Annotated in this window: 52 protein-coding genes and 1 pseudogene (2 of these 53 only partly in view); 25 read left to right on the top strand and 28 right to left on the bottom strand. The window is 62.0% G+C overall.

The features are described 5' to 3' along the window. From recG to exbB, 5 genes are all read right to left on the bottom strand, one after another. On the bottom strand, positions 1-2,072 hold the 5' portion of the coding sequence (recG, locus tag PQT43_RS18870) for an ATP-dependent DNA helicase RecG (RefSeq protein ID WP_102862275.1). Its footprint begins 4 nt before the window's first position; 2,072 of the gene's 2,076 nt are visible here — the first part of the coding sequence; its start codon is at positions 2,070-2,072; the stop codon falls past the left edge of the window. Between the two features lie 9 nt (positions 2,073-2,081). Continuing rightward, positions 2,082-3,002, bottom strand: coding sequence for a hydrogen peroxide-inducible genes activator (locus PQT43_RS18865; RefSeq protein ID WP_102881293.1), 921 nt, complete (start codon positions 3,000-3,002; stop codon positions 2,082-2,084). Between the two features lie 147 nt (positions 3,003-3,149). Then, positions 3,150-3,902 (bottom strand): energy transducer TonB family protein, encoded by a 753-nt coding sequence (locus PQT43_RS18860; RefSeq protein ID WP_102862273.1) that lies wholly within the window; start codon positions 3,900-3,902, stop codon positions 3,150-3,152. Then, the gene (gene exbD / locus PQT43_RS18855; RefSeq protein WP_102862272.1) at positions 3,899-4,327 is read right to left on the bottom strand and encodes a TonB system transport protein ExbD; all 429 of its coding nucleotides are present in this window, start codon (positions 4,325-4,327) and stop codon (positions 3,899-3,901) included. The genes PQT43_RS18860 and exbD overlap by 4 nt, the downstream gene beginning before the upstream one ends. 6 nt (positions 4,328-4,333) lie before the next feature. Further along, positions 4,334-5,338 (bottom strand): tonB-system energizer ExbB, encoded by a 1,005-nt coding sequence (gene exbB, locus PQT43_RS18850; protein ID WP_110594224.1) that lies wholly within the window; start codon positions 5,336-5,338, stop codon positions 4,334-4,336. A gap of 188 nt (positions 5,339-5,526) precedes the next feature. On the opposite strand from exbB, the gene PQT43_RS18845 reads away from it, so the two are divergent. Then, a complete protein-coding gene (locus PQT43_RS18845; protein ID WP_110594225.1) occupies positions 5,527-6,384 on the top strand; it encodes an SDR family oxidoreductase in 858 nt (285 codons plus the stop codon). Between the two features lie 42 nt (positions 6,385-6,426). On the opposite strand, the gene PQT43_RS18840 is transcribed toward PQT43_RS18845, so the two are convergent. From PQT43_RS18840 to PQT43_RS18815, 6 genes are all read right to left on the bottom strand, one after another. Beyond that, positions 6,427-7,167 carry a hypothetical protein gene (locus tag PQT43_RS18840; protein WP_102862269.1) on the bottom strand — a complete coding sequence of 247 codons (741 nt, stop codon included), beginning with the start codon at positions 7,165-7,167 and terminating at the stop codon, positions 6,427-6,429. A 55-nt stretch (positions 7,168-7,222) separates the two neighbouring features. Beyond that, complete coding sequence (locus tag PQT43_RS18835; protein ID WP_007921133.1) at positions 7,223-7,603, bottom strand: RidA family protein; 381 nt, start codon at positions 7,601-7,603, stop codon at positions 7,223-7,225. 24 nt (positions 7,604-7,627) lie between these two features. Next, the gene (spoT, locus tag PQT43_RS18830) at positions 7,628-9,733 is read right to left on the bottom strand and encodes a bifunctional GTP diphosphokinase/guanosine-3',5'-bis pyrophosphate 3'-pyrophosphohydrolase (protein ID WP_110594226.1); all 2,106 of its coding nucleotides are present in this window, start codon (positions 9,731-9,733) and stop codon (positions 7,628-7,630) included. Positions 9,734-9,790: 57 nt separating this feature from the next. Then, positions 9,791-10,054, bottom strand: a complete 264-nt coding sequence (gene rpoZ / locus PQT43_RS18825; RefSeq protein WP_007921129.1) for a DNA-directed RNA polymerase subunit omega — start codon at positions 10,052-10,054, stop codon at positions 9,791-9,793. A 167-nt stretch (positions 10,055-10,221) separates the two neighbouring features. Beyond that, complete coding sequence (gene gmk, locus PQT43_RS18820; RefSeq protein WP_102881289.1) at positions 10,222-10,842, bottom strand: guanylate kinase; 621 nt, start codon at positions 10,840-10,842, stop codon at positions 10,222-10,224. A 10-nt stretch (positions 10,843-10,852) separates the two neighbouring features. Beyond that, positions 10,853-11,716, bottom strand: coding sequence for a YicC/YloC family endoribonuclease (locus tag PQT43_RS18815; protein WP_102862266.1), 864 nt, complete (start codon positions 11,714-11,716; stop codon positions 10,853-10,855). Between the two features lie 272 nt (positions 11,717-11,988). On the opposite strand from PQT43_RS18815, the gene rph reads away from it, so the two are divergent. Both rph and PQT43_RS18805 read left to right on the top strand, forming a co-directional pair. Continuing rightward, positions 11,989-12,711 carry a ribonuclease PH gene (gene rph / locus PQT43_RS18810; protein WP_016964145.1) on the top strand — a complete coding sequence of 241 codons (723 nt, stop codon included), beginning with the start codon at positions 11,989-11,991 and terminating at the stop codon, positions 12,709-12,711. Positions 12,712-12,741: 30 nt separating this feature from the next. Further along, complete coding sequence (locus PQT43_RS18805) at positions 12,742-13,110, top strand: DUF4870 domain-containing protein (RefSeq protein WP_102862265.1); 369 nt, start codon at positions 12,742-12,744, stop codon at positions 13,108-13,110. A 57-nt stretch (positions 13,111-13,167) separates the two neighbouring features. Here PQT43_RS18805 and PQT43_RS18800 read toward each other — a convergent pair whose 3' ends face one another. Next, positions 13,168-13,947: an exodeoxyribonuclease III gene (locus PQT43_RS18800; protein ID WP_102862264.1), complete on the bottom strand. Its 780-nt coding sequence runs from the start codon at positions 13,945-13,947 to the stop codon at positions 13,168-13,170. 81 nt (positions 13,948-14,028) lie between these two features. Between PQT43_RS18800 and pyrE the strand changes: the two genes are divergently transcribed. Next, complete coding sequence (pyrE, locus tag PQT43_RS18795; protein ID WP_102862263.1) at positions 14,029-14,673, top strand: orotate phosphoribosyltransferase; 645 nt, start codon at positions 14,029-14,031, stop codon at positions 14,671-14,673. A gap of 168 nt (positions 14,674-14,841) precedes the next feature. Here the strand turns inward: pyrE and argB are convergent, their stop codons facing one another. The 4 genes and pseudogenes from argB to coaBC form a co-directional block, all read right to left on the bottom strand. Then, positions 14,842-15,747, bottom strand: a complete 906-nt coding sequence (gene argB / locus PQT43_RS18790; RefSeq protein WP_011064225.1) for an acetylglutamate kinase — start codon at positions 15,745-15,747, stop codon at positions 14,842-14,844. A 24-nt stretch (positions 15,748-15,771) separates the two neighbouring features. Beyond that, positions 15,772-17,172 (bottom strand): annotated as a pseudogene (locus PQT43_RS18785) (phosphomannomutase/phosphoglucomutase); the annotation flags it as partial. 262 nt (positions 17,173-17,434) lie between these two features. Further along, on the bottom strand, positions 17,435-17,890 hold the full coding sequence (gene dut, locus PQT43_RS18780) for a dUTP diphosphatase (RefSeq protein WP_102862261.1): 456 nt from the start codon (positions 17,888-17,890) through the stop codon (positions 17,435-17,437). Between the two features lie 5 nt (positions 17,891-17,895). Continuing rightward, positions 17,896-19,104 (bottom strand): bifunctional phosphopantothenoylcysteine decarboxylase/phosphopantothenate--cysteine ligase CoaBC, encoded by a 1,209-nt coding sequence (coaBC, locus tag PQT43_RS18775; RefSeq protein WP_102862260.1) that lies wholly within the window; start codon positions 19,102-19,104, stop codon positions 17,896-17,898. Positions 19,105-19,236: 132 nt separating this feature from the next. On the opposite strand from coaBC, the gene radC reads away from it, so the two are divergent. After that, entirely contained in the window at positions 19,237-19,911 is a 675-nt protein-coding gene (radC, locus tag PQT43_RS18770) for a RadC family protein (protein ID WP_102881287.1), read from the top strand. 48 nt (positions 19,912-19,959) lie between these two features. On the opposite strand, the gene PQT43_RS18765 is transcribed toward radC, so the two are convergent. Then, positions 19,960-21,543 (bottom strand): ABC transporter substrate-binding protein, encoded by a 1,584-nt coding sequence (locus PQT43_RS18765; protein WP_267269108.1) that lies wholly within the window; start codon positions 21,541-21,543, stop codon positions 19,960-19,962. Between the two features lie 475 nt (positions 21,544-22,018). Between PQT43_RS18765 and rpmB the strand changes: the two genes are divergently transcribed. Then, on the top strand, positions 22,019-22,255 hold the full coding sequence (gene rpmB / locus PQT43_RS18760; RefSeq protein WP_011064219.1) for a 50S ribosomal protein L28: 237 nt from the start codon (positions 22,019-22,021) through the stop codon (positions 22,253-22,255). A gap of 11 nt (positions 22,256-22,266) precedes the next feature. After that, positions 22,267-22,422, top strand: a complete 156-nt coding sequence (gene rpmG / locus PQT43_RS18755) for a 50S ribosomal protein L33 (protein WP_003177274.1) — start codon at positions 22,267-22,269, stop codon at positions 22,420-22,422. A gap of 58 nt (positions 22,423-22,480) precedes the next feature. Here the strand turns inward: rpmG and PQT43_RS18750 are convergent, their stop codons facing one another. Then, the gene (locus PQT43_RS18750) at positions 22,481-22,843 is read right to left on the bottom strand and encodes a cupin domain-containing protein (RefSeq protein WP_102881285.1); all 363 of its coding nucleotides are present in this window, start codon (positions 22,841-22,843) and stop codon (positions 22,481-22,483) included. Positions 22,844-23,081: 238 nt separating this feature from the next. Here PQT43_RS18750 and PQT43_RS18745 point away from each other — a divergent pair, with 238 nt between their 5' ends. Continuing rightward, on the top strand, positions 23,082-24,575 hold the full coding sequence (locus PQT43_RS18745) for an aldehyde dehydrogenase (protein ID WP_272754423.1): 1,494 nt from the start codon (positions 23,082-23,084) through the stop codon (positions 24,573-24,575). 173 nt (positions 24,576-24,748) lie between these two features. Next, complete coding sequence (locus PQT43_RS18740) at positions 24,749-25,897, top strand: MFS transporter (RefSeq protein ID WP_102881283.1); 1,149 nt, start codon at positions 24,749-24,751, stop codon at positions 25,895-25,897. Between the two features lie 4 nt (positions 25,898-25,901). Here PQT43_RS18740 and PQT43_RS18735 read toward each other — a convergent pair whose 3' ends face one another. Beyond that, on the bottom strand, positions 25,902-27,473 hold the full coding sequence (locus tag PQT43_RS18735) for a phospholipase D family protein (RefSeq protein ID WP_272754422.1): 1,572 nt from the start codon (positions 27,471-27,473) through the stop codon (positions 25,902-25,904). A 69-nt stretch (positions 27,474-27,542) separates the two neighbouring features. Next, positions 27,543-28,967: an aminotransferase-like domain-containing protein gene (locus PQT43_RS18730; RefSeq protein ID WP_272754421.1), complete on the bottom strand. Its 1,425-nt coding sequence runs from the start codon at positions 28,965-28,967 to the stop codon at positions 27,543-27,545. A gap of 180 nt (positions 28,968-29,147) precedes the next feature. On the opposite strand from PQT43_RS18730, the gene PQT43_RS18725 reads away from it, so the two are divergent. After that, positions 29,148-29,390, top strand: a complete 243-nt coding sequence (locus tag PQT43_RS18725) for a DUF1127 domain-containing protein (protein WP_272754420.1) — start codon at positions 29,148-29,150, stop codon at positions 29,388-29,390. A gap of 27 nt (positions 29,391-29,417) precedes the next feature. Here the strand turns inward: PQT43_RS18725 and PQT43_RS18720 are convergent, their stop codons facing one another. Next, complete coding sequence (locus PQT43_RS18720) at positions 29,418-30,731, bottom strand: NAD(P)/FAD-dependent oxidoreductase (RefSeq protein ID WP_272754419.1); 1,314 nt, start codon at positions 30,729-30,731, stop codon at positions 29,418-29,420. Positions 30,732-30,879: 148 nt separating this feature from the next. Between PQT43_RS18720 and PQT43_RS18715 the strand changes: the two genes are divergently transcribed. Then, complete coding sequence (locus PQT43_RS18715) at positions 30,880-31,233, top strand: YkgJ family cysteine cluster protein (RefSeq protein ID WP_102862531.1); 354 nt, start codon at positions 30,880-30,882, stop codon at positions 31,231-31,233. A gap of 47 nt (positions 31,234-31,280) precedes the next feature. On the opposite strand, the gene PQT43_RS18710 is transcribed toward PQT43_RS18715, so the two are convergent. Beyond that, complete coding sequence (locus PQT43_RS18710; RefSeq protein WP_011064210.1) at positions 31,281-31,769, bottom strand: Lrp/AsnC ligand binding domain-containing protein; 489 nt, start codon at positions 31,767-31,769, stop codon at positions 31,281-31,283. Positions 31,770-31,926: 157 nt separating this feature from the next. Between PQT43_RS18710 and dadA the strand changes: the two genes are divergently transcribed. The 6 genes from dadA (at position 31,927) to PQT43_RS18680 (ending at position 38,062) form a co-directional block, all read left to right on the top strand. Next, entirely contained in the window at positions 31,927-33,228 is a 1,302-nt protein-coding gene (gene dadA, locus PQT43_RS18705; RefSeq protein WP_102862530.1) for a D-amino acid dehydrogenase, read from the top strand. Continuing rightward, a complete protein-coding gene (locus PQT43_RS18700) occupies positions 33,200-33,553 on the top strand; it encodes a RidA family protein (RefSeq protein WP_102862250.1) in 354 nt (117 codons plus the stop codon). Before dadA ends, PQT43_RS18700 begins: the two co-directional genes overlap by 29 nt. Positions 33,554-33,643: 90 nt before the next feature. Beyond that, a complete protein-coding gene (gene alr / locus PQT43_RS18695) occupies positions 33,644-34,717 on the top strand; it encodes an alanine racemase (RefSeq protein WP_267269105.1) in 1,074 nt (357 codons plus the stop codon). A gap of 132 nt (positions 34,718-34,849) precedes the next feature. Next, positions 34,850-35,398: a cupin domain-containing protein gene (locus PQT43_RS18690; protein WP_102862248.1), complete on the top strand. Its 549-nt coding sequence runs from the start codon at positions 34,850-34,852 to the stop codon at positions 35,396-35,398. Positions 35,399-35,580: 182 nt separating this feature from the next. After that, complete coding sequence (locus PQT43_RS18685) at positions 35,581-35,997, top strand: c-type cytochrome (RefSeq protein ID WP_102881278.1); 417 nt, start codon at positions 35,581-35,583, stop codon at positions 35,995-35,997. A gap of 136 nt (positions 35,998-36,133) precedes the next feature. Then, positions 36,134-38,062: an acetyl-CoA hydrolase/transferase C-terminal domain-containing protein gene (locus PQT43_RS18680; RefSeq protein WP_272754418.1), complete on the top strand. Its 1,929-nt coding sequence runs from the start codon at positions 36,134-36,136 to the stop codon at positions 38,060-38,062. Positions 38,063-38,175: 113 nt separating this feature from the next. Here PQT43_RS18680 and PQT43_RS18675 read toward each other — a convergent pair whose 3' ends face one another. Together PQT43_RS18675 and rep are read right to left on the bottom strand one after the other, a co-directional pair. Continuing rightward, entirely contained in the window at positions 38,176-38,748 is a 573-nt protein-coding gene (locus tag PQT43_RS18675) for a xanthine phosphoribosyltransferase (protein ID WP_011064203.1), read from the bottom strand. A 55-nt stretch (positions 38,749-38,803) separates the two neighbouring features. After that, entirely contained in the window at positions 38,804-40,813 is a 2,010-nt protein-coding gene (rep, locus tag PQT43_RS18670; protein ID WP_102862245.1) for a DNA helicase Rep, read from the bottom strand. 267 nt (positions 40,814-41,080) lie between these two features. Here rep and PQT43_RS18665 point away from each other — a divergent pair, with 267 nt between their 5' ends. After that, entirely contained in the window at positions 41,081-42,754 is a 1,674-nt protein-coding gene (locus tag PQT43_RS18665; RefSeq protein WP_102862244.1) for a putative bifunctional diguanylate cyclase/phosphodiesterase, read from the top strand. A gap of 54 nt (positions 42,755-42,808) precedes the next feature. Here PQT43_RS18665 and PQT43_RS18660 read toward each other — a convergent pair whose 3' ends face one another. Continuing rightward, positions 42,809-44,209, bottom strand: coding sequence for a NorM family multidrug efflux MATE transporter (locus tag PQT43_RS18660; protein ID WP_180988447.1), 1,401 nt, complete (start codon positions 44,207-44,209; stop codon positions 42,809-42,811). 157 nt (positions 44,210-44,366) lie between these two features. Between PQT43_RS18660 and PQT43_RS18655 the strand changes: the two genes are divergently transcribed. Continuing rightward, positions 44,367-45,287 carry a LysR substrate-binding domain-containing protein gene (locus tag PQT43_RS18655; protein ID WP_265073925.1) on the top strand — a complete coding sequence of 307 codons (921 nt, stop codon included), beginning with the start codon at positions 44,367-44,369 and terminating at the stop codon, positions 45,285-45,287. Positions 45,288-45,480: 193 nt separating this feature from the next. Continuing rightward, positions 45,481-47,457, top strand: a complete 1,977-nt coding sequence (locus PQT43_RS18650; protein WP_102881274.1) for a methyl-accepting chemotaxis protein — start codon at positions 45,481-45,483, stop codon at positions 47,455-47,457. An 86-nt stretch (positions 47,458-47,543) separates the two neighbouring features. Here the strand turns inward: PQT43_RS18650 and PQT43_RS18645 are convergent, their stop codons facing one another. Beyond that, the gene (locus PQT43_RS18645) at positions 47,544-48,470 is read right to left on the bottom strand and encodes an ABC transporter six-transmembrane domain-containing protein (RefSeq protein WP_170002931.1); all 927 of its coding nucleotides are present in this window, start codon (positions 48,468-48,470) and stop codon (positions 47,544-47,546) included. A gap of 113 nt (positions 48,471-48,583) precedes the next feature. Between PQT43_RS18645 and PQT43_RS18640 the strand changes: the two genes are divergently transcribed. Both PQT43_RS18640 and PQT43_RS18635 read left to right on the top strand, forming a co-directional pair. Continuing rightward, positions 48,584-49,162: a TetR/AcrR family transcriptional regulator gene (locus PQT43_RS18640; protein WP_102881272.1), complete on the top strand. Its 579-nt coding sequence runs from the start codon at positions 48,584-48,586 to the stop codon at positions 49,160-49,162. A gap of 113 nt (positions 49,163-49,275) precedes the next feature. Beyond that, positions 49,276-50,490 (top strand): aldose 1-epimerase family protein, encoded by a 1,215-nt coding sequence (locus PQT43_RS18635; RefSeq protein WP_272754417.1) that lies wholly within the window; start codon positions 49,276-49,278, stop codon positions 50,488-50,490. A gap of 4 nt (positions 50,491-50,494) precedes the next feature. On the opposite strand, the gene PQT43_RS18630 is transcribed toward PQT43_RS18635, so the two are convergent. Both PQT43_RS18630 and PQT43_RS18625 read right to left on the bottom strand, forming a co-directional pair. Continuing rightward, positions 50,495-51,988 carry a YifB family Mg chelatase-like AAA ATPase gene (locus tag PQT43_RS18630; protein WP_272754416.1) on the bottom strand — a complete coding sequence of 498 codons (1,494 nt, stop codon included), beginning with the start codon at positions 51,986-51,988 and terminating at the stop codon, positions 50,495-50,497. Between the two features lie 178 nt (positions 51,989-52,166). Next, positions 52,167-52,427, bottom strand: a complete 261-nt coding sequence (locus PQT43_RS18625; RefSeq protein ID WP_072451854.1) for an accessory factor UbiK family protein — start codon at positions 52,425-52,427, stop codon at positions 52,167-52,169. Positions 52,428-52,843: 416 nt separating this feature from the next. Here PQT43_RS18625 and glnK point away from each other — a divergent pair, with 416 nt between their 5' ends. The 3 genes from glnK to PQT43_RS18610 form a co-directional block, all read left to right on the top strand. Next, on the top strand, positions 52,844-53,182 hold the full coding sequence (gene glnK / locus PQT43_RS18620; protein ID WP_002555808.1) for a P-II family nitrogen regulator: 339 nt from the start codon (positions 52,844-52,846) through the stop codon (positions 53,180-53,182). 33 nt (positions 53,183-53,215) lie between these two features. After that, positions 53,216-54,553 (top strand): ammonium transporter, encoded by a 1,338-nt coding sequence (locus tag PQT43_RS18615; RefSeq protein WP_102881269.1) that lies wholly within the window; start codon positions 53,216-53,218, stop codon positions 54,551-54,553. 209 nt (positions 54,554-54,762) lie between these two features. Next, a protein-coding gene (locus tag PQT43_RS18610; protein ID WP_102862235.1) for a secondary thiamine-phosphate synthase enzyme YjbQ crosses the window boundary here: on the top strand, positions 54,763-55,155 show its 5' portion. It continues 33 nt past the right edge of the window; 393 of the gene's 426 nt are visible here — the first part of the coding sequence; the start codon lies at positions 54,763-54,765; the stop codon falls past the right edge of the window.

Genomic DNA, 55,155 nt, shown 5'->3' with positions numbered 1-55,155 from the left:
ACTTGGCCGTATTGCTGGCCGTGGCGCAGCCAGCGTTCCAGCAGCGGGCTCACATGGTCCGGCCAACGCTCCAGCAAGGCCTGCGCGGCGTCGCGTACGGCCGGTAGCAGGTCAGCGTCACGCATCAGGTCGGCGACCTTGAATTGCAGCAGGCCGGTCTGGCGGGTGCCGAGCATTTCCCCGGGGCCGCGCAGTTCCAGATCCTTTTCGGCGATGACGAAACCGTCGTTGGTCTCGCGCATGATGCCCAGGCGCTGTCGTCCGATTTGTGAAAGCGGCGGATGGTAGAGCAGCACGCAGTGGCTGGCGGCGCTGCCGCGCCCGACCCGGCCGCGCAGCTGGTGCAACTGAGCCAGGCCCAGGCGTTCCGGGTTCTCGATGATCATCAGGCTGGCATTGGGCACATCGACCCCGACCTCGATCACGGTGGTGGCCACCAGCAGTTGCAGGTTGCCGGCCTTGAACTCGGCCATCACCGCGGCTTTCTCCGCCGGTTTCATGCGGCCGTGAATCAGCCCCACGCGCAGTTCGCCCAGAGCGCTGGAGAGGTCTTCGAAGGTGGTTTCGGCCGCCTGGCAGGTGAGTTCTTCGGACTCTTCGATCAGGGTGCAGACCCAATAGGCCTGGCGCCCTTCGGCGCAGGCCGCGCGCACCCGCTCGATCACTTCGACGCGGCGGCTGTCGGTCACCAGCACGGTGTTGACCGGGGTCCGGCCGGGCGGCAGTTCGTCGAGGATCGAGGTATCCAGGTCGGCGTAGGCGCTCATCGCCAGGGTTCGCGGAATCGGTGTGGCGGTCATGATCAGCTGGTGCGGACAGAGGCGGCCACCCACGCCTTTCTGGCGCAGGGCCAGGCGCTGCTGGACACCGAAGCGGTGCTGTTCGTCGATGATCACCAGGGCCAGGTTCTTGAACTGCACTTCATCCTGGAACAGGGCATGGGTGCCCACCACCATCGGCGCGCCGCCGGCAATCTGTTCCAGAGCCGCCGCGCGGTTCTTGCCCTTGAGCTTGCCCGCCAGCCAGGCGACTTCCAGGCCCAGGGGCTCGAGCCAGCGCTTGAAGGTAATGAAGTGCTGCTCGGCGAGGATTTCCGTCGGCGCCATCAGCGCCACCTGGTAACCGGCTTCCAGCGCCTGCAGGGCGGCGAGGGCGGCGACCACGGTCTTGCCTGCCCCTACGTCGCCCTGGATCAGGCGCAGCATGGGCTCCGGCTGGCTCAGGTCGTAGGCGATTTCGTTGCCGACTCGCTGTTGCGCGCCGGTGGGGGCGAAGCCGAGGTTCTTCAGGTACTTGGCCGGCAGTTTCTTGGCCAAGGGCAGCACCGGGGCGCGTTGAGAGCGTAGGCTGTCGCGCAGGCGCTGTTGGGACAGCTGGTGGGTCAGCAGCTCTTCGAACGCCAGGCGGTGCTGGGCCCAGTGGTGACCCAGGGCCAGTTCGTCGACATCGGCGTCCGCCGGTGGGTGATGCAGGTAGCGGATCGCATCGTCCAGGGGCGCCAGTTGATAGTCGCGGGCCAGTTCTTCGGGCAGCCAGTCGGGCAGGCTACGCGGGCCCAGCAGCGCCAGGCTCTGCTGGCAGAGCAGGCGCAGGCGCTGTTGGGTCAGGCCTTCGGTCAGGGGGTAGATCGGCGTCAGGGTCTGATCCACCGGCGGCGGCTCGTCACCACTGATGGCGCGGTATTCGGGGTGGTAGATCTCCAGTCCCGAGGCGCCGGGTCGGGCTTCGCCGTAGCAGCGCACGCGGGTGCCGCGTTTCAGGCCGTCTTTCTGGGCATTGCTGAAATGGTAGAAGCGCAGGCTCAGGCCGCCGGTGCCGTCTTGCAGGCGCACCAGCAGGCTGCGGCGCTTGCCCATGACCACATCGGCGCCGCTGACGGTACCTTCGATCACCGCATCCTGGCCGGGGCGCAGAGCGCCGATCGGCACCACTCGGGTACGGTCCTGATAGCGCAGGGGCAGGTGGAACAGCACGTCCTGAAGGTTCTCCAGGCCAACCTTGGCCAGCTTCTCGGCCATGGCTTCGCCGACGCCCTTGAGTGCCGTGACCGGCACTTTCGACAGCTCAGTCATTGCGCTTGCTTAGCTCGCGGCGGGCGGCTTGGCCACCGAGCACAGGCGGATCGAGTCGGCGAGGATCTCGATGGCCTTCGGCCGCGGGAAGCTGGCGCGCCAGGCGATGGCTACGGTGCGGAACGGCACCGGTGGAGTCAGGGGGCGAACTTCGATCACGCCGGGAGCGTAGTGATGGCTGTCCACCGCCGACAGCGGCAGGATCGAGATGCCCAGGCCGGAGGCGACCATGTGGCGGATGGTTTCCAGGGAGCTGGATTCCACGGTGGTGTGCTTGGCGCCGTCGTTGCCCTTGGTCAGGGTCGGGCAGGCTTCCAGTACCTGATCGCGGAAGCAGTGGCCTTCGCCCAGCAGCAACAGGCTCTTGTCGTTGAGCAGGCTGGCGTCGATGGTTTCCTTCTTGGTCCAGGAATGGCCGCTGGGCATCAGCACATAGAAGGGTTCGTCGTACAGCGGCAGGGTCAGGACATCGGCCTCGTTGAACGGCAGGGCGATGATGATGGCGTCCAGCTCGCCGTTGCGCAGTTTGTCGCGCAGGACGTGGGTGAAGTTCTCTTCGATATACAGCGGCATCTGCGGAGCGACCCGGTGCAGCTGGGGAATCAGGTGCGGGAACAGGTAAGGGCCGACGGTGTAGATGGCGCCCACCTTCAGCGGTGCGGTCAGCTGGTTCTTGCCGGCCTGGGCCAGTTCGCGGATGCCTTGGGCCTGTTCCAGGACCTTCTGCGCCTGGGCAACGATGGTTTCGCCTACCGGCGTCAGGCGCACCGCGCTCTTGCTGCGCTCGAAAATCAGCACACCGAGTTCGTCTTCAAGCTTCTTCACGCCTACCGAAAGGGTCGGCTGGCTGACATGGCAACGCTCGGCGGCGTGGCCGAAGTGCTGCTCTTGGGCGAGGGTAACGATGTAGCGCAATTCTGTGAGAGTCATAGCGGGCGTCCATGAGGTTGCGGCCAAGCATAACGGCTGCAATCGATAGACGCACGTTATCAGACAGAGGGTGGAGTGCGACACCCGCCAATGTCTGCTTCAGGCTGCACAAGCGACAAGGGCACCCTGAGGTGCCCTTGCGTTGTATCAGCGGCGGCCGCGGCTTCTGTCGATCTCGTAGTTGTACGAGGCGGTGATTTCCACGCTGCCGTTGGTGAGCATGTCGGCCGGTGGCTTGGGCAGTGGCTGGGCTCGTCGGATCATGTCCAGGGTGGCCCGGTCCAGATCAGCGTTGCCCGAGCGTCCCACCAGCTCGTAGGACAGCACCTTGCCTTCGGCATCCACCACGAAGCGCAAGGAGTTGGTGCCTTCCTTGCCGCGCCGCTGGGCTTCGCCCGGGTAGCGCTTGTACTTCGCCAGGTGGGCCTGCAACTCACCCTGCCAGTTGGCCTTGGCGGCGGCCTGGGCCGGTGATGGGCCAGGGGTCGCTGGAGCGGGCTGCTTGGACGGCGACGGGGTTACCGGGGCGTCGCTGGGCTTTTCCTCGGAAGGTTTCTCCTTGGGCGGCTCGGGCTTGACCACCGGTTTGGGCGGCTGCGGCTTGGGCTTCTGCTTGGCCGGCTTGGGCACCGAAATAGTCGGCTTCGGTGCTTCGGCGAGCTTGGGCAGCGGCAGTTCTTCCACGGGCGCCGGCGGTTGCGGCGGGGTCACCACTTTCGGTGGTGCCGGGGGAGGCGGCACAGGGGCAGGCGCCAGTTCGACCACCATGGCTTGTGGTGGAATAGGCATCGGCTGTGGCTTGGACCAGTTGAGGGCGAGCAGGATCGCCACCGCATGGACGCCCAGCACCACCGCCAGGCTACCGCTGTAACGCGTCAGTCTTTGGCGCGTCGTGATCATTTCTTGGCTGCCGTCTCAAGTCCGACCAGGCCGACTTTCAGGTAGCCGGCGGCCCGCAGGGTGTCCATCACGCTCATCAGGTCGCCGTAGTCCACGCCCTTGTCAGCCTGGAAGAAGATCGTGGTGTCCTTCTTGCCCTGGGTCCGGGCGTCGAGGATGGCCCCGAGGGTTTCGGCCTTGACCTCATCTTCACCCAGGAACAGACGCTGATCGGCCTTGACGCTGAGGAACACCGGTTTCTCTGGGCGCGGCGCCGGCTTGGCGCTGGAGGCAGGAAGATCGACCTTGATGTCCACGGTGGCCAGAGGGGCGGCCACCATGAAGATGATCAGCAGCACCAGCATCACGTCGATGAACGGCGTGACGTTGATTTCGTGGTTTTCGGCCAGGTCGTCGCCTGCGCCTTCTTTCAAATGCAAGCCCATGGCTGATTACCCCACTTTCACCATGTGCGGTTGTGCGGAGCGCTCGGTCGGCTGGTGATCCAGGTCACGGCTGACCAGCAGCAGGACTTCTGCCGAGGCGTCTGCCACCTGGGCCCGATAGCCGGTGATGGAGCGAGCGAAGACGTTGTAGATCACCACCGCGGGAATCGCGGCAACCAGGCCCAGGGCGGTGGCCAGCAGGGCTTCGGCGATACCCGGGGCGACCACAGCGAGGTTGGTGGTCTGGGTTTTGGCGATGCCGATGAAGCTGTTCATGATGCCCCAAACGGTGCCGAACAGACCGACGAACGGTGCGGTAGAACCGATGGTGGCCAGTACCCCGGTGCCGCTGCTCATGTTGCGGCCGCAGGCGGCTACCAGGCGTTCCAGGCGGAAGCTGACCCGTTCCTTGATGCCTTCTTTCTCACGGCTGTTGGTCGACAGGCGCATTTCTTCCAGGGCGTCGTGCACCAGCAGGTGGGCGAGGGTGCCCTCCTTGGCGGCCGTGGCGCTGGCTTCTTTGAGGGTGGTGGCTTTTTTCAGGGCGGCGATTTCGCTGCGCAGGCGGCGCTTGGCGCCCAGCAGTTCGAAGCCTTTGGCGATCCAGATGGTCCAGGTGATGATCGAGGCGATGGCCAGCCCGATCATTACCAGTTTCACGATGATGTCGGCGTTCTGGTACATGCCCCACGGCGACAGGTCGTGGGCCATGCCCAGGCTGTTGTCGGCTTCGAGGACTTCGGGAGCGTTTTCACCAAGCACTGGCTGGCCTTCGACCTGAGCCGGTTCGCCAGCTGCTGGGGCGGCGGCGGGAGTTGCCGGGTTGGCAGCCGGAAGCTCGGCGGCCGGGGCAGTCGCGGTCGGTGCGGCGGCGGTGGCCGGTGCGTGTTGGTCGGCGAAGGCTGCGGTCGGTGCCAGCAGCAGGCTGCACAGCAGCGCTGCAACCGCGCTCACGGCGCGCAGCGGGCTTGGGCGTTTGGTTGGCGAGGCGGAGAGTGGATTGCTTGTCATGCTGGCCGGACCTGAGAAGAGGAAAGGGTGAATGTCCTTCTAGGCCTCGCTGGGCCGAGAACAAATGGGCGGTTATTATTGCAATTAATTCTTGTTAACAAAAGTAATACAGTAACTATTTTTCCTCGATTTCTAGCCGTTCATCCAAAGTCGAGGCTAGTCTTGGCCTTTCTGAAAGGAGTTTTCTGATGTCCTCCCCCTCTGTTTTGATCGCCGGTTGCGGTGATGTCGGGAGTCGCCTGGCGACTCAATTGCTGGCTGAACAATGGCAGGTTTATGGCTTGCGCCGCACGGTGTCGCGCCTGCCTCAGGGGGTGATTGGCGTTGCCGGTGATCTGTTCAGCGAGCAATGTCCGGCCCACTGGCCGCAAGCGTCCGTGGATTATCTGGTGTACTGCGCGGCGGCCACGGAGCATGACGAGGCCGGGTATCGCGCGGCCTATGTTGAGGGCTTGCAGCATGTCCTGAGCTGGCTCCAGCAGCATGGTCAGCAGCCCAAGCGTTTGTTGTTCGTGTCCAGCAGCAGTGTTTACGAGCAAAAGGGTGGCGAGTGGGTCGACGAGAACTCTCCGACCCTGGCGACCGGCTACTCGGGCCGTTTGATGCTGGAGGCGGAGCAGGTGGCCTTGAACAGTGGGATTCCTGCCAGTCGGGTGCGTCTGACCGGTATCTATGGGCCGGGCCGTGAATGGTTGCTGACTCAGGTGCGTCGCGGCTATCGGGTGGCGATTGATCCGCCGTTGTATGGCAATCGCATTCATGCCGACGACGCGGCGGGGTTGCTGGCGTTTTTGCTCAAGGCTGACCAGGGTGGTGCTGTCCTGGACGACTGCTATATAGGCGTGGATGACGCGCCTGCGCCTCTGGCGGAAGTGGTTGGCTGGCTGCGTGAGCGCCTGGGCGTGACTGAGTGGTCCGATGATGCCAGCGTTCGGCGCACGGGCAGCAAGCGTTGCAGCAATGCCCGAGCCCGGGCCTTGGGCTGGGTGCCGCGTTACTCGAGTTATCGCGAGGGGTATGCGGAGATTCTTCAGGGCCAAGCTTGAACCGGGCTGTAGCCGCTACCGTTGGCAGCGGCTACAGGAGGGTCATTGTTTTTCCAGCAGCCATTGCTGACTGCCCGGTGTCAGCGAGGGCACTTCATCCGCCAGTGCGGTATTCACCGCCTGGAAAATTTCCAGCTGCTGATCCTTGCGGACGAAGATCCAGGAGTTGCCCTGGCCATTGAGCTGCAGCCAGATGCTGTCGTTGCCACCGCTCATGGAGGCGCAGTCACCGGCCAGGCACAGGGCATAGCGATCGGCGCCTGGCAGGCCTTGCACGGCGCCGTTGGCCTGGAACTGTACTTCGTTGCCCAGCCCCGGACCGCTGACGATTTTCCATTTGCCACCCAGATAGGCCGAGTACAAGGCACGCTCGAAGTTGGCGCCCAGTGGTGCGCCTTCAGGTGCCGGGTCTTTGGGCGTGGCAAACACTTGTTCGGGCTCGTTGTCGTTGGCCACTTGCAGCAATTGCTTGCCGTTGCGTTTGAGTTCGGTGGCGGCGCTGCCATAGAACTCGACCTTTGTGGTGTTTGAGCCGTCGCCGATGATCTTGCCTTCGATGGTCTCGAAGCCATTGGTGTAGCGGGCCTGGCCGGCTTTGGTGTTGAGCTCCCATTCCAGGTTCGGGCCGTAAGCCTGGAGGGCTTCACGCAAAGGGCCGCCCTTGGAGGCTGCGTCGATCGCTACCTGATTGATCCAGATGCCGCCCACATCGTTTTTGGCGGGGTCGCTGGCACAACCGCCGAGCAATAAGGCGAGCAGCGAAACAGCTAGCGCTTGGCGCATGACGAAATCCTTTCAGAACGAAAACGGCGCAGCCTGAACAGCTGCGCCGCGGGTGTTACTCGATGACCAGAATGGCATCCATTTCAACCTGTGCGCCCTTGGGCAGGGCGGCCACGCCGATGGCGGCGCGGGCTGGGTAAGGCTGTTGGAAGTACTTGCCCATGATCTCGTTGACCTTGGCGAAGTGGCTCAGGTCGGTGAGGAAGATGTTCAGTTTGACGATGTCCTTGAACGAACCGCCAGCGGCCTCGGCTACCGACTTGAGGTTCTCGAAGACCTGGACGGTCTGGGCTTCGAAGCCCTCCACCAGTTCCATGGTTTTTGGATCGAGGGGAATCTGGCCCGACATGTAGACAGTGTTGCCCGCCTTGATGGCCTGGGAGTAGGTACCGATGGCGGCCGGGGCCTTGTCGCTGGTGATAACGGTCTTGGTCATGAATGACTCCTTGTAATGGACGGGCTACGCGCGCATGCGGGTGATGCGGATGACCCCGGTCAGGGCGCGCAGTTTCTTGATCACGCGAGCCAGGTGCACGCGGTCGTGCACGCTGACCACCAGTTGGACCACGCTGATGCGACCATCGCGTTCGTCCATGCTGATTTTCTCGATGTTGCCGTCGGCGGCATTGACGCTGCTGGCCAGCAGCGCGATCAGGCCGCGCTGGTGTTCCAGCTCGACGCGCAGTTCGACGTTGAATTCGCCGGTGACATCCTTGGCCCAGGACAGCTGGATGCATTTTTCCGGGTTGTGACGGATTTCGCTGATATTGCGGCAGTTGTCCAGGTGCACCACCATCCCCTTGCCGGCGGACAGGTGGCCGACGATCGGGTCGCCAGGGATCGGCGTGCAGCATTTGGCGTAGCTCAGCACCAGGCCTTCGGTGCCGCGGATCGCCAGCGGGCCTTCCGGGCTCGGCAGTTGTTCGCCTTCGCCCAGCAGGCGGCGGGCGACCACATAGGCCATGCGATTGCCCAGGCCGATGTCTTCCAACAGGTCTTCGATCAGCTCCAGGCGGTATTCCTGAAGAATCGCCTGGATACGTTCCGCCGGGATTTTTTCCAGGGAGCTGTCGAAGCCGTTGAGCACCTTGTTCAGCAGGCGTTCGCCAAGGCTGATGGACTCGGAGCGACGTTGCAGCTTGAGGGCGTGACGAATGTGGGTGCGGGCCTTGCCGGTGACCACGAAGTTGAGCCAAGCCGGGTTCGGCCGTGCTCCCGGGGCGCTGACGATCTCCACGGTGGAACCGCTTTGCAGGGGTTCGGACAGCGGGGCCAGGCGACGGTTGATCCGGCAGGCGATGCAGCTGTTGCCCACGTCGGTGTGCACCGCATAGGCAAAGTCCACCGCGGTGGAGCCTTTGGGCAGCTCCATGATCCGGCCTTTGGGCGTGAACACGTAGACCTCGTCCGGGAACAGGTCGATCTTCACGCTTTCGATGAATTCCAGGGAGTTGCCAGCGCGCTGCTGCATCTCCAGGACGCCCTTGACCCATTGGCGGGCGCGGGCGTGGGTGCTTTTCGGCTGTTCGTCGCCACTGGATTTGTATAGCCAGTGGGCGGCGATGCCGTTATTGGCCATTTCTTCCATTTCCCGGGTACGAATCTGGATCTCGATTGGTACTCCGTGCATACCGAACAGCGTGGTATGCAGCGACTGATAGCCGTTGGCCTTGGGAATGGCGATGTAGTCCTTGAAGCGTCCCGGCAGTGGCTTGTACAAATTGTGTACAGCGCCGAGCACGCGGTAGCAGGTGTCTACTTTGTCGACGATGATGCGGAACGCATAGACGTCCATGATTTCGTTGAAGGCCCGGCGTTTGCCACGCATCTTCTTGTAGATGCCATACAGGTGCTTCTGGCGACCGCTGACCTCGCCCTGAATGCCATCGATGGCCAGGCAGTGGCTGAGGGACTCTTCGATCTTGTTGACGATTTCCTTGCGGTTGCCCCGGGCGCGCTTGACCGCCTGGTAGATCCGCGCGGAGCGCATCGGGTGCATCGCCTTGAAACCCAGGTCTTCGAATTCGATACGGATGCTGTGCATGCCCAAGCGGTTGGCTATGGGGGCGTAGATCTCCAGGGTTTCCTTGGCGATCCGCCGGCGTTTTTCGCCGGACAGCACTTCCAGGGTGCGCATGTTGTGCAGGCGGTCGGCCAACTTGACCAGGATCACGCGAATGTCGCGAGCCATGGCCATGGCCATCTTCTGGAAGTTTTCCGCCTGGGCTTCGGCCTTGGTCTCGAAGTTCATCTGGGTCAGTTTGCTGACCCCGTCCACGAGTTCGGCCACGGTTTCACCAAACTGCGCACTGAGCGCTTCCTTGGCAATTCCGGTGTCTTCGATCACGTCATGCAGCATCGCGGCCATCAGGCTTTGATGGTCCATGTGCATGTCGGCAAGGATGTTCGCTACCGCGAGTGGGTGCGTGACGTACGCCTCGCCGCTGCGACGGCGTTGACCGTCATGGGCTTGTTCGGCGTAGAAATACGCTCGGCGGACCAGATTGACCTGGTCCGTGCCGAGATAGGTCGATAAGCGATCGGCGAGGGCGTCTATGCTCGGCATGATATCTCCTGCCGTAAGCTGTGATCCCGCGCCGTGCTACGTCGACCAGGCATAGGCTCAGACGGCCTCGTTGGACTCGTCCTCGAAAGCAGCAAAAAGCGGTTCATCTTCAACGATTTCGGCTTCGGCGATAGCTGCGTAGTCGATCAGGCCTTCAGCGATTTCGCGCAGGGCGACAACGGTAGGCTTGTCGTTTTCCCATGCTACTTTCGGCTCTTTGCCGCCGGTTGCCAGTTGACGGGCACGCTTGGTAGAGAGCATGACCAGCTCAAAGCGGTTATCCACGTGTTCTAGACAGTCTTCAACGGTTACGCGGGCCATGGTCTTCCTCGTAGCAAATGCAATATGCGCGCTGCCCGGATGGGCGAGCGGACTCAACAGTTTAAAAAATCACCAGCGTTTAGGGAAGCGCTGATTTTTTGACCAAGCTCTTCAACGCGCTGCAAGTGCCAATGTAAAGCGCTTGCAGCGGTTTTGGGAAGTGCTGTTTAACCAAGCAATTCGGCGAGCAGTTTGCCAAAGCGCTGCTGCTGACGTTTCTGTTGCAGCTGATTGGAGCGGAAAATCGCTTTCAGATCTTCCAGCGCGTGGGCGAAGTCGTCGTTGATGATCAGGTAGTCATAGTCGACGTAGTGGCTCATTTCGCTGACGGCTTCACGCATCCGCCCTTCGATGATTTCGTCGCTGTCCTGTCCGCGGTTGGTCAGGCGCTGGTGCAGGGCCTGCAGTGACGGCGGAAGAATGAAGATCGAGCGTGCCTGAGGCATGAGCTTGCGCACCTGCTCGGCGCCCTGCCAGTCGATTTCCAGGATCAGGTCGTGGCCTTCGTCCAGGGTCTGCTGCAGGTGGCTTTGTGAGGTGCCATAAAGGTTGCCGAAGACTTCGGCGCGCTCGAGAAAGTCGCCGTGCTCGATCATCTTCACGAACTCGCTGCGTTCGACGAAGTGATAGTTCACGCCATTCACTTCACCTGGGCGCATGGCGCGAGTGGTGTGGGAGACGGAGACGCGGATCTCCTGGTTGGCGTCGGTCAGGGCCTTGACCAGGCTGCTTTTGCCCGCGCCCGACGGGGCGGAAATGATGTACAGGGTGCCGGTGCTGTGGGTCATGTCAGTTGCCTTACTCAATGTTCTGCACTTGTTCGCGCATCTGCTCGATCAACACCTTGAGGTTGACCGCAGCCTGGGTGCTGCGCGGGTCGAAGGCCTTGGAGCCCAGTGTGTTGGCTTCGCGATTGAGCTCCTGCATCAGGAAGTCCAGGCGCCGACCGGCAGCGCCGCCGGACTTGAGCACGCGGCGTACTTCGATGATGTGGGTGCTCAGGCGGTCCAGTTCTTCAGCGACATCGCTCTTCTGCGCCAACAGGACCATTTCCTGCTCGAGACGGGTGGGGTCCAGTTCGGCCTGCATGTCGGCGAAGCGGTCGAGGACTTTCTGGCGCTGGGTCGCGAGCATCTGCGGGACCAGCTCACGCAAGGTCGCCACGTCTTCTTCAATGGAGGACAGGCGTTCGTTGATCAGCCGAGCCAGTTCGGCGCCTTCGCGCTCGCGGCCATTCTTCAGGTCTTTCAGGCCCTGGTTGAACAGGGCCAGGGCATCGCTGTTCAAGGCTTGCGGGTCGGTGGCGTCGGCCACCAGCACGCCGGGCCAGGCCAGGACTTCCAGTGGATTCAGGGCTGCCGGCTGCTTGATCAGGCTGGCGACGGTTTCAGCGGCGGCCACCAGTTGTGCCGCACGTTCACGGTCGACTTGCAGCGGCTTGCCGGTGGTTTCTTCAGTGAAACGCAGGGTGCATTCGACCTTGCCCCGGGACAGGCCCTGGCGCAAGGCTTCGCGGACTGCGCTTTCGAGGTCGCGAAAGGCTTCCGGCAAACGCAGGTGCGGCTCCAGGTAGCGGCTGTTGACCGAGCGCAATTCCCAGCTCAGGGTGCCCTGAGTGCCGGCCCGTTCGACTCGGGCGAAGGCGGTCATGCTGTGCACCATGGAGGTACCTCCGATTCAGCGCCGGCACCAACCCCAGGAGGATTGAGCGGGCCTGATAGTGATGAATTGAAGCCGACAGGCTGCGAAGGCGCAGGATTGTAGCGCAGTGCGGCCGGAGGCCCCAATCCCTGGTGCTGACAATGGGCTGCAGGTCATCGCTACAGGACCGATCTGACGCGTAAATATGCCTTTGGCCGTTTTAGGCGTGCCCTGGCGCGATTGCGGGCTTTATAATGCTCGGCAGTTTTCCGTCCTCGTACAGGTGTTCCCCTATGAAACGTCCAAGTGGTCGCGCTGCCGATCAGCTCCGCTCGATCCGCATCACCCGCAACTACACCAAACACGCCGAGGGATCTGTACTGGTCGAGTTCGGTGATACCAAGGTGATTTGCACTGTTAGTGTCGAGAATGGCGTGCCGCGCTTCCTCAAGGGGCAGGGCCAAGGTTGGCTGACAGCCGAATACGGCATGTTGCCGCGGTCCACCGGCGAGCGTAACCAGCGTGAAGCCAGCCGTGGCAAGCAAGGCGGCCGCACCCTGGAGATCCAGCGCCTGATCGGTCGCTCCCTGCGCGCCGCCCTGGACATGTCCAAGCTGGGCGACATCACCCTGTATGTCGATTGCGATGTGATCCAGGCCGACGGCGGCACCCGTACCGCGTCGATCACGGGCGCCATGGTGGCCCTGGTAGATGCTTTGAAAGTGATCAAGAAGCGTGGCGGCCTCAAGGGTGGTGATCCACTCAAGCAGATGATTGCTGCTGTGTCTGTGGGCATGTATCAGGGCGAACCGGTCCTGGACCTGGACTATCTGGAAGATTCGGCTGCCGAGACCGACCTCAACGTAGTAATGACCAGCACCGGTGGCTTCATCGAGGTGCAGGGCACTGCTGAGGGCGCGCCATTCCAGCCTGCTGAACTGAATGCAATGCTGGCCCTGGCTCAGCAAGGCATGAATGAAATCTTCCAACTGCAGCAGGCGGCACTCGCCGATTGATGAGCGCCAGTCTTCAGCAAGGAGAGCATCATGAGTGATGAGCAGCTACCCCAGCCCACCCCGAGCCATGAAGTTCGGCAATGGGCAATGTTTTGTCACTTGTCCGCCTTGCTGGGGATCTGGGTTCCATTCGGCACATTGATCGGGCCGCTGATTCTTTGGCAGATGAAGCGCGAGACCGACCCCTTCATCGATGCACAGGGTAAGGAAGCGCTGAACTTTCAGCTGACTGTCGCTATCGCTTCGGCAGTCTGTTTCCTGCTGATGATCGTGATAATCGGGTTCTTTATGTTCGGCCTGCTGGCGATTGGTGCCCTGGTGTTGACCATCATCGGCGGAGTCAAGGCTGGAGAGGGAGTGCCATATCGGTACCCTTTCACCTGGCGCCTGATCAAATAGAGCGAGCACAAAAAAGCCGACTGTGATGTCGGCTTTTTTGTGGCTGTGAACGGACGCTTAGATGGTCAGTGTCCAGTCATAGTCCACGATCAGCGGCGCATGCTGCGAAAAACGCGGCTGACGCGGCAAGCGTGCGCTGCGGACAAAACGGCGCAGGCCGGGAGTCAGCAACTGATAGTCGAAGCGCGAGCCCAGGTTGAGCATCTCGGCCTGTTCGTTGTCCGGCCACCAGCTGTACTGGTCGCCTTCGCGACTGACTTCGCGCAGGGCATCGACGTAGCCCATGTTGCCTATAATCTCGTCCATCCAGGCGCGCTCAGGTGCCAGGAAGCCCGGAGATTGCTGGCCGTCACGCCAGTTCTTGATATCCAGCTTCTGTTGCGCCACGTACAGCGAGCCACAATAAATGTACTCGCGACGTTTGCGCCGCTGCTTATCCAGATAACGGGCGAAGTCGTCCATTAACTTGAACTTCTGGTTCAAGTCTTCATCGCCGTTCTGCCCTGATGGAAGCAGCAAGGTCGCGATGCTGACCTTGTCGAAATCGGCTTGCAGGTAGCGCCCGTAACGATCGGCTGTCTCGAAGCCGAGGCCGCTGATGACCGCCTTCGGCTGCAACCGCGAATACAAAGCCACACCGCCTTGGGCAGGGACTTCAGCATCGCAGGCATAAAGGAAGTAGCCATCCAGTTGGAAGGCTGGGTCGTCCAGTTCAAAGGCAGAGGCGCGGGTGTCCTGCAGGCAGATGACGTCGGCATTCTGTGCCTGCAGCCAACTGAGCAAACCACGCTCCACTGCAGCCTGAATACCATTGACGTTCACACTGATGATCCGCATAAATGGCCCCAAAAATCACGTGCGTGTATGATACCCGAGCTCTACCTAATTAGCTAAATCCGTGGTATCTGGGGTTTTTTCATGCAGGCGTATCAGCGCGATTTCATTCGTTTTGCCATCGATCGCGGGGTTTTGCGCTTCGGTGAGTTCACCCTGAAGTCCGGGCGCACCAGCCCTTACTTCTTCAATGCCGGCCTGTTCAACAGCGGTTCGGCCCTGGCCCAGCTGGGGCGTTTCTATGCGGCGGCGATTGTCGACAGCGGCATTCCCTTCGATGTGCTGTTTGGCCCGGCTTATAAAGGCATTCCCTTGGCAGCAGCCACTGCAGTGGCTCTGGCTGAACATCATCAGCGCGATCTGCCTTGGTGCTTCAACCGCAAGGAAGCCAAGGCGCACGGTGAAGGCGGTAGCCTGGTAGGCGCGCCATTGACCGGCGATGTGCTGATCATCGACGACGTGATCACTGCGGGCACGGCAATTCGCGAGGTGATGCAGATCATCGAGTCCCAGGAAGGCGCCAAGGCGGCAGGGGTATTGATCGCACTGAACCGCGAGGAGCGTGGCAACGGTGAGTTGTCGGCGATCCAGGAAGTCGAGCGTGACTTCGGCATTCCAGTGGTGAGCATCGTTTCCCTGACCCAGGTCCTGCAGTTCCTGGCGGACGATCCGGCGCTCAAGCAACATCTGCCGGCAGTGCAAGCCTATCGCGCGCAGTACGGAATCTGACACTGTAGGAGCCGGCTTACCGCTGAAGAGACCTTTGAGTCCTGAGTTGCGCGTGTGAGCGCCTTCGCTGGCAAGCCTGCTCCTACACAAGCCAGCTCCTACAAAGATTGCGTAGATAAAAAAGCCCCCGCCCGAGATACCGGACGGGGGCTTTTTTGTGGCTGTCGCTTAAGGGCGCTTGCGGTTGCTGATGAGGGTGCCGACACCGGTATCGGTGAAGATCTCCAGCAGAATCGCATTGGGTACGCGACCGTCGATGATCAGGGAGCTGCCGACGCCACCTTGTACCGCTTCCAGGGCGCAGCGGATTTTCGGCAGCATGCCGCCGTAGATAGTGCCATCGGCGATCAGCTCGTCCACCTGCTGGGTGCTCAGGCCGGTCAGGACCTTGCCGGACTTGTCCATCAGGCCAGCGATGTTGGTCAACAGCATAAGCTTTTCAGCCTTCAGTGCTTCAGCCACCTTCCCGGCGACCAGGTCGGCGTTGATGTTGTAGGACTCGCCGTTGGCGCCCACGCCAATCGGCGCGATCACCGGGATGAAATCGCCCTTGACCAGCAGGTTCAGCAGGTCGGTGTTGATCCCGACCACTTCGCCCACATGGCCGATATCGATGATTTCCGGCGTGGTCATTTCTGGTGTCTGGCGGGTCACTGTAAGTTTCTTCGCCCGGATCAGCTCCGCATCTTTACCGGTCAGGCCGATGGCGCTGCCGCCGTGACGGTTGATCAGGTTGACGATGTCCTTGTTGACTTGGCCGCCGAGGACCATCTCCACCACGTCCATGGTTTGCGCGTCGGTCACGCGCATGCCATCGACGAAGTGGCTTTCGATCGACAGGCGCTTGAGCAGGTCACCGATTTGCGGGCCACCGCCGTGCACCACCACCGGGTTGATCCCGACAGCCTTCATCAGCACGATGTCGCGGGCGAAGCCGGTTTTCAGCTCCTCGCTCTCCATAGCGTTGCCGCCGTACTTGATCACCAGGGTCTTGCCGACATAGCGGCGAATGTAAGGCAGCGCTTCGGATAGGACCTTGGCGGTATTGGCGGCGGCATCGCGTTCGATGGTCATTCAGGGCTCCGGTGCTTCAAACAGTCAAAACGGTAGTTGGAGGTCAGGTGCAACACGTTTCAGCTGGACGTGGAACACGTCCTTAATCCGCTGCAGCTCGGCTTCGTCATCAGCCTCGAAGCGCAGCACCAGCACAGGGGTGGTATTGGAGGCGCGAACCAGGCCCCAGCCCTTGGCATAGTCGACTCGCACCCCGTCAATGGTGGTCAGGTCGGCGCCTGCGCCCCATTGCGCGTCGTGCAAGGCATCAATGATGCTGAATTTGCTCTCTTCGGTCACATGGATATTGATTTCCGGCGTAGAAATATCGTTCGGGAAGGTGGCGAACAGCTCTTGCGCGGTAGATGTTTCCTTGCTGAGGATCTCCAGCAACCGCGCGGCGCTATAGATGCCGTCGTCGAAACCGAACCAGCGCTCCTTGAAGAACACATGGCCGCTCATCTCGCCGGCCAGCAGGGCGCCGGTCTGCTTCATTTTCTTTTTGATCAACGAGTGACCGGTCTTCCACATTAGCGGGCGACCGCCGTATTCCTTGATCAGCGGAATCAGGCGCCGGGTGCATTTGACGTCGAAGATGATCTGGGCGTCCGGGTTGCGCGCCACCACGTCCTTGGCGAACAGCATCAGCAGTCGATCGGGGAAAACGATGCTGCCGGTGTTAGTCACCACGCCGACGCGATCGCCGTCACCGTCGAAGGCCAGGCCCAGGTCGGCGCCGGTTTCCTTGACCTTGGCGATCAGGTCTTCAAGGTTCTCGGGTTTGCCCGGGTCCGGGTGATGATTGGGGAAGTTGCCGTCTACCTCGCAGAACAACGGAATGACTTCGCAGTTCAAGGCCTCGATCAGTTGCGGGGCAATGACCCCGGCGGCGCCGTTGCCGCAATCCACCACGACTTTCAGGCGGCGAGCCAGCTTCACGTCTCGGGCGATCTCTTCGGCGTAGCGCGGCAGGATATCGACCTTGGTGATGCTGCCCTGGGCACTGCTCAGGTTGTTGGTCTTGAGGCGCTGGTGCAGGGCTTGGATCTGTTCGTTGGCCAGGGTGTCGCCGGCAATGACGATCTTGAAACCGTTGTAGTCCGAAGGGTTGTGGCTGCCGGTGAGCATCACCCCGGACTTGCCGGCCAAGACATTGGCGGCGTAGTAAAGGGCTGGAGTCGGCACCAGGCCGACATCGCTGACGTGGCAGCCGCTGTCGTGCAGGCCCTGAATCAGTTGCGCTACCAGTTCTGGTCCGGACAGGCGGCCGTCGCGACCTACGGAAACATTGGGTTCGCCTTGTTCAAGGCTCTGGGAGCCAATGGCGCGGCCGATCCAGTAGGCGGTCTCTGCGGTCAGGGTTTGCGGTACAACACCGCGGATGTCATAGGCGCGGAAGATGCTCTCGGGAAATGTCGGGGCGACTTTGGCTGCGTTGCTCATCACTGAGGGTGCTCCATTTGAAGAGGGGGGCAGTACGGCCGGGGAAATGACGGGCCGGCGGGCTCAAACTGAAGGGTATGACGGCGTTTTCAGCATAGAGTTCGTACTGTGTAAGTGCCATCTGGAGGGCCCTTGCCGCTTCGTGGACGCTCAAGGGCCTGATTTGGCAGGCCCGAGGGGCATGCAGAAACTGGCGGTCATTTATCCTGAAGTGCCCTGCAGCCACCCTGGGGACGGATCATGTGTCCGGCCCCAGGACACGCAATCAGTGACTGCCGGAGTGGCCGAAACCGCCTGCGCCGCGCTGGCTTTCATCAAAAGCCTCAACCACTTCGAAGTGCGCCTGCACTACCGGCACCAGCACCAGTTGGGCGATACGCTCGCCGACGGCGATATTGAAGGCGGTCTGGCCGCGGTTCCAGCAGGAAACCATCAGTTCGCCCTGGTAGTCCGAGTCGATCAGGCCGACCAGATTGCCCAGCACGATGCCGTGTTTGTGGCCCAGGCCGGAGCGCGGCAGGATCAGCGCCGCCAGGCCCGGATCGCCAATGTAGACCGACAGCCCGGTCGGGATCAGCAGCGTCTGGCCTGGCTCCAGGATGGTGTCTTCCTTGAGCATGGCGCGCAGGTCGAGGCCGGCGGAGCCCGGCGTGGCGTACTGCGGCAGAGGGAATTCGTTGCCGATGCGTGGGTCGAGGATCTTGGCTTGTAGAGCGTGCATTGAAGTTAAACCTGGTTCAGCCGTTCGGCGATAAAAGAGATCAGTTGGCGGGCAATCTTGCCCTTGCTGGTCTGGGCGAAGAGAGTTGCGTGCAACTCCCGGTCAATCACGCTGCAGGCGTTTTCCTCGCTGTTGAAGCCAATGCTCGGGTTGGCTACGTCGTTGGCGACGATCAGGTCGAGGTTTTTGTCTTTCAATTTGCGTGCAGCGTAGTCGAGCAGATTTTCGGTTTCGGCGGCGAAACCGACACTGAATGGCCGATCCGGCCGCGTAGCGATGGTGGCCAGGATATCTGGGTTGCGCACCATCTGTAGTAGCAGGCCGTCACCTTTCGTAGGGTCTTTCTTTAATTTCTGTGGGGCGACGACTTCCGGGCGGTAGTCCGCGACCGCCGCGGAGGCGATGAAAACGTCGCACGGAATGGCTGCCTCGCAGGCCGCGAGCATGTCGCGAGCGCTGACTACGTCGATCCGAGTGACTCTGTCGGGGGTCGGCAGGTGCACCGGTCCGGTGATCAGGGTGACCCGGGCGCCGGCCTCGACGGCTGCCTCGGCCAGGGCGAAGCCCATTTTTCCTGAGCTATGGTTGGTGATGTAGCGCACCGGATCGATGTTTTCCTGAGTCGGCCCGGCGGTGATCAGCAAGTGTTTGCCGGTCAGTGCCAGGTGCTGGAAGCAGTCGGCGGCGCACAGCGCCAGATCGTTGGCTTCCAGCATACGGCCCAGGCCGACGTCGCCACAGGCCTGGCTGCCGGAGGCTGGGCCGAAGACTCGCAGGCCACGACTTTGCAGCAATTGGGTGTTGGCCTGGGTGGCCGGGTCGCGCCACATGGCCTGGTTCATCGCTGGAGCGATGGCGACGATGGCGTCTGTGGCCAGGACCAGGGTGGTCAGCAGGTCATCGGCAATGCCCTGGGCCAGGCGGGCGATCAGGTCGGCCGTGGCGGGGGCGATCAGCACCAGATCGGCCCATTTGGCCAGTTCGATGTGACCCATGGCGGCTTCGGCGGCCGGGTCCAGCAGGTCGAGATGGACCGGGTGCCCGGAGAGGGCCTGCATGGTCAGCGGGGTGATGAACTCACTGCCGCCCCGGGTCATGACCACACGCACTTCGGCGCCCTGGTCGAGGAGTCGGCGAACCAGCTCCGCGCTCTTATAGGCGGCAATGCCGCCGCCGACGCCGAGCACGATGCGTTTCCGATACAGCCGCTGCATAGGCCTGTTTTTCCGTTAAGTGATTGCTGCGTGGCATGCCCCCTCCCCAGGTGAAATACCACGCAAAAAAGAGGGGGCTAAGATAGCACAGCGCCCGCTGCCGAACAGCGGCGCCATGCACAGGGAGGTGTGATGAGTATTCGTGATTGGCCTGCGGCGGAGCGCCCGCGGGAACGGCTTTTGGAGCAGGGCGCCATCAGCCTTTCCGACGCCGAATTACTGGCTATTTTCCTGCGCACCGGGGTGGCTGGAAAAAGTGCGGTCGACCTGGCGCGGCACCTGTTGCATCGCTTCGGCAGCTTGCGCAGTCTGCTGGAAGCCGATCAGCTGACCTTCACCCGCCAGCTGGGATTGGGGCCGGCCAAGTACGCACTGTTGCAAGCGGTGTTGGAGATGGCGCGTCGGCATCTGGCAGAAAAACTCCACCGCCAGTCAGCCCTGGAAAGTCCGCTGGTGGTGCGCGATTACCTGAAGTCGATGTTGCGACATGAGCCCCACGAGGTGTTTGGATGTCTGTTTCTCGACACCAAGCATCGGGTACTGGCCTTTGAGGTGCTGTTCCAGGGGTCGATCGACAGCACCACGGTGTACCCGCGACAAGTGCTCAAGCGCACCCTGGCGCATAACGCGGCTGCGGTGATTCTCTGTCACAACCACCCATCGGGCATCTCTGAGCCCAGCCCGGCCGATCGGGTGGTGACCCGGCGTTTGCAAGAAGCCCTGGAGTTGATCGATGTACGGGTGCTGGATCACTTCATCGTCGGAGAGGGCGATCCGTTGTCCATGGCCGAATATGGCTGGATCTGAAGGCGGCCAGCCTCAAGGTCGGCACTGACCCTGAAGCTGGCCGGTGTGTCACTTGACGCTGACCTTCGAGTAGTCCTGGCGGCCGAAGGGGCTCACTTGATAGCCCTCGACCTGTTTGCGGGTCAGGGCGAAAGCGGTCGGGTGAGCCAGAGGGAGCCACAGCGCCTGTTGCTGGATCTGGGTCTGGGCCTGCTGGTACAGCTTGCTGCGCACACCCTGTTCGCTGGTGGTCTTGCCGGCGGTAATCAGCTTGTCCAGGTTCTGATCGCAGTAGCGGGCGAAGTTGGTGCCGGATTTGACTGCTGCGCAGGTGAACTGTGGTGTGAGGAAGTTATCCGGGTCGCCGTTGTCGCCTGCCCAGCCCATGAACAGCAGGTCATGTTCGCCGGCCTTGGCCCGGCGGATCAGCTCGCCCCATTCGATCACGCGGATTTCTGCCTGGATTCCCACTTGGGCCAGGTCCGCCTGCAGCAGTTGGGCGCCCAGGCTCGGGTTGGGGTTGAGCAGGCTGCCGGAAGGGCGGGTCCAGATTGTGGTCTCGAAGCCGCTTTTAAGGCCTGCCTTGGCCAGCAGCTGACGAGCCTTTTCCGGGTCGTGGGTGTAGCCCGGCAGCTCTTTGGCGTAGCTCCAGGTATTGGCCGGGTAGGGGCCATTGGCGGCCTCGGCGGTGCCTTCGAACACGGTCTTGAGGTAATGGGCCTTGTCGAAGGCCAGGTTGATCGCCTGGCGCACTTCGGGTTTGTCCAGGGGCGGATGCTGGCTGTTGATCGCAACGAAGGCCGTCATGAAGGCTGCCGTTTTCTCGATCTTCAGCGTTGGATCATCACTGGCGGCCTGGACATCCAGGGGCTTGGGTGACAGGGCGATCTGGCACTCATTGCGCCGCAGTTTCTGCAGGCGCACGTTGGCGTCCGGAGTGATGGCGAAAATCAGGGAGTCCACTGCCGGTTTGCCAGCAAAGTAGTCGCGGTTGGCCTTGTAGCGGATCGAGGCGTCTTTCTGGAAGCGCCCGAAAATGAACGGGCCGCTGCCGATGGGCTGGCTGTTGAGCTTCTCCGGGGTGCCGGCCTTGAGTAACTGATCGGCGTACTCCGCAGAGTAGATCGAGGCAAAGCCCATGCTCAGGGTAGGGAGAAAGGTCGAGTCGGCGTGATCCAGGGTAAAGCGCACAGTCAGCGGGTCCAGGGCGTCGATCTTCTTGATCAGGCTGGGCAACTGCAGGGATTGGGCGTGTGGGAAGCCGCTCTGGGCGACCTTGTGCCACGGGTGGGCTGGGTCGAGCATGCGCTCGAAGCTGAATTTGACGTCTTCGGCGGTCAGCTCGCGGCTGGGATTGAAGTAGTCGGTACGGTGAAACTTGACCTTGGGATGCAGCTTGAAGACATAGCTCAGGCCATCCGCGGAGACTTCCCAGCTATCGGCCAGGCTGGGGACCACCTTGCCGCTGACGGCGTCGAATTCCACCAGGCGGTTCATCAGCACGTCGGCGGACGCGTTGGTGGTGGTCAGCGAGTTGTATTGCACCACGTCGAAGCCCTCCGGGCTGGCTTCGGTGCAGACGCTCAACGCGGCGGCCTGGGCCAATGGGCTCAGAAGAGGGGCGAGCAGGAGCGGGAGGGCGGCAAGACGCATGGTCGGGTTCCTTGTGCAGATCGAAAGCCCATCTGCGAGTGCAGTCTGGAAATGCCTTACCCTAGTGGCCTCTTTGTAAAATGACTATCCCTTTTGTATTCGACATTGAAACCTGGGACGCGGTCAGGGCTGGAGCCGTGATTTTGTGTAGGGATGCCCGTGTTCAGCAGCAGATTTTTTCCCGGGGTTTCGAGAGAAATATATTCTGCGACGAGCGGTAGATTTCTGCGGTAGCCTTTGCCGCAGGCGTCCGGCGCAAGAAAATCAGGACTTTTCATCATCCTGCACACAGCGGCTGTTGTTGCTATGGGGTCTTTCTGGTATAAAGCAGCGCTCTTTTCTAGGGGCCCGGTTCCTTCGCTTGTAGGTGTAGCCGGTAAGACCCTAAAGAAACGCGGCGCCTGGCGCCAAATGACTGAGAGATTAAGCGGCCAACCCATGCCGGGTTGGGCATGTGGTTTTAGAGGGCTGAGGCATGTCTAGAGTCTGTCAAGTTACCGGTAAGGGTCCGGTGACTGGGAATAACATTTCCCACGCAAACAACAAAACCCGTCGTCGTTTCCTGCCGAACCTGCAGCATCACCGCTTCTGGGTTGAGTCCGAGAAACGCTTTGTGCGTCTGCGCGTATCTGCCAAAGGCATGCGTATCATCGACAAGCGCGGCATTGATGTCGTGCTGGCCGAAATCCGTCGCGATGGCGGCAAGGTTTAAGGGAGCTAATCATGCGTGAATTGATTCGTTTGATCTCGAGCGCCGGTACTGGTCACTTCTACACTACCGACAAGAACAAGCGTACTACTCCGGACAAAATCGAGATCAAGAAATATGATCCGGTTGTTCGTAAGCACGTGATCTACAAGGAAGGCAAAATCAAGTAATTGATTTTTCTTCTGACAAAAAAACCCGCCTTCAAGCGGGTTTTTTTGTGCCTGGGATTCAGGCCTTCTGTTCGAAGGCCACGTAGACCTTGCGGCAGGGCTCCAGCACTTCCCAGGTGCCTTTGAAGCCGGCCGGGATCACAAAGCGGTCGCCAGAGCGCAGGGTCTTGGCGTTGCCGTCGTTGTCTCGCAGCACCGACACGCCCTGGAGAATCTCGCAGTATTCGTGCTCGGTGAAGTTCACCGTCCATTGGCCCACCGCGCCTTCCCAGATCCCGGCATTGAGTTGCCCGCACGGGCTGCCGTAGTGGTTGAACACCGCTTGCTCGGGATCGCCCTTGAGGACTTTTTCCGGAGCGGGGCGGTAGCGTTCGCCCTCGGTGTTGGCCTGGCTGAAGTCGACGACGTTGTGGATGCTCATTCTTGTATTCCCCCGTGATTGCGGCGCGAGTGGCTATGAAGGCCAGAGTCTATGTTTATTAAAATGCACATAGCAATGCTGTTTGCCCGGGCTTTGTCAAATATATTGAAAGTACAGGGGTCGCTGGTTTAGGGTGGCGGGTGCCTTTGGCCGAAAACAGGCTGGCCGGGCAGAATTCTTCATGAGTGCCGGCGTAGTTCGCATGGCGCTTGTATTCAAATAAGAGGAGGACACTCGTATGACCACCCTGACTCGTGCCGATTGGGAACAACGTGCCCGCGACCTGAAAATCGAAGGCCGCGCCTACATCAATGGTGAATACACCGCAGCTGTTTCCAATGACACCTTCGAGTGCATCAGCCCGGTAGACGGCCGTGTGCTGGCAACCATTGCCAGCTGTGACGCCGCCGATTCCCAGCGTGCCGTGGACAATGCCCGCGCCACCTTCAACTCTGGCGTCTGGTCGCGCCTGGCGCCGGCCAAGCGCAAGTCCGTCATGATTCGTTTTGCCGGCCTGCTCAAGCAACACGCCCAGGAGCTCGCGCTCCTGGAAACCCTGGACATGGGCAAGCCCATCACCGACTCCCTGGAAATCGACGTGCCCGGCGCGGCGCAAGCCCTGAGCTGGAGCGGCGAGGCCATCGACAAGATCTACGACGAAGTCGCGGCCACCCCCCACGACCAACTGGGCCTGGTAACTCGTGAGCCCGTGGGTGTAGTCGCGGCCATCGTGCCGTGGAACTTCCCGCTGATGATGGCCTGCTGGAAACTGGGGCCGGCACTGTCCACCGGTAACTCGGTGATCCTCAAACCTTCGGAAAAATCCCCGCTGACCGCAATCCGCATCGCGGCCCTGGCGGTGGAAGCCGGGATTCCGGCTGGCGTGTTCAACGTGCTGCCCGGTTACGGTCACACCGTCGGCAAGGCCCTGGCCCTGCACATGGACGTGGACACCCTGGTGTTCACCGGCTCCACCAAGATCGCCAAGCAACTGCTGGTGTACTCCGGTGAATCCAACATGAAGCGCGTCTGGCTGGAAGCCGGTGGCAAAAGCCCGAACATCGTGTTTGCCGATGCCCCGGACCTGCAGGCCGCCGCCGAATCCGCTGCCAGCGCCATCGCCTTCAACCAGGGCGAAGTCTGCACCGCCGGTTCCCGTCTGCTGGTGGAGCGCTCCATCAAGGACAAATTCCTGCCGCTGGTGATCGAGGCCCTGAAAGCCTGGAAACCGGGCAACCCACTGGACCCGGCCACCAACGTCGGCGCTTTGGTGGACACCCAGCAGATGAATACCGTGCTGTCCTACATCGAGGCCGGTCACGCCGATGGCGCCAAACTGGTGGCCGGCGGCAAGCGCACCCTGCAGGAAACAGGTGGTACCTACGTCGAACCGACGATTTTCGACGGCGTCACTAACGCGATGAAGATTGCCCAGGAAGAGATCTTCGGCCCAGTGCTGTCAGTGATTGCGTTCGACAGCGTGGAAGAGGCGATCCAGATTGCCAACGACACTCCTTACGGGTTGGCGGCGGCGGTCTGGACTGCAAACATCTCCAAGGCGCACCTGACGGCCAAGGCGTTGCGTGCCGGCAGCGTCTGGGTCAACCAGTACGACGGTGGCGACATGACCGCGCCGTTCGGCGGCTTCAAGCAGTCGGGCAATGGTCGGGACAAGTCGCTGCACGCGTTCGACAAGTACACCGAGCTGAAAGCGACCTGGATCAAGCTCTGAGTCTTCGGGTTTGAGGCGATGGCGTCCGCAAGGGCGCTTGCGCCGGCAAGCGCCACGTCGCATGGGCGCTTCTATCCGCAGCCATTGATCCGCAGCGCAGCCGGACTTCCCGAGAGGGGAGTCCGGCTGTGTTGTCTGTGGCTTGCAGAATAATCATCCACAGGAGTGTGGAAATGCCTTGGGCGACCTATTTCGCCGTTTTATCCGCTGTCTTGAGTGTCGGCCTGGCCCTGGGCATGACCATGCCGCTGGTGTCCTTGCGCCTGGAAAGCTGGGGCTACGGACCCTTTGCCATCGGCGTGGTAGCGGCGATGCCGGCCATTGGCGTGCTGCTGGGCGCGAAGATTTCCAGTCGGCTGGCGGCCCGCTTCGGTACCGCCAACCTGATGCGCCTGTGCCTGTGGGCGGGTGCGCTCTCTATTGGACTGCTGGCGCTGTTGCCCAGCTATCCGGTGTGGCTGGCGTTGCGCCTGATTCTGGGCGTGGTGCTGACCATCATCTTCATTCTGGGGGAAAGCTGGATCAATCAGCTGGTGGTGGAGCAGTGGCGGGGGCGGCTGGTGGCGTTGTATGGCAGCGGCTATGCCCTGAGTCAGCTGGCCGGCCCCTTGCTGCTGGGCGTCCTGGGGACCACGCAGGACTACGGCTTCTGGGTCTCGGTGGGATTGCTGGTGGCAGCGCCCTTGCTGCTGTTGGGGCGTAGCGGAGCGCCGAGCACCGAGTCTTGCAATGTCACCCTGATCGACCTCTGGCGCTTCTGTCAGACGCTGCCGGCGATTGGTTGGGCGGTGGCCTTGTTCGCGACTTTCGAGGCTCTGATCCTGACCCTGCTTCCGGTTTATTGCTTGAGCCAGGGCTTCACCGAGGACGTGGCCCTGGCCATGGTCAGCACCGTAGTGGTGGGCGATGCATTGTTGCAGCTGCCGATCGGCGCCTTGGCTGATCGCGTCTCCCGGCGCGGCCTGTTCACCGGTTGCGCGCTGATCCTGCTGTGCTCCAGCCTGGCCATTCCCCTGCTGTTGGACAGCGTATTGATCTGGCCGTTGTGGGTGCTGTTCGGGGCCAGCGCTGGTGGGTTGTTCACCTTGTCGCTGATCCTGATCGGCGAGCGTTATCGCGACGATGCGCTGGTACGAGCCAATGCCCATGTGGCGCAGCTGTGGGGTATCGGTTGCCTGATCGGTCCCTTGGTGGCGGGGGCGGGCAGCCAGTGGGTCAGCGGCCATGCGATGTTGCTGTTGGTGGCGGCGGGCGCCTTTGGCCTGTTGCTTCTGCTGCTGCGTCAGGGCGCTTTTGGCAGCGTCCAGGCGCAACCCTTGTAGCGCTTCAAAGCATACGCTCCAGACCGATGCGAGTGCTCAGCCAGGCATTGATGCGTCGCCACCAACTGCCGGGCTCGTGGCTCAGACTGTGCAGCTGCCCATGGTCCTCGGTGATCCAGACCAGCTTGCCGTCCTCCAGTTTGACCTGGTAGCTGAGGGGCGGCGCCATCCCTTGCAGGGCCAGGGCGCGTACATGCTCGGCCAGTTCGGGGCTGTCTACCAGTACCCCGACCTCGGTGTTCCACAGCACTGAGCGTGAATCGAAATTGAATGAGCCGATAAAGCTCTTCTGTCGGTCGAAGACCATCGCCTTGCTGTGCAGGCTGGAGTCCGAGCCCTTCAAGGAACTGCTGTGGAACAGCCGCGGACCGCTGCCGCCGCCCCGCTCTGCGGGTTGCCTGCGCAACTCGTAGAGCTTCACGCCGTGTTCCAGCAAGGCCTTGCGATAGGGTGCGTAGCCGCCATGCACCACCGGCACGTCGGTGGCTTCCAGGGCGTTGGTCAAGAGGCTGACCGCGACCCCGGCGTCAGCCCGGCCGGTCAGGTACACCAGCCCCGGCTGGCCCGGGACGAAGTAGGCCGAGACCATGATCAGTTCCTTGCTGACGCCCTTGAGTTCCGGTGCCAACTGGGTGGTCAGCAGCAAGTGCGGGTCGGGATCGCCCTTGGCCAGGACCTTGGTGGGGGCGTCCCACAGGGCCTGGTTCCAGGCCCAGATCAGTTCCTTGCGCCAGATATCCATGCGCGGCTGAGTCTGGTAGGTCATCAACTGGCGATACAGGGCCTGGTTCTGCCGGTGGCTGTCCTGTAGCGATTCTTCCAGGCGCTGGCGGGTGTTGTTCAGGGCCTGGGTTGAAGGTGCGTAGGACTGGAACTCGCCTATGGGGCGGCTCAGGGCACTGTTCCAGTATTGATCGAAGCTATGGCCCAGCTGTTCGGCCACGGGGCCTGCGCTGAACATGTCGATGTCGGTGAAGTTGAGATTGGGTTCGGCATCGAAGTATTCATCGCCGATGTTGCGCCCGCCGACGATGGCCACGCTGTTGTCCGCCAGCCAAAGCTTGTTGTGCATCCGGCGATGCTGTTGCGACAGGTTGAACAGGCGGCCCACGGCTCGGGTAACGCCGGTGCTGCGGCCCAGGTGCAGCGGGTTGAACAGGCGGACCTGGATCTGCGGGTGGGCGGCCAGGGTGGCGATGATCTGGTCCAGCCCGTCGCTGGTGGTGTCGTCCAGCAGGATGCGCACCCTTACGCCTCGGTCAGCGGCCTTGAGCAGCTCGTCCACCAGCATCCGGGTGCTGATGCCGTCATGAACGATGTAGTACTGCAGGTCGAGGCTGCTCTGGGCGTTGCGGATCAGCTCGGCGCGGGCCATGAAGGCTTCGGTGCTGTTGGGCAGCAGGCGAAAGCCGGAGCGTCCCTGGTAGGGGGCGGCCTGGGCCCGGATGGACTGGGCGAAGCTGGAGCCACTGGCGGCCAACGCTTGGCTGGGCTGGTAAGGCACTTCCTGGGTGGCGCAGCCGCCTAGCCCGAAGGTCAGGATCAGCGGCAGGATAAACCCCTGTTTACGGCTCAAGTCAGGTCGTCTCGCATCGCGGCGCGGGTTGGCATGGGGCAGTGGGCTTCCTGCAACGTGACCCGGGGTTCAGCCCTGGGTTTCGCTGAGCAGCTTGATGGCTGCGGAGCCGACTTTGCGTACCGCGTCTTCGATCTGCGCGGTTGGCTTGGCAGCGTAGTTCATCCGCAGGCAATTGCGGTATTTGCCCGAGGCGGAAAAGATACTGCCCACGGCGATCTGCACGCCTTGGTCGAGCAATGCCCGGTTGAGTTTCAGCGCGTCGAAGCCTTCGGGCAGTTCGATCCACAGCATGAAACTGCCCTGGGGGCGACTGGCGCGGGTGCCCGTGGGGAAATAGCGGCTGACCCAATCGAGCATCAGGTCGCGATTGCGCTGGTATTGAGTACGCATCTTGCGCAAATGGGGCTCGAAATGACCGCTTTTCAGGAATTCGGCGATGGCCACCTGGGGTTGCGGGGCGGTGGAGCCGGTGCTGATGTACTTCATGTGCAGCACCCGCTCCAGATAACGGCCGGGTGCGACCCAGCCGATACGCAGGCCGGGGGCCAGGGTCTTGGAGAAGGAGCTGCACAGCAGAACCCTGCCGTCGTCGTCGAAGGACTTGATGGTTCGCGGGCGTGGGTAGGTGTAGGCCAGTTCGCCATACACATCGTCCTCGATGATCGCCACGTCGAAGCGCTGGGCCAGGGTCAGCAGGGCCCGCTTGCGCGACTCCGGCATGATGTAGCCCAAGGGATTGTTGCAGTTGGGGGTCAACTGTATGGCCTTGATCGGCCACTGCTCCAGGGCCAGTTCCAGGGCTTCCAGGCTGATCCCGGTAATAGGATCGGTGGGGATTTCCAGGGCTTTCATGCCCAGCCCCTTGAGGGTCTGCATGGCGCCGTGGAAGCTCGGCGAGTCTACGGCGACTATGTCCCCGGGCTCGCAGATAGCGCGAATGCTGGAAGACAGGGCTTCGTGGCAGCCGGTGGTGATCACCAGGTCATTGGCCCCCAGCTGGCAGCCAGAATCCAGCATCAGCCGCGCCACTTGCTCGCGCAACTCCAGCACGCCGTAGATGTTGTCGTAGTGCAGGCCGGGCATGTCCTGGCGCCGGCTGAGCCGGGCCAGGGCCCGTAGCAAGGGCTTCATGGTTGGCGTGGTGATGTCCGGCATGCCGCGGCCCAGCTGCACCACGTCCTTGCGCGGCACCGCGCGGATCAGCTCCAACACCTGGTCCCACTGGGAGATTTCCACCGGCCGCTGGGCCGGGCGACCGACTGCCGGTAGCGCAGGCAACTCACGGCTGGGGGGGACGAAGTACCCGGATTTTGGCTTGGGCATGGCCAGGCCGTTGTCTTCCAGCACGCGGTAGGCCTGCTGCACGGTACTCAGGCTGACCCCGTGTTCTACGCTCAGCGCGCGCACCGAGGGCAGTCGATCACCGGGGCGATAGAAGCCCTGTTCGATGCGGGTGCCCAGAAGTTCGGCGAGGTTCACGTAGAGGGTCATGGCGTTGGCTCGAAATGGCAGTCACGGAGGACCAGTACAGATGAGGCAAAAATACGGCATTCAGCGGGATTTTTGGCAAATCTGTATGGAAGTAATACCGCTGTATTGGGTCTGTATTGGTTTTGGTGCGGCGCCCATCATGCTCGCTCATGGCAACTTGAGTAAACAGGAGCAATGGAGATGAACGGCTTGAGCGATGTGCGGCTGTCGTTACGCGGTCAGGAACTGGAAGTCGAGCAGGAGCGGGCGGCGGCGACCCTGTCGCGCACTGCGCCGTCCGGGCTGGGCCCCTGGGGTCTGTACTGGCATCGATTGCGTACCCGCAAGGCGTTGCTGGAGTTGACCGCCGAGGAGTTGCGGGATGTGGGGCTGAGCCGCGAGGAGGCGTGGGCCGAAGGCCTCAAACCTTTCTGGCGGCTGTAATCCGCGGTGACAAGGAGCCGCGGAAGATCAGGCCAGCTCTTTCAGGCGATGCCAGAGCATGCCCAGGGCCAGCAGTGGCGAGCGCAGGTGCTTGCCGCCGGGAAAAGTGATGTGCGGCACCTTGGCGAACAGGTCGAAGCCGCCGCCCTGTTGACCGCTGATGGCCTCTCCCAGCAACTTGCCCGCCAGGTGTGTGGCGTTCAGCCCGTGGCCTGAATAGGCCTGAGCGTAATACACATTGGGCTGGTCCTTGAGTCGACCGATCTGTGGCAGGCGGTTGGCGCCGATGCCGATCATGCCGCCCCACTGGTAGTCGATCTTCACCTTGGCCAGTTGCGGGAACACTTCCAGCATCTTCGGCCGCATGTACGCGGCGATGTCCTTGGGGTCGCGTCCCGAGTAGTGGCAGGCACCGCCGAACAACAGGCGCCGATCGGCCGAGAGCCGGTAGTAGTCCAGAGCGACGCGCTGGTCGCAGACCGCCATGTTCTGTGGCAATAGCTCTTGCGCCTGGGCCTCACTCAAGGGTTCGGTGGCAATGATGTAGCTGCCGGCCGGCAGCACCTTGCCCCCCAGCTCCGGGTTGAGGTCGTTGAGGTAGGCGTTGCAGCCCAGCACCAGGGTCTTGGCGCGGACCGTGCCGCGATGGCTGTGGACCTTGACCTCGGGCCCGTAGTCGATGCGAGTCACTGCCGAATGCTCGAACAGACGCACGCCCATCTGCTGCGCCGCCCGGGCTTCACCCAGGGCCAGGTTCAGTGGATGCAGATGGCCCGAGCCCATGTCGATCAGCCCGCCAACGTAGCGTGTGGAGCCCACTACGCTGTGCATTTCACTGGCCTGCAACAGGCGGGTTTCGTGGCGATAGCCCAGGCTGCGTAGCTCTTCGGCGTCTTCGGCAAAACCCTCAAGGTCTGCCGGCTTGTTGGCCAGGTCGCAGTAGCCCCAGGTCAGATCGCAGGGGATCTGCAGGCGTTCGATGCGCTGGCGGACGATTTCCACCGCCTCCAGGCCCATGAGTTTCATCTGCCGCACGCCGTCGCTGCCGATCACCTTGGTGAACTGCTCCAGGCCGTGGCCGACCCCGCGAATCAACTGCCCACCGTTGCGGCCGCTGGCGCCCCAGCCGATCTTGCGGGCTTCCAGCAGGATCACGCTGAACCCGCGTTCGGCCAGTTCCAGCGCGGTATTGAGCCCCGAGAATCCGCCACCTACCACGCACACGTCCGCTGTCAGCTCGCCTGCCAGTGTCGGGTAGTCCGGCTGCGGCAGGCTGCTGGCGGCATAGTAAGAGGCGGCGTGCTGATCGCTGGCGGCGGATGGCTGAGCACTGGCGGGCATGGAAAGTGTCCTGATCAGGGGGTCTTTAAAAATTGCCGGAGCATAAGCCGGGGCTTTCGTTTGCGGCAACCGCAGGACGCCCGGCCCTGTCTGCTGCCAGGCATTTAGGGCAGAATTCATGGCTATTCATGCCCCGGTAGCCTTTTTCATGAGCTGTAACCGTCAAATTGTCCGTAGTTTGCGTCAGCAGATTCCCTCTTTCGAGTGCGTTCCTGGTTGCCACGACTGCTGCGGCCCAGTCACCACTTCGCCTGAGGAAATGTCCCGCCTGCCGCGCAAGACCGCTGCCGAGCAGGACGCCGCCATGGACGAGCTCAACTGTGTGCACCTGGGCCCCAATGGCTGCACGGTGTATGACGAACGCCCGCTGATCTGTCGCTTGTTCGGCACCACGCCGAGCCTGCCGTGCCCCAACGGCCGGCGTCCCGTGGAGATGATCCACCCCCGGGTCGAGAAGCAGATCCACGACTACATGGCCAGCAATCGTCAGGTCCTGGTCTAGCCCCTCGCGCTCCGAGCCAGCTTGCCGCGGAACCGGCGCCCCTCATCTCAGTCCGGAATCGGCAGGCTCAGGCTTTCCTTCACTTCCTCCATCACGATGTAGCTCTTGGATTCCCGTACATGGGGCAGCTTGAGCAGGATGTCCCCCAGCAGCTTGCGATAGGACGCCATCTCCGAGATCCGCGCCTTGACCAGATAGTCGAAGTCCCCGGACACCAGATGGCACTCCAGCACGTGCGGTAGCTTCAGCACCGCCCGGCGAAACTCCTCGAAGGTATCCCCTGATTTGTAGTCCAGGCTAATCTCGACGAACACCAGCAGGCTGCCCTTCAAGTGCTGCGGGTTGAGCCGGGCGTTGTAGCCCATGATGATTCCTTCGCGTTCCAGGCGGCGCACTCGCTCGGTGCAAGGGGTGGTGGAGAGTCCGACCCGTTCCCCCAGCTCGGTGAAGGAAATGCGTCCATCGGCCTGCAGAATTCGCAGGATATTGCGATCTATCTTGTCCAGGGCACGACGGGTCTGATGATTGGTGCGCATAGGGGATGCCCCTCCGTGAAAAGCGATATTGCCGAGAATTCTCGCCAAATATAGGCGGTTATATAGTGAAAATCACTGCTCAATGTTTCTTACACTGCGCCCATCTTTGCTCTGAATAACAAACGTCAGCGGTCAAGCCGCGATGAGGGATATGAAAATGCGCGTTCTGGTCTTGGGCAGTGGCGTTATCGGAACCACCAGTGCCTATTACCTGGCTCGAGCCGGGTTTGATGTGACCGTGGTGGACCGCCAGCCGGCTGCAGCCATGGAAACCAGTTTCGCCAACGCCGGCCAGGTTTCCCCTGGCTATGCCTCGCCCTGGGCTGCTCCGGGCGTGCCGCTCAAGGCCATCAAATGGCTGCTGCAACGCCACGCACCGCTGGCAATCAAGGCCACCGCCGATATCGACCAATACCTGTGGATGGCGCAGATGCTGCGCAATTGCACTGCCAGCCGTTATGCGGTGAACAAAGAGCGCATGGTGCGTCTGTCCGAATACAGCCGTGACTGCCTCGACGAATTGCGTGCGGAAACCGGCATCGCCTACGAAGGTCGCAGCCTGGGCACCACCCAGCTGTTCCGCACCCAGGCGCAACTGGACGGCGCGGCGAAAGACATCGCCGTGCTCAAGGAATCCGGCGTACCGTTCGAGCTGTTGGATCGCGAGGGCATCGCCCGGGTCGAGCCGGCTCTGGCCAGCGTCACCGACATCCTTGCCGGTGCCCTGCGCCTGCCGAATGACCAGACCGGCGACTGCCAGATCTTCACCACGCGCCTGGCTGAAATGGCCATCAAGCTGGGGGTGGAGTTCCGTTTTGGCCAGGACATCCAGCGCCTCGACTTCGCCGGCGACCGGATCAATGGCGTGTGGATCGACGGCAAACTGGAAACCGCCGACCGCTACGTGCTGGCCCTGGGCAGCTACTCGCCGCAATTGCTCAAGCCGCTGGGCATCAAGGCTCCGGTGTACCCGCTCAAGGGCTACTCCTTGACCGTGCCGATCACCAACCCGGCGATGGCACCGACTTCGACCATCCTCGACGAGACCTACAAGGTCGCGATCACTCGTTTCGACAACCGTATCCGGGTCGGTGGCATGGCCGAAATCGCCGGTTTTGACCTGTCGCTGAACCCGCGCCGGCGTGAAACGCTGGAGATGATCGTCAACGATCTCTATCCTCAGGGCGGCGATCTGTCCCAGGCCAGTTTCTGGACCGGGCTGCGTCCTACCACCCCGGATGGCACGCCAATCGTCGGCGCCACGCCGTTCCGTAATCTGTTCTTGAACACCGGTCATGGCACCCTCGGTTGGACCATGGCTTGTGGTTCCGGTCGTTTGCTGGCGGACCTGATGGCCAAGAAAAAGCCGCAGATCAGTGCCGAAGGCCTCGATATTTCCCGTTATGGCAACCCTCAGGAGTCAGCTAAACATGTCAATCCAGCGCCAGCTCACCAATGAGCGCATGAGTCAGATCGTCGTTCACAGCGGTACGGTGTATCTGTCCGGGCAGGTCGGCGATGACATGAGTGCCGGGATCGAACAGCAAACCCGGGAAACCCTGGCCAACATCGAGCGTCTGCTGGACCTGGCGGGCACCGACAAGAGCAAGCTGCTGTCGGTGACCATCTACCTCAAGGACATCGATGCCCACTTCGCAGGCATGAACAGTGTCTGGGACCAGTGGCTGCCAAAAGGTGTGGCCCCGGCCCGGGCCACTGTGGAGGCCAAGCTCTGCGAGCCGGAAATCCTCATCGAGCTTTCCGTGGTGGCTGCTCTGCCTTAAGCGACAAGATCCCTCTCCCGGTGCCGGTGGCGGCCAGCTGTCATCCAGCACCGGTTTTTTATTCCCATGACCGCCTAGAAGTCTGCCGCCATGCGCCCTGCCCGTGCCCTGATCGATCTCCAAGCCCTGCGTCACAACTACCAACTGGCCCGTGAAGTCTCGGGTGTTCGCGCCCTTGCGGTGATCAAGGCTGATGCCTACGGCCATGGCGCCGTGCGTTGTGCCCAGGCGCTGGAGGCCGAGGCCGACGGCTTTGCCGTGGCCTGCATCGAAGAGGCCCTGGAACTGCGCGCCGCCGGTATTGGTGCGCCGATCCTGCTGCTGGAAGGTTTCTTTGAAGCCTCCGAGTTGGCGCTGATCGTCGAGCATGATTTCTGGTGTGTGGTGCATTCGCTGTGGCAGCTCGAGGCCATCGAGCAGACACCGGTGGCCAAGCCGCTGACGGTCTGGCTCAAGCTGGATTCGGGCATGCACCGGGTTGGCCTGCATCCCAAGGATTACCAGACGGCCTATCAACGGCTGCAGGCCAGCTGCAAGGTCGAGAAGATCGTGCTGATGAGCCACTTCGCCCGTGCTGACGAGCTGGACTGCCCGCGCAGCAGTGAACAGGTCGCGGTATTCGAGGCGGCTCGTCAGGGGCTGGGGGCTGAAATCAGCTTGCGTAACTCGCCGGCGGTCATGGGCTGGCCGAGCGTGCCCAGTGACTGGGTGCGTCCCGGCATCATGCTTTATGGCTCTACGCCGTTCGAAGAAAACAACTCCGTGGCTGAGCGACTGCAGCCGGTCATGACCCTGGAATCCAAGGTGATCTGTGTGCGTGAGCTGCCCGCCGGCGAGCCGGTGGGCTATGGCGCCAAGTTCATCACCGACAAGCCGATGCGCATCGGTGTGGTCGCCATGGGTTATGCCGATGGCTATCCGCGCCACGCGCCGACCGGCACTCCGGTGCTGGTGGACGGCCAGCGCAGCCGCCTGCTGGGCCGGGTGTCCATGGACATGCTGTGTGTCGACCTGACGGATGTGCCACAGGCCGGGCTGGGTTCCCGGGTGGAATTGTGGGGCAAGAACATCCTCGCCAGCGAGGTTGCCCTGGCCGCCAATACCATCCCTTATCAGCTGTTCTGCAACCTGCGTCGGGTGCCGCTGGTGTACTGCGAAGACTGAGATTGCGCGGGTTGTACCGAAAGTCGCCTGCCCTCGGGGGAATCGGGGCCAAGTGTTGTAAATACTGAACGCTGTCGCCATGATAACGCTCAATTACAACAACGCCTGATTCCCGCCTAGGAGGCTGCCGCATTGGACGTCGGTGAACGACTACAATCCATCCGTAAACTGAAAGGTCTTTCCCAGCGTGAACTCGCCAAGCGTGCGGGCGTCACCAATAGCACCATTTCAATGATCGAAAAGAACAGTGTCAGCCCCTCGATCAGCTCACTGCGAAAGGTGCTGGGCGGCATTCCCATGTCCATGGTCGAGTTCTTTTCCGAGGAAATCCTCCAGGAAACGCCTTCTCAGATTGTCTACAAGGCCCACGAACTGATCGATATCTCCGATGGCGCAGTCACCATGAAGCTGGTGGGCCGGGCGCATCCGAGTCGTGCTATTGCGTTTCTCAACGAAATCTACCCGCCCGGCGCCGATACCGGGGAAGAGATGCTCACCCACGACGGCGAGGAAACCGGCATTCTTCTCGAAGGTCGCCTGGAACTGGTGGTAGGGCTGGAAACATTTGTCCTGGAGGCCGGCGACAGCTACTACTTTGAGAGTACGAAGCCGCACCGTTTCCGTAATCCGTTCGATGCTCCGGCGCGACTAATCAGCGCAGCCACTCCGGCGAATTTCTAGACCAAGAGGCATCCTGCAAGGTTTGCAGAGAGTCCCCCAGCGACATTTCGCCGCGATTAAGACCCCTTCGACTTTGGGGTTGTTTCAGTGTGGCGGGCTAACCGTTATACTTTCGCCCGCCTGCGAAACCGTGGCCGCAGGCGTGACTAGCCACCATTGAGGGTGTACGCGTGAACCTAATTATGAAAATGCTGGCCGCACCAGCAACCGTATTGGCCCTTTGGGCAGTCAGCGCTCAAGCTGCGACTAATGATGACATTGCCAAGCGTCTTGAGCCTGTTGGCCAGGTCTGCGTTCAGGGGCAGGAATGCAAGGGTATGGAAGTCGCTGCTTCTGCAGGTGGTGGCGGTGGGGCGAAATCCCCGGATGACGTGATTGCCAAGCATTGCAATGCTTGCCACGGCACCGGCCTGTTGGGTGCGCCGAAAATCGGTGACACCGCAGCCTGGAAAGAGCGCGCCGATCACCAGGGCGGCCTCGACGGCATCCTGGCCAAGGCCATCACCGGTATCAACGCCATGCCGCCTAAAGGCACCTGCGCCGATTGCACCGATGACGATCTCAAAGCGGCTATCCAGAAGATGTCCGGCCTGAAATAAGCCGCCATCTTCAGCGAAAAAGCCGCTTACGAGCGGCTTTTTTGTGGGCGTAATTCAGCCAGTGCACTGTTCAAGGCAGCAAACTCCCGGCAAGCTCGGTCCAACCTCAATTCATGGATGGTCCCCGGAGGGTCAGATGCTGCAATCCTGTTCTATCGAGCATGCGGTAGATGAAGTGCTCGCCCGTCTGCCGCAACACATTCACATGGGCATGCCCCTGGGCCTGGGCAAGCCCAATCGTTTTGCCAACGCTCTGTATCGCCGCATTGCCCAATTGCCCGAACGCCAACTGACGATCTATACCGCCCTGAGCCTGGGCCGTCCGTCCCTGGGCGACGGTTTGCAGAAGCGCTTTCTCGAACCCTTCGTGGAGCGGGTGTTCGGCGACTATCCGGAACTGGATTTCCTTGCCGACCTGCACCGCGACAGCCTGCCGGCGAACATCCGCGTCGAGCAGTTCTTCATGCAGCCCGGCAGCCTTTTGCACAGCGCCGCAGCGCAGCAGGACTACGTCAGCAGCAACTACAGCCATGCCGCCCGGGACATCAACGCCGCCGGCCTCAACCTGGTGGCGCAACTGCTGGCCCGCGATCCGCAACACCCCGGCCGCCTGAGCCTGAGCTGCAATCCGGATATCACCCTCGACATGCTGCCGATGATCGCCAAGCGTCGTGCGGCGGGGGAGACCATCCTGATTCTCGGCCAGGTCCACAGTGACCTGCCTTATATGCCCGGGGACTCCGAGATCGACGCTGCGGACCTCGATCTGCTGATCGACGAAGAAGAGCGCAGCACCCTGTTTTCCACGCCGAACATGCCGGTGGGGATTCAGGATCATTGCATCGGCTTGCATGCCAGCACCCTGGTGCGCGACGGCGGCACCTTGCAGATCGGCATTGGCTCCATGGGGGATGCACTGACCGCAGCCTTGCTGGCGCGGCAGGCCGACAATGACGGTTATCGTGCCCTGCTGGCGGATCTGCAGGTTGACCACTGGCAGGCGCTGATCGACCGCGAAGGCGGCGTCGAGCCCTTTGTCCAGGGGCTCTATGGTTGCAGTGAAATGTTCGTCAACGGCCTGCTGGCCCTGGCGGATGCCGGCATCGTGCGGCGCAAGGTCTACCCGACTTTGGAGCTGCAGCAGCAAGCCAACGCCGGCACCCTGGATGCGGCCGCGGCTGGCGGGGTCTCGGTCCATGGTGGTTTCTTCCTTGGCCCGCGCAGTTTCTATCAGCGGTTGCGCGAGCTGCCCAAGAGCAAGCTGGCGCAGTTCAACATGACCGCCATCAGCTACATCAACGAGCTGTATGGCCATGAAGAACTCAAGCGCCTGCAGCGCCGGGATGCGCGATTCATCAACAGCGCGTTCACCATGACCCTGATGGGCGCGGCGGTGTCCGATCAGTTGCAGGGCGGGAAGGTGCTCAGCGGTGTGGGCGGGCAGTACAACTTCGTTGCCCAGGGACATGCTTTGGCAGATGCCCGATCAGTGCTGATCCTGCGCAGTTGGCGTGAATCCGCTGGCGAGGTCAGCTCCAACATCGTCTGGGAGTACGGCCATTGCACCATCCCGCGCCATCTGCGGGACATCGTGATCACCGAGTACGGCATTGCCGATCTGCGGGGTAAAACGGATGCGCAAGTGATCGAGGCGCTGCTCAACATCAGCGACTCACGCTTTCAGCCGGGGTTGATGGAGCAGGCACAGAAGGCCGGAAAACTGCCGAAGGATTTTCGTCTGAACCCGCGTTTTACCGACAACAGCCCACAGCGTTTGCAGAATATCCAGGCGCGTCATAGCCACCTGTTTCCCGAGTATCCGTTGGGCAGTGATTTCAGCGATGAAGAGCGTGACCTGCTGCGGGCGCTGAACTGGCTCAAGAGCAAGTTCAAGCTCAGCGAGATCCTTGAGCTGGGCAAGGCGGCACTCGATGCGCCGGAGCCTGAGGCATTTGCGGTGCACCTTGAACGCATGGGGCTGGAGCAGCCCGATGGGCTGCGTGAGGAGCTGTATCAGCGGTTCCTGCTGGCCGGGCTGCAGGCCACGGCACCCACCTTGTCGTAGGTGCCGGCTTGCCGGCGAATGGGCCATTAAGTCTTGCGCTGCTCTCAAGGGCGCCTTCGCTGGCAAGCCAGCTCCTACACAAGTCAACTCCTGAGCAGGCCTGGCGGGCGAGGTTACTCGATGAAGGTGACCACGCCGCCGGCCAGGGATTTGACCCGGGCCAGGGATTCCACGCGGTAGCCCTGGGAGTCCAGTTCGGCACGGCCACCCTGGAAGGACTTCTCGATCACGATGCCCAGGCCGGCCACGGTGGCGCCGGCCTGCTTGATGATCGAGATCAGTGCCTGGGACGCCTTACCGTTGGCCAGGAAGTCATCGATGATCAGCACACGATCGCTGCTGGTCAGGTGCCGTGGGGAGATGGCGACGGTGCTTTCCACCTGTTTGGTGAAGGAGTACACGGTGGCCGACAGCAGGTTCTCGGTCAGGGTCAGGGACTGGTGCTTGCGGGCGAAGATCACCGGCACGCCCAGGTTCAGACCGGTCATGATGGCCGGGGCAATCCCCGAGGCTTCGATGGTGACGATCTTGGTGATGCCCGAGTCCTTGAACAGCGTGGCGAATTCATCGCCGATCAGCTTCATCAACTGCGGGTCGATCTGATGGTTCAGAAAGGCGTCGACTTTCAGTACTTGATCGGAAAGCACGATGCCTTCTTCGCGAATTTTCTTGTGCAGTGCTTCCACGGAGCTTCCTCAAATAGCGCCTGTTGCGCCAAAGGTCAGTTAAAAATAGTCGATTTTAGCGCTTTAACATCGCGCGTATATCCGCCAAAGCGCTATTGCCGCGAACGGCTTTGACTTCGGTCGGCGTGTCGTCATTGCCTTCCCAGGCCAGGTCGTCCGGGGGCAATTCATCGAGGAAGCGGCTCGGTGCGCAGTCGATGATTTCACCGTATTGCTTGCGCTTGGCCGCAAAGGTGAAGGCCAGGGTCTGGCGAGCACGGGTAATGCCCACGTAGGCCAGGCGTCGTTCTTCCTCGATGGTATCGGCTTCGATACTGGAGCGGTGCGGGAGGATTTCCTCTTCCATGCCCATGATGAACACGTAGGGAAACTCCAGCCCCTTGGAGGCATGCAAGGTCATCATTTGTACACCTTCGGCGCCGTCTTCCTCTTCCTGCTGGCGTTCCAGCATGTCCCGCAGGACCAGCTTGCCGATGGCGTCCTCGACGGTCATTTCGCCGTCTTCGTCTTTTTCCAGGGTGTTCTTCAAGGCCTCGATCAGGAACCAGACGTTGCCCATCCGGTAGTCCGCGGCCTTGTCGCTGGAGCTGTTGGTGCGCAGCCAGTTCTCGTAGTCGATGTCCATGACCATGCTGCGCAGGGCGGAGATCGGGTCTTCGCCGGCGCATTGTTCGCGGACCCGGTCCATGAAGCGCTTGAAGCGCGCCAGGCGATCAGTGAAACGGCTGTCCAGGTGCTCGCCCAGGCCGATTTCATCGGTGGCGGCGTACATCGAGATCTTGCGCTCGGTGGCGTAGTTGCCGAGTTTTTCCAGGGTCGTGGAGCCGATTTCCCGGCGCGGCACGTTGATCACCCGGAGGAAGGCGTTGTCGTCGTCCGGGTTCACGATCAGGCGGAAGTAGGCCATCAGATCCTTGACTTCCTGGCGTCCGAAGAAGCTGTTCCCGCCGGACAGGCGATAGGGCACCTGGTGGTGCTGCAGCTTCAGTTCGATCAGCTTGGCCTGGTAGTTGCCCCGGTAAAGAATGGCGAAGTCGCTGTAGGGCCGGTCGGTGCGCAGGTGCAGGCTGAGGATCTCCATGGCCACACGTTCGGCCTCGGCGTCTTCGTTGCGGCAGCGGATCACGCGGATCTCGTCGCCGTGGCCCATCTCGCTCCACAACTGCTTTTCGAACTCGTGGGGGTTGTTGGAGATCAGCACGTTGGCGCAGCGCAGGATACGGCTGGTGGAGCGATAGTTCTGCTCCAGCATCACCACTTTCAGGGACGGGTAGTCGTCCTTGAGCAGCATCAGGTTTTCCGGGCGCGCGCCACGCCAGGCGTAGATCGACTGGTCGTCGTCGCCCACCACGGTGAACTGGTTGCGTTTGCCGATGAGCATTTTCACCAGCAGGTACTGGCTGGCGTTGGTGTCCTGGTATTCGTCCACCAGCAGGTAGCGGACCTTGTTCTGCCATTTCTCCAGGATGTCGGCGTGTTCTTCGAACAGCTTCACCGGCAGCAGGATCAGGTCGTCGAAGTCCACCGCGTTGAACGCCTTGAGCGTGCGCTGGTAATGGGTGTAGACGATGGCTGCGGTCTGCTCCTTGGGGTTGCGAGCATTTTCCAGGGCTTGGGCCGGCAGGATCAGGTCGTTCTTCCACGAACCGATCATGTTCTTGATCTCGTCGACGCCGTCGTCCCCGGAATACTCCTTCTGCATGATGTCGGTCATCAGGGCCTTGACGTCGGCTTCGTCGAAGATCGAGAAGCCCGGCTTGTAGCCCAGCCGCGCATGCTCCTTGCGGATGATGTTCAGGCCCAGGTTGTGGAAGGTCGACACGGTCAGGCCACGGCCTTCGCCGGCGCGCAGCAGGGTGCCGACCCGCTCCTTCATTTCTCGCGCGGCCTTGTTGGTAAAGGTCATGGCGACGATGTACTGGGCGCGGATGCCGCAGTTCTGGATCAGGTGCGCGATCTTGCGGGTGATCACGCTGGTCTTGCCGGAGCCTGCGCCGGCGAGCACCAAAAGAGGGCCGCCGACATAGTTCACGGCTTCTTGCTGCCGGGGATTGAGTCGGGACATGACGGTAAAAAGGGATCGGTTACGAAAAGGGCGGGCATTTTAACAGGCTGGACAGATTCTGCTGCTCTCTCCGACTTGTGACGCACAACGCTATCTAAATTTGCCGGTTTTGATACTTTCCCTCAGGATGCGCGCTGAATATGCGTCTAATGTTCGAGTTAGAGCGGTACAAGAAATTGCGTATGATAATCAATATCAATTGTTATTGCTTATTTGCGCGCCATAATGCCCGCCGCCAACTAATTTTGCAGAGTCTAGGGAGCTAGCTTGTCTAAGCCTGTCGAACCCTTGCGTTTGCTGCTACTGGCCGAAGAGCCGGTGTGGACAGCGTTGTTGCGCGAGTGTGTCGCTCCGTTGGGAGACTCGGTGGTATTGATCAGTGCTCCCACCTGGGAGTCGGTCAGTCGTTTGTTCGAAGACGATCGCAATGCGGTCCTGCTGACCATTCCACGCCTGCAGCCCGGTCCCGGGCGTTGCAGTTTGCCCACCATTCTATTGCTGGACCATGAGCCCTCAGTAGCCCCGGTAGGTGTCAGCGACTGGCTGGTGGGTTCTTGCCTGAGTACCGATGCCCTGCGCCGCTGCCTGCGTCATGTACGCGAGCGCGGTGTGCTGGAAAACACCCTGCAACGCCTGGCCGAGCAGGACCCCCTGACCGGCATCGCCAACCGCCAGGGCTTCCAGACCCTGCTGGCCGCGCGGCTGGCGGAAAACGACGGTCGCGGCCTGGCCCTGGGGCACCTGGACCTGGATAACTTCCGCCACGCCAACGACGCCCTCGGCCACCAGGCCGGCGACCGCCTGATCTTGCAGGTGGTGTCGCGGCTCAAGAGCCAACTGGAGGCTGGTGACCAACTGGCCCGCCTGGGCAGCGACGAGTTTGCCTTGCTGATCGACACCCGCCGCGCGCCGCAGCGCGCCGAATGGATGGCCGAACGCATCACTGAAGCCATGGCCGAACCCTATTGGGTCGATGGTGAAAGCCTGTTGATCGGCTGCAGCCTGGGGATTGCCCATGCCCGGGCCAATGCCGGCGCCGACCCGTTGATGTGGCATGCACATATCGCCATGCAGCAGGCCAAGAGCACCCAAGGCTGCACCTTTCATATCTTCAATGAGCGGATCAACCGCAACGCCCGCAGCCTCGCCGATCTGGAAAGCGAACTGCGCCGAGCCTTGCGCCGTGATGAGCTGGAGCTGCATTACCAACCCCGGCTGAACCTGCATGACGGCAAGATCGTCGGCCTCGAAGCCCTGGTGCGTTGGCGCCACGGCGAGCGCGGCTTGCTGCCTCCCAGCGAGTTTGTGCCCCTGGCGGAACAGAGCGGGCTGATCGTGCCCTTGGGCTACTGGGTGATTTCCCGTGCTCTGCGAGACATGCAGGCCCTGCGCGAGCGCGGGCTGCCTTCGCTACATATGGCGGTCAACCTGTCGTTCCGCCAGTTTCAGGACAGCCAGTTGCTCTCGACCCTGAGCCGGCTGATCGCCGAGCGCGGGGTTGAGGCCCAGTGGCTGGAGTTCGAGCTGACGGAAACCGCAGTGATGCGCCGCAGCGATCTGGTGAAGCAGACCATGGATGCCCTGGGGCGCCTTGGAGTGCGTTTTTCCCTGGACGACTTCGGTACCGGTTTCTCTTCCTTCGTCCACCTCAACAGCCTGCCGATCACCCTGCTCAAGGTCGACAAGAGCTTTGTTGGGGGCATGGAGCAGCGTGAAGAGAACCGCAAACTGGTACACGCCATGATCAACCTGGCCCACAACCTCAATCTGGATGTGGTGGCCGAAGGTGTGGAAACCGCGGAGCAACTGGCGTTGCTACGAGGCTTTGGCTGCGATCAGGTCCAGGGCTACTTGATCAGCAAGCCGTTGCCCCTGGCGGACCTGATGGAGTACCTGACGTTCGGCAGCAGCCAGCAGTCGCTGCAGGAAGGGATGCTTTAAGCGACGGATACCGGTGCTGATCCACCGCTTTGGGCGGCGGGGACCCGCTCCCCGTCAATCCGCGCTGCTGGCTTGAACGTTCATCGCCGCAACCTCAGGCTCGCGCTTGATCATGCGGCGCATCCGCCACTCGAACGCCAGGGTCAGGCTGATGGCCGCGCAGGCCAGGCCCAGGGCCAGTCCCCACCAGACACCGGTCGGTCCCCAGCCCAGGGTAAAGGCCATCAGCCATGCCGAAGGTGCACCGATCAGCCAGTAGCAGCCCAGGCCCACCAGGAAGGTGGTCTTGGCATCCTTGAGACCGCGGATCGCGCCCATGGCGATGGTCTGGGTGCCATCGAACAGCTCGAACCAGGCCGCCACCGCCAACAGGCTCACCGCCAGTTGAATCACCTCGGCGAAGGCCGGGTCGTTGTGGTCGAGGAACAGCCCGATCAACTGGTTGGGCAGCAGCCAGAAAATCATCGCGAACCCCAGCATCGCCACCGCGCCGAAGGCGATCCCGACCCGTCCGGCCAACCGTGCATCCAGCAATTGTCCGGCGCCGTAGTGCTGGCCGATGCGCATGGTGATGGCGTAGGAGATGCCCGCCGGCACCATGAACGCCACCGACACGATCTGCAGGGCGATCTGGTGCGCCGCCAATTGAGTGCTGCCCATGGTGCCCATGCACAGCGCGGCGAAGGCGAACAACCCGACTTCCACCGCATAGGTGCCGCCAATGGGCAGGCCCAGGCGCCACAGTTCCCGCAGGTAATGGGTGTTCAGCCGAGCCAGGCCCTGGCGCAATGGGTACGCAGCGTAGGCCGGATGGCGCTTGATGTGCCAGGCCAGTGCCAGCGCCATGCAGTTGGCGACGATGGCGGTCACCAGGCCGATGCCCATCAGGCCGAGTTTCGGCAGGCCGAACATGCCGGTGATCAATGCATAGTTGAGCAGGAAGTTGGCCACAGTCCCTGCCAGGCTGATGACCATCACCGGCGTCGCCCGGCCGATGGCGCTGGTGAAGCCGCGCAAGGCCATGAAGCTCAAGTAGCCGGGCAGGGCAAACGGCAGGATCAGCAAGAACTGGCCGGCAGCCTGGACGTTGCTTTCAGTCTGGCCAAAAAGCAGCAACAGCGGTTTGAGGTTCCACAGCAGCAGGCCGGCGACCAGGGCCATGATCCAGGCCAGCCACAGGCCGGCCTGGGTCAGGCGGGCGGCGCCCTGGATGTCTCCGGCGCCCTGACGAATCGCCACCAGGGTGCCGACCGCGGCAATCACGCCGATGCAGAAAATCGAGACAAAGGAATAGCTGGCGGCGCCCAGGCCACCGCCGGCCAGGGCTTGCGGGCTGAGGCGGGCCATCATCAGGGTGTCGGTGAGAACCATCAGCATGTGCGCCAGCTGGGAGGCGATCAGCGGCCCCGCCAGCCGCAGGATGGCCCAGAGTTCGGTACGTGCTGGATGCTGCATGGTCATCAGGCTCGATCAGGGAAAAGTCGGGGAGAGCGCTGATTCTCGGCGCTTCCGGGCCATAGCACAAAGGGATAAAAATACTTGCTGACATGATAAAAACTCATGCGAATAACTTTCTGGTAGCGTTGCGTCATTCCGCTGCTGGAGCGCGTCCATGTCCCGCCGTCTTCCTCCTCTTTATGCCCTGCGCGCCTTTGAAGCGGCGGCGCGGCACAGCTCGTTCACCCGCGCGGCCGAGGAGCTGTCCATTACCCAGAGCGCTGTCAGCCGGCATATCCGCACCCTGGAGGATCACTTCGCCTGCCGGCTGTTCCAGCGCAGCGGGCGCAATCTGCAACTGACCGAGGCGGCGCGCTTGCTGCTGCCGGGCATCCGCGAGGGTTTCGGTGCCCTGGAGCGGGCCTGCAATACCCTGCGTGCCGAAGACGACATCCTGCGCATGAAGGCGCCGTCGACCCTGACCATGCGTTGGTTACTGGCGCGCCTGAGTCGCTTCCGCCATCTGCAGCCGGGCAACGAAGTGCAGCTCACCAGTGCCTGGATGGACGTGGACTCCGTGGACTTCAACCAGGAGCCCTTCGACTGCGCTGTACTGCTGAGCAACGGACACTTTCCACCGGACTGGGAAGCCAGCTACCTGTTCCCGGAGTTGCTGATCCCGGTGGGTGCTCCGAACTTGCTCGAAGACCCGCCCTGGGATGTGGCGCGGCTGGCGGCCACGGAGTTGTTGCACCCGACTCCGGACCGGCGGGACTGGCGCAGTTGGCTGGAGCAGATGGGGCTCACGGATCAGGTTTCCCTCAAGGGCGGGCAGGTGTTCGACACCCTGGAACTGGGGATGATTGCGGCGGCTCGGGGTTACGGCGTGTCCATGGGGGATCTGCTGATGGTGGCCGAAGATGTGGCTCAGGGTCGCTTGAGCCTGCCCTGGCCGACCGCCGTCGCCAGTGGCTTGAACTATTACCTGGTGTGGCCCAAGACCCGGCCGGGAGGCGAACGTTTGCGTCGCCTCAGCGACTTTCTCCAGGGCGAGGTCCAGGCCATGCAACTGCCCGAGGTAGAGCGCCTCGGCTGAAACGATGCAGTGCCCGGCCGACGGGGGCGCGGAGATATCCTTGCTAGGCGCTCAAGTATTCGTGGGCGCCGCCGAATCCATGGGTTATGGAACCAGCGTTCAGGAAGGTCCTAAATTACTAAAAATCCTAGAATAATTACTGCCGAGTGTGCTGATCGATCAGGATGATCCGCCTTCTCGGTAAGGAGCCATCATGTCTCAACCCCGTGCCCGGATAGCCTCCCAGCTAGGGCTTGCCCTTGCCTTGATACTCGCCCTGGTGATCAGCGGCAGTACCCTGTTTGCCCTGCGTTCTCTGGATTCGGCGAATCTCGACACTAGAGAGGAGCACCTGGCCAGCGAAGCGCGCCTGCTGGCGGATCAGCTCAACACCTTTCACAGCAGCCTGCGCGAAAGCACCCAGCGCCTCAGTGGTTTGTTTGAAAACCGCTTCCGCAGCGGCCTGAGCCTGCATCCCGAGCAACCGGTGAGTGTGGCGGGGGTTCAGACCCCGGGCCTGCACCTGGGGGACGTGGTGCTGAACAACAACTTCGAGGAAGTGGACGAGTTCAAGCAGATGACCGCCGGGGTGGCGACCCTGTTCGTGCGCAGCGGCGACGACTTCATCCGGGTCAGTACTTCCTTGAGCAAGCAGGACGGCAGCCGGGCCATTGGCACCTTGCTCGACCACGCCCACCCGGCCTATCAGAAACTCATGGCGGGGCAGGGTTATGTCGGCCGCGCGCTGTTGTTCGAGCGTTTCTACATGACCCAGTACACCCCTGTGCTGGATCGTGCCGGCAAGGTGATTGCCGTGCTGTTCGTTGGTTTTGACTACACCGATGCGCAGAACGCCCAGTTCGACAATCTCAAGCGCTTCCGCATCGGACACAGCGGCTCCCTGGCCTTGCTGGACGAGCAGCACAAATGGCTGGTGCCACCGGCGGGCGTGCAAGGACTGGATCAGGCCGCGCAGGTCATGACCGATGCAGCGCAGCAGCCGGGCAAGGGCCGCTTCTGGAGCGACCAGGGCGAAGACTTCTACAGCCTGGCGGTGCCTTTTGCCGGTGGGCCCTGGTCGGTGGTGGCGAGCATGCCCAAAGCCGAGATTCGGGCGGTGACCTGGAGCGTCGGCATCCGTCTGGTGATCGGCAGCCTGTTGGCGATGTTGTTGGCGGTGGGCGCCACGGTCTGGCTGCTGCGCAGCAAGCTGGCGCCCTTGAGTGATCTGGTGCGTCAGGCCCAGGCCTTGGGCGGCGGCGACCTGAGTGCGCGGTTGAATGTGTCCAGCCACGATGAGATTGGCCAACTGGCTCGCAGTTTCAACCAGATGGGTGAAGCCTTGTCGACCATGGTCGAGCACATCCGCCGTTCTGCCGCTGAGGTCAACGGCCGGGCCCAGGCCTTGTCCGGTCTGTCCAGCGGTGCCTATGAAGGCATGGAACAGCAGTCGGGCGAGATCACCAGCATGGCGGGGGCGGTTGAGGAGTTCAGCGCCACGTCGCTGAACATCGCCGACAACATGGGCAGCACCCAGCGCCTGGCCGAGGAAAATGCTCAGCAGACCCATATCGGCCGCGAGTCCATGGAGCAGGCGTCATCGTCCCTGGAGCAGATTGCCGGGGCGCTCAACAGCACGGCTACGGTAATCAATACCCTGGGCCAACGTTCCCAGGAGATCGGCGGAATTGTCGGGGTGATCACCGCGATTGCCGACCAGACCAACCTGCTCGCTCTCAACGCCGCCATCGAGGCGGCCCGTGCCGGTGAGCAGGGGCGCGGCTTCGCCGTGGTGGCCGATGAGGTGCGCAACCTGGCGTCGCGTACTCGTGAGGCCACCGACGAAATCTCGCAGATGATCAACAGCATCCAGCAGGAAACCGGCCATGCCATCGAGACCATGGAACAGGGCAACCGGCTGATGCAGGAAGGCTTGTCGCGCAACGCCGATGTGGCTTCGGCCCTGGCCCTGATCGACGAGCAGAGCCGCAGCGCCGGCGAGCAGTTCGCCGCCATCACCACGGCCACCCAGGAGCAGAGCAGCACCGCCACGGTGCTCAGCAGCAACCTGCAGAGCATTGCCCAGGCCAACAGCGAGCAACGGGAAGTGGTGTCCAACCTGGCGGTCACTGCCCGTGAGCTGGAAACACTGGCTGCCGACCTGCGTCAGGAAGTCGACCGCTTCCGCTGACAGTGGCCCTTTCGCCCCGCAACCCTGGGTTGCGGGGCAAGGTCCTGCTGCACGCCGGCGGCTATCGCATCCGGCGGTTCTGAGGTTTAGCGGGGTTCGGTCGGTTCACCCAGCCCCGGGTCAACGCGCTTGCCGATGTCCCGCAGGCGCGCCAGTTGATCGACCATGGTCGGAGCCTCGTCGACGCTGCTGACGAAGGTCCACAGATAAGTCATTACCGCATACACATGCCCGGCCTTGACCTCGGGTGACAGCGCCAGCTGACTGATGGCGATGACGAACAGAATCGCCGCCACGGCGCCCAGAAACAGATAGGCCGCCGCCTCCCGGTCCGAGAGCCAGATGCGCAGCCGCGACAGCAGCCGATAGTGGCGTTGCAGCGAGGCCGCGCCGACCTTGGCCACCAGGCCGATCTCCTTTTCCAGCCGATCGTTCAGGCGTTCGTGCAACTGCTGATTGCGCCGTGCAAAGCGCGGCAGCAGGGTGACGCACAGCAGCAGGGCTCCCAGGCAGGCCAGGCCGATCCAGGGTTCGATCACCAGCAGCATCACCGCGGCACCGACAATCGATACCAGGGCGGTGGCGATGGTCGGCACATGCTTTTCGAAGAAGTCGACGAACTCCCTGGCCAGCACCACCCGCGCCGCTGCCGTGGAAGTGTTTTGCTGCTGCAGGCGCTGATTGAGGATCACCGGCACCGCCAGGTCGGCGTAGATGCGGGTGAAGGTGCGGGTGTCCACCGCTCGCCGCGCGGCCCCCACGACCCAGAAGCCCAGCACCACCAGGGCGTAGATCAGCGCGTGGGTGGTGTCACCCCGCAAGATCGAGTCTACGGCGAACCCGGCAAACAGCGGGTAGGCCAGCAGCAGGGCGTTCTCTAGCGCCACCAGGGACAACGTGACAAACAGCTTGCCCGGGTACGCCCGGGCAATGGCCTTGAGCGTCTGGCCGGCCGATTGCTGGCCGATCTTTTGTGTGGGGTCGACGATAACGGATGGGGTGACGACAGACATGAGTGCACCACAGGTGTGATAACGGTTAATATTGAGCGACTGCTCAATTATCTTTGAGCGACCGCTCAAAATGCAAGCGCCGTCCATCTCGGCGTCAAGAGGTCCGATTGCCCATGTCCCGTAACGACCGTAAAGACCAGATCATCGGCGCGGCCCTGGAGTTGTTCCGCAGCAAGGGGTTCGCCGATGTCTCCACTCGCGACCTGGCCGAACATGCCGGGTTGTCCCGCAGTCATGTCTATCACTACTTCAGCGATTGGAAGGAGCTGCGCCGCGAGGCCTTCATACGTTTTGCCAATGAGCAACTGGAGGCGGTGGGCGAACCGCTGCAAGGCGTCGCGCCCTTGGAGGCGCTGCAGGGTTTTCTCCGCGATTGCCTGCCCGATTCCGCCGAGGACGGCTGGGCGCTGTGGCTCGATGCCTGGGACGAGGCCATGTATGACCAGGAGCTGGCCGAGGCCTACCTGAAGATCAACGGTCAGTGGCAGCAGATGTTGGCGCAGATCGTCCACCGTGGGGTCCAGGCCGGAGTGTTCCGCTGCTCCAGCCCCGAACGCGTGGCACGACAGTTGTTCGCGCAAACCATGGGCTACGCTGATGACCTGCTGCTGCGGGCCTCGCCCGAGGCTGCCGCGGCCGCCTTGGCAGAAGTCCTGGAAGTGGCGGGCTTGCTGTTGGGGTTCGAGGACTGAGGGCCTCAGTGCAAATGATGGGATCTTGTGGTGGTTAGCGTGATTTATTGGCTTGCTGAAACGATTCTTCAGCGCTATAAAAATCGTACAACTCCAATAAAGGCGATCCCTCGATGAAGTCCCTCAAACTGCTTGTCTCCCTCGCTGCGCTGAGCGCCGCTTCCCATGCCATGGCCTGGGACTATGTATTGCTCGACAGCGACAAGGCCGCCGACAACCTGCACCTCACCAGCCAGCAACTGGGGGTAAAGACCGAGCGGCCCTTTTCCGTGACCTTGCGCACCTTGCATGGCGGTCGCCAGGAAGGGGTGAGCATCATCGACATCGACAATGGCGTGATGAAGCTCTCGGTGGTGCCGACCCGGGGCATGAATGTGTTGCAGGCCTCGGTGGGCGATGTGCGCCTGGGCTGGGATTCACCGGTCAAGGAAGTGGTCAATCCGGCGTTCATCGAACTCAATGGCCGTGGTGGCCTGGGCTGGCTGGAAGGCTTCAATGAGCTGGTGACGCGCTGCGGCTACGAGTGGGTCGGGCACCCTGGCCTGGACAATGGCGAGTTGCTGACCCTGCATGGCCGCGCGGCAAACATTCCCGCCAGCAAGGTCACCCTGCATATCGACGAGAAACCGCCTTACGCCATTCACTTGCGGGGCGAGCTCAAGGAGCAGGCGTTCAAGAAGGTCGATTTCAGTGTCGCCACCGAACTGGTTACCGAGCCCGGCAGCACCAGTTTCACCCTCAATGACCGGTTGACCAACAACGGTGATTATCCGAAGGAATACCAGGCGCTGTACCACAGCAACTTCAGCACACCGTTCCTTGAGCAGGGGGCCAAGTTTGCGGCACCGGTGAAACAGGTCTCGCCCTTCAACGACAAAGCCAAGGCCGATCTGGCGGACTGGCAGACCTATCGCGGACCGACCCGCGACTATGACGAGACCGTCTACAACGTCGTGCCTTATGCCGACGCCAAGGGCGAGACCCTGGCGGTGCTGCATAACAAGGCGGGCAGTCTCGGCGTATCGCTGGGCTTCAATACCCAGCAGTTGCCGGTGTTCTCGCTATGGAAGAACACCGACACCCAGGGCCAGGGTTATGTGACGGGACTGGAGCCGGGCACCAGTTTCTCTTACAACCGCCGCTATCAGCGTCCGCTGAATCTGGTGCCGACCATCGGCGCCAAGGAGCAACGGCAATTCCAGATCCGCTACAACCTGCTGGCGGACAAGGCCGCGGTGGATGATGCGCTGAGTCTTGTCAGCAGGATTCAGGATGGACGCCAGACCGAAGTGCGCCCCACGCCGCTGGTGGATCTGTCCAAGGAGTGACCCTTCAACCTGTGCTCGGCCGGTAATGCAGGGCTTCTGCCAGATGCTCGCGGTTGATCCGTGCCGCCTGCTCCAGGTCGGCCAGGGTCCGGGCCACCTTCAGCAGGCGGTGGGCGGCTCGTAGCGACAGGTCCAGGCGTTCGCAGGCCGCTTCCAGCCAGCGTTCGTCTGCCGTGGATAGCCGGCAATGGTGCCTCAGGCCGGGGAGGTCGAGATGGGCATTGGCGCAACCCTGGCGTTGCCGTTGCAGCTCGCGAGCTTGAGCCACCCGAGCGGCGGCGCTGGCACTGTCGTCCCCCGGTTGCGGCTCGGGGTTCAGGGCGGTGGCTTCGCGGGCCACGGTCAGGTGCAGGTCGATGCGATCGAGCAAGGGGCCGGACAGCTTGTTGCGATAGCGCTGGATCTGTTCCGGTGTGCAGCGGCACCGTCCGTTAGGGTCGCCAAGGTAGCCACAGGGGCAGGGGTTCATGGCGGCTACCAGTTGGAAGCGCGCCGGAAACTGTAGCCGGTCGCGGGCGCGCGCGATGACGATCTGGCCCGACTCCATGGGCTCGCGCAGAACCTCCAGGACCTTGCGGTCGAACTCCGGCAGTTCATCGAGAAACAACACACCGTGATGGGCCAGGGTGATTTCTCCCGGACGAGGTTTCGAACCGCCACCCACCAGTGCAGGGCCTGATGCCGAATGATGGGGCTGGCGGAAGGGGCGCTGCGGCCAGTGGCGCAGCGGCTTGTGGCTGCTCACCGATTGAATGGCTGCGACTTCCAGGGCTTCGTCTTCCTGCAAGGGTGGCAGCAGGCCGGGCAAGCGACTGGCCAGCAAGGTCTTGCCGGTGCCGGGCGGGCCGCTGAACAGCAGGTTATGGGCACCGGCGGCAGCGACCAGTAGGGCACGCTTGGCAGCCAGTTGGCCCTGGACTTCCCGCAGGTCGGGGTAGGGCGAGTGATTCTCCTGCAAGCCGTCGCTGACGTAAGGCGGAAGGGGGGCGTGCCCATTGAAGTGGGCGACGGCCTCCAGCAGATGGTCTACGGCGATCACCTCCAGGCCCGAGGCCAGGCAGGCTTCCTCGGCATTGGCCCGGGGCACCAGCAGGGTGCGTCCCGCTTTGCGTGCCGCCAGCGCGGCCGGGAGCACACCGCGCACCGCTCGCACCTCGCCGGACAAGGCCAGCTCACCCAGGCATTCGATGTTGTCCAGCGCCAGGGCCGGCACCTGCACGCTGGCGGCGAGGATGCCCAGGGCGATGGCCAGGTCGAATCGTCCACCGTCCTTGGGCAAGTCCGCGGGTGCCAGGTTGAGGGTGATGCGTCGCGGCGGGAAGTTGAATCCGGCGTTGAGGATGGCGCTGCGCACCCGGTCCTTGCTTTCCTTGACTGCGGCTTCCGGCAGTCCGACCAGGGTCAGGCTCGGCAGGCCGTTGGCCAGGTGCACTTCAACGCTGACAGCCGGAGCCTGTACGCCCACTTGAGCACGGCTGTGGATGATTGCCAGGGACATGGGGAGATCTTCCTTGAGACAGCGGGAACCGCGTCCTGCGGTGCTGCAAGGATAGATGAGGTCGTTGGCGGGAGGAGCTTTGAATGCGCACAGGATATGTCGCCGGCGCTATGGCTTTCGTTGGCAAACCGGCTCCAGGTTTGTAGGAGCCGGCTTGCCGGCGAATCGCGGGCTCAGCTCATTGCGCTGCCGGATTGAGCCGGGCTTCCAGCTCCGCCACTTTGGCCTCCAGGCTTTCCAGGCGTGCCCGGGTGCGGGCCAGGACCACCATCTGGCTGTCGAATTCTTCCCGGCTGACCAGGTCCAGCTTGCTGAAGCCGCTTTGCAGCAGGGCCTTGAACTGGCTTTCGATTTCATTGCGAGGCAGAGGTGTTTCACCGCTGAGCAAACGCGAGGCGTGGCCGCTCAGGGCATCGAGAAGGTCTTTGGGCGCGAGCATGGGAGTGTCCTGAATAGCAGATGGGCCGCAGTGTATCACGCACGGCTCAAGGGCTTGGTGGTGCCCGCTCTGCACGTTTTTCGCGCATCCGGGCGGGCGCTCGCGCACCGTTATTGTGCGTATCCGCGGTGCCGATTTGTGGCAAGCCCGGACGGCCGTGGGCAAGGGACTGAAATCACTGATTTTTCCCGAGCTGGCAAGCTTTCTGCTTAGACCTTGGTGACCCATGCACTGATGCAGTCGCTGTGACGAATGCAGTGCGGCAGGCGGAGCGGGGAGTGTTTCGTCAGAAGCGGTTAGCTGGCGTCGGTCTGGCTGAGGAAGGCCGACGATGCGTTACAAAGCCAGGCACTGCGCTTAGACTTGAGTCGGGTTTGTTTTCCTGGGGCAAGTCCACCAATTCGGGAGAGAGTTTCATGAAGCTAGTCACTGCCATCATCAAGCCGTTCAAGTTGGACGACGTGCGCGAGTCGCTGTCCGAGATCGGCGTGCAGGGCATTACCGTCACTGAGGTCAAAGGCTTCGGCCGGCAGAAGGGTCACACCGAGCTGTATCGCGGTGCGGAGTATGTGGTGGATTTCCTGCCCAAGGTGAAGATCGATGTCGCCATTGACGACAAGGATCTTGACCGGGTTATCGAGGCGATAACCAAGGCCGCCAACACCGGCAAGATCGGTGACGGCAAGATCTTCGTGGTCAATCTGGAACAGGCTATTCGCATCCGTACCGGCGAAACCGATACCGACGCAATCTAAGCCGCCAAACCCAACGCCCCAGGAGAAAACAATATGACTCTGCGTAAATTCGCAGGGCTAGGAGCCCTTTTGTCCCTCGTAATGCCTGGCCTGGCCATGGCGGCAGACGAAGTGGCAGCTCCAGTCCTCAACTCCGGCGACACCGCCTGGATGCTGACTTCCACAGCCTTGGTGCTGTTCATGACCATTCCTGGCCTGGCGCTGTTCTACGGCGGCATGGTGCGGTCGAAAAACATTCTTTCAGTGCTGATGCAGTGCTTTGCCATTACCGGCCTGATCAGCATTCTGTGGGTCATCTATGGCTACAGCATTGCGTTCGACACGACGGGCATGGAACAGGGCGTCGTCAACTTCAACTCCTTCTTCGGTGGCCTGGGCAAGGCTTTCCTGGCGGGCGTGACCCCAGCCAGCGTAACCGGCCCGGCGGCGCTGTTCCCTGAAGCGGTGTTCATCACCTTCCAGATGACTTTCGCCATCATCACTCCGGCGTTGATTGTCGGTGCCTTCGCCGAGCGGATGAAGTTCTCCGCCATGCTGATCTTCATGGGCGTCTGGTTCACCCTGGTGTATGCACCGATCGCGCACATGGTCTGGTCCGGCAATGGCGGCCTGATGTGGGACTGGGGCGTGCTGGATTTCGCCGGCGGCACCGTGGTCCACATCAATGCCGGTATCGCAGGCCTGGTGGCGTGCCTGGTACTGGGCAAGCGCAAAGGCTTCCCTACCACGCCGATGGCTCCCCACAACCTGGGCTATACCCTGATGGGCGCGGCCATGCTGTGGGTCGGTTGGTTTGGCTTCAACGCTGGTTCCGCTGCTGCGGCCAACGGTACTGCCGGCATGGCCATGCTGGTGACTCAGATCGCTACTGCCGCCGCGGCTCTGGGCTGGATGTTTGCCGAGTGGATCACCCACGGCAAGCCAAGCGCGCTGGGTATCGCTTCGGGCGTGGTCGCCGGCCTGGTAGCCATCACTCCGGCCGCGGGCACCGTTGGCCCGATGGGCGCCCTGATCATCGGCCTGGCCGCTGGCGTGGTGTGCTTCTTCTGTGCCACCAGCCTTAAGCGCAAGCTGGGTTATGACGACTCCCTGGATGCCTTCGGCGTTCACGGCATCGGCGGTATTCTTGGCGCGATCCTCACCGGTGTGTTCGCCGCTCCATCTCTGGGCGGCTTCGGCACCGTGACCGACATCGCCGCGCAAGTCTGGATTCAGTGCAAAGGTGTGGGCTTTACCGTGATCTACACCGCGATCGTGACCTTCATCATTCTCAAGGTCCTGGATGCCATCATCGGGCTTCGGGTTACCGAGGAAGAAGAAGCGGTCGGCCTCGATCTGGCACAACACAACGAGCGGGGTTACAACCTGTAATCGCGTCTGAAAAAACGCCCGGCTCCGGCCGGGCATTTTTTTGCCTGGCGTTTGTCATTGAGAAAGGCTGAATGGATTTACTGACAAGCATTGGCGTGTATGCCGTGGCGATTTCCAGCAGGACAAATGCTTACACTAAAGCAGGATTATTCGGCGCTTTGTTTTTTCCCTGAGCGCGCTAGAATGCGCGCCGAAGCGTGGAGATCGGTATGTGGCAACAGACCCTGATTACCCTGCGGGCCAGGCCCCGGGGCTTTCATCTGGTGACGGACGAGTTGCTCGCCGGCCTGCCTGAGTTGAGGGCATGTCGGGTTGGTCTGCTGCATTTATGGCTGCAACATACCTCGGCCTCGTTGACCATCAACGAGAACGCCGATCCGGCGGTACGGCGTGACTTCGAGCGTTTCTTCAACACCCTGGTGCCTCAAGGCATGGCCGGGTACGAACATGACGACGAGGGCGCGGACGACCTTCCGGCGCACTTCAAAGCCAGTTTGCTAGGCTGTCAGCTGACTTTGCCGGTAGCGGCGGGGCGCTTGGCGCTAGGCACCTGGCAAGGTGTTTATCTGGGCGAGCATCGCGATCATGGCGGTGCTCGCAAA

The organism is Pseudomonas sp. BLCC-B112 (assembly GCF_028550695.1).
Classification (GTDB): Bacteria; Pseudomonadota; Gammaproteobacteria; order Pseudomonadales; family Pseudomonadaceae; genus Aquipseudomonas; species Aquipseudomonas danubii.
The sequence above is the reverse complement of the archived record's forward strand: the minus strand, read 5'-3'. Positions and strand labels throughout refer to the sequence as shown.

Excerpts from the sequence above, each read along its gene's own strand:
- PQT43_RS18865 (WP_102881293.1), bottom strand. The coding sequence starts at position 3,002 with ATGACTCTCACAGAATTGCGCTACATCGTTACCCTCGCCCAAGAGCAG.
- PQT43_RS18860 (WP_102862273.1), bottom strand. The coding sequence starts at position 3,902 with ATGATCACGACGCGCCAAAGACTGACGCGTTACAGCGGTAGCCTGGCG.
- exbD (WP_102862272.1), bottom strand. The coding sequence starts at position 4,327 with ATGGGCTTGCATTTGAAAGAAGGCGCAGGCGACGACCTGGCCGAAAAC.
- exbB (WP_110594224.1), bottom strand. The coding sequence starts at position 5,338 with ATGACAAGCAATCCACTCTCCGCCTCGCCAACCAAACGCCCAAGCCCG.
- PQT43_RS18845 (WP_110594225.1), top strand. The coding sequence starts at position 5,527 with ATGTCCTCCCCCTCTGTTTTGATCGCCGGTTGCGGTGATGTCGGGAGT.
- PQT43_RS18840 (WP_102862269.1), bottom strand. The coding sequence starts at position 7,167 with ATGCGCCAAGCGCTAGCTGTTTCGCTGCTCGCCTTATTGCTCGGCGGT.
- PQT43_RS18835 (WP_007921133.1), bottom strand. The coding sequence starts at position 7,603 with ATGACCAAGACCGTTATCACCAGCGACAAGGCCCCGGCCGCCATCGGT.
- spoT (WP_110594226.1), bottom strand. The coding sequence starts at position 9,733 with ATGCCGAGCATAGACGCCCTCGCCGATCGCTTATCGACCTATCTCGGC.
- rpoZ (WP_007921129.1), bottom strand. The coding sequence starts at position 10,054 with ATGGCCCGCGTAACCGTTGAAGACTGTCTAGAACACGTGGATAACCGC.
- gmk (WP_102881289.1), bottom strand. The coding sequence starts at position 10,842 with ATGACCCACAGCACCGGCACCCTGTACATCATTTCCGCCCCGTCGGGC.
- PQT43_RS18815 (WP_102862266.1), bottom strand. The coding sequence starts at position 11,716 with ATGGTGCACAGCATGACCGCCTTCGCCCGAGTCGAACGGGCCGGCACT.
- rph (WP_016964145.1), top strand. The coding sequence starts at position 11,989 with ATGAAACGTCCAAGTGGTCGCGCTGCCGATCAGCTCCGCTCGATCCGC.
- PQT43_RS18805 (WP_102862265.1), top strand. The coding sequence starts at position 12,742 with ATGAGTGATGAGCAGCTACCCCAGCCCACCCCGAGCCATGAAGTTCGG.
- PQT43_RS18800 (WP_102862264.1), bottom strand. The coding sequence starts at position 13,947 with ATGCGGATCATCAGTGTGAACGTCAATGGTATTCAGGCTGCAGTGGAG.
- pyrE (WP_102862263.1), top strand. The coding sequence starts at position 14,029 with ATGCAGGCGTATCAGCGCGATTTCATTCGTTTTGCCATCGATCGCGGG.
- argB (WP_011064225.1), bottom strand. The coding sequence starts at position 15,747 with ATGACCATCGAACGCGATGCCGCCGCCAATACCGCCAAGGTCCTATCC.
- dut (WP_102862261.1), bottom strand. The coding sequence starts at position 17,890 with ATGCACGCTCTACAAGCCAAGATCCTCGACCCACGCATCGGCAACGAA.
- coaBC (WP_102862260.1), bottom strand. The coding sequence starts at position 19,104 with ATGCAGCGGCTGTATCGGAAACGCATCGTGCTCGGCGTCGGCGGCGGC.
- radC (WP_102881287.1), top strand. The coding sequence starts at position 19,237 with ATGAGTATTCGTGATTGGCCTGCGGCGGAGCGCCCGCGGGAACGGCTT.
- PQT43_RS18765 (WP_267269108.1), bottom strand. The coding sequence starts at position 21,543 with ATGCGTCTTGCCGCCCTCCCGCTCCTGCTCGCCCCTCTTCTGAGCCCA.
- rpmB (WP_011064219.1), top strand. The coding sequence starts at position 22,019 with ATGTCTAGAGTCTGTCAAGTTACCGGTAAGGGTCCGGTGACTGGGAAT.
- rpmG (WP_003177274.1), top strand. The coding sequence starts at position 22,267 with ATGCGTGAATTGATTCGTTTGATCTCGAGCGCCGGTACTGGTCACTTC.
- PQT43_RS18750 (WP_102881285.1), bottom strand. The coding sequence starts at position 22,843 with ATGAGCATCCACAACGTCGTCGACTTCAGCCAGGCCAACACCGAGGGC.
- PQT43_RS18745 (WP_272754423.1), top strand. The coding sequence starts at position 23,082 with ATGACCACCCTGACTCGTGCCGATTGGGAACAACGTGCCCGCGACCTG.
- PQT43_RS18740 (WP_102881283.1), top strand. The coding sequence starts at position 24,749 with ATGCCTTGGGCGACCTATTTCGCCGTTTTATCCGCTGTCTTGAGTGTC.
- PQT43_RS18730 (WP_272754421.1), bottom strand. The coding sequence starts at position 28,967 with ATGACCCTCTACGTGAACCTCGCCGAACTTCTGGGCACCCGCATCGAA.
- PQT43_RS18725 (WP_272754420.1), top strand. The coding sequence starts at position 29,148 with ATGAACGGCTTGAGCGATGTGCGGCTGTCGTTACGCGGTCAGGAACTG.
- PQT43_RS18720 (WP_272754419.1), bottom strand. The coding sequence starts at position 30,731 with ATGCCCGCCAGTGCTCAGCCATCCGCCGCCAGCGATCAGCACGCCGCC.
- PQT43_RS18715 (WP_102862531.1), top strand. The coding sequence starts at position 30,880 with ATGAGCTGTAACCGTCAAATTGTCCGTAGTTTGCGTCAGCAGATTCCC.
- PQT43_RS18710 (WP_011064210.1), bottom strand. The coding sequence starts at position 31,769 with ATGCGCACCAATCATCAGACCCGTCGTGCCCTGGACAAGATAGATCGC.
- dadA (WP_102862530.1), top strand. The coding sequence starts at position 31,927 with ATGCGCGTTCTGGTCTTGGGCAGTGGCGTTATCGGAACCACCAGTGCC.
- PQT43_RS18700 (WP_102862250.1), top strand. The coding sequence starts at position 33,200 with ATGTCAATCCAGCGCCAGCTCACCAATGAGCGCATGAGTCAGATCGTC.
- alr (WP_267269105.1), top strand. The coding sequence starts at position 33,644 with ATGCGCCCTGCCCGTGCCCTGATCGATCTCCAAGCCCTGCGTCACAAC.
- PQT43_RS18685 (WP_102881278.1), top strand. The coding sequence starts at position 35,581 with ATGAAAATGCTGGCCGCACCAGCAACCGTATTGGCCCTTTGGGCAGTC.
- PQT43_RS18680 (WP_272754418.1), top strand. The coding sequence starts at position 36,134 with ATGCTGCAATCCTGTTCTATCGAGCATGCGGTAGATGAAGTGCTCGCC.
- rep (WP_102862245.1), bottom strand. The coding sequence starts at position 40,813 with ATGTCCCGACTCAATCCCCGGCAGCAAGAAGCCGTGAACTATGTCGGC.
- PQT43_RS18660 (WP_180988447.1), bottom strand. The coding sequence starts at position 44,209 with ATGCAGCATCCAGCACGTACCGAACTCTGGGCCATCCTGCGGCTGGCG.
- PQT43_RS18655 (WP_265073925.1), top strand. The coding sequence starts at position 44,367 with ATGTCCCGCCGTCTTCCTCCTCTTTATGCCCTGCGCGCCTTTGAAGCG.
- PQT43_RS18650 (WP_102881274.1), top strand. The coding sequence starts at position 45,481 with ATGTCTCAACCCCGTGCCCGGATAGCCTCCCAGCTAGGGCTTGCCCTT.
- PQT43_RS18645 (WP_170002931.1), bottom strand. The coding sequence starts at position 48,470 with ATGTCTGTCGTCACCCCATCCGTTATCGTCGACCCCACACAAAAGATC.
- PQT43_RS18640 (WP_102881272.1), top strand. The coding sequence starts at position 48,584 with ATGTCCCGTAACGACCGTAAAGACCAGATCATCGGCGCGGCCCTGGAG.
- PQT43_RS18635 (WP_272754417.1), top strand. The coding sequence starts at position 49,276 with ATGAAGTCCCTCAAACTGCTTGTCTCCCTCGCTGCGCTGAGCGCCGCT.
- PQT43_RS18630 (WP_272754416.1), bottom strand. The coding sequence starts at position 51,988 with ATGTCCCTGGCAATCATCCACAGCCGTGCTCAAGTGGGCGTACAGGCT.
- PQT43_RS18625 (WP_072451854.1), bottom strand. The coding sequence starts at position 52,427 with ATGCTCGCGCCCAAAGACCTTCTCGATGCCCTGAGCGGCCACGCCTCG.
- glnK (WP_002555808.1), top strand. The coding sequence starts at position 52,844 with ATGAAGCTAGTCACTGCCATCATCAAGCCGTTCAAGTTGGACGACGTG.
- PQT43_RS18615 (WP_102881269.1), top strand. The coding sequence starts at position 53,216 with ATGACTCTGCGTAAATTCGCAGGGCTAGGAGCCCTTTTGTCCCTCGTA.